General features: G+C 58.0%; 53 protein-coding genes (2 of these 53 running past the window's edge). 35 read left to right on the top strand and 18 right to left on the bottom strand.

The window, feature by feature from the left end; translation table 11 throughout:
- The 21 genes from ACEWMW_RS04295 to ACEWMW_RS04195 form a co-directional block, all read left to right on the top strand.
- Positions 1-672, top strand: partial view of a polysaccharide biosynthesis/export family protein gene (locus ACEWMW_RS04295; RefSeq protein ID WP_409412655.1) — the 3' portion only. It extends 45 nt beyond the left edge of the window; only the last 672 of its 717 coding nucleotides appear in the window; the start codon falls outside the window, past its left edge; the stop codon is at positions 670-672.
- The gene (locus ACEWMW_RS04290; protein WP_409412654.1) at positions 672-2870 is read left to right on the top strand and encodes a GumC family protein; all 2199 of its coding nucleotides are present in this window, start codon (positions 672-674) and stop codon (positions 2868-2870) included. Before ACEWMW_RS04295 ends, ACEWMW_RS04290 begins: the two co-directional genes overlap by 1 nt.
- Before the next feature lie 55 nt (positions 2871-2925).
- A complete protein-coding gene (locus ACEWMW_RS04285) occupies positions 2926-4095 on the top strand; it encodes a hypothetical protein (protein WP_409412653.1) in 1170 nt (389 codons plus the stop codon).
- A complete protein-coding gene (locus ACEWMW_RS04280) occupies positions 4092-5597 on the top strand; it encodes a DegT/DnrJ/EryC1/StrS family aminotransferase (RefSeq protein WP_409412652.1) in 1506 nt (501 codons plus the stop codon). Before ACEWMW_RS04285 ends, ACEWMW_RS04280 begins: the two co-directional genes overlap by 4 nt.
- A gap of 8 nt (positions 5598-5605) precedes the next feature.
- Complete coding sequence (asnB, locus tag ACEWMW_RS04275) at positions 5606-7432, top strand: asparagine synthase (glutamine-hydrolyzing) (protein ID WP_409412651.1); 1827 nt, start codon at positions 5606-5608, stop codon at positions 7430-7432.
- A 5-nt stretch (positions 7433-7437) separates the two neighbouring features.
- Positions 7438-8763, top strand: coding sequence for an N-acetyl sugar amidotransferase (locus ACEWMW_RS04270; RefSeq protein ID WP_409412650.1), 1326 nt, complete (start codon positions 7438-7440; stop codon positions 8761-8763).
- A 2-nt stretch (positions 8764-8765) separates the two neighbouring features.
- Positions 8766-9533: an imidazole glycerol phosphate synthase subunit HisF gene (hisF, locus tag ACEWMW_RS04265; protein ID WP_409412649.1), complete on the top strand. Its 768-nt coding sequence runs from the start codon at positions 8766-8768 to the stop codon at positions 9531-9533.
- A gap of 20 nt (positions 9534-9553) precedes the next feature.
- Positions 9554-10390, top strand: coding sequence for an aldolase/citrate lyase family protein (locus tag ACEWMW_RS04260; RefSeq protein WP_409412648.1), 837 nt, complete (start codon positions 9554-9556; stop codon positions 10388-10390).
- On the top strand, positions 10387-11442 hold the full coding sequence (locus tag ACEWMW_RS04255; protein WP_409412647.1) for an N-acetylneuraminate synthase family protein: 1056 nt from the start codon (positions 10387-10389) through the stop codon (positions 11440-11442). Before ACEWMW_RS04260 ends, ACEWMW_RS04255 begins: the two co-directional genes overlap by 4 nt.
- The gene (locus ACEWMW_RS04250) at positions 11432-12064 is read left to right on the top strand and encodes a NeuD/PglB/VioB family sugar acetyltransferase (RefSeq protein ID WP_409412646.1); all 633 of its coding nucleotides are present in this window, start codon (positions 11432-11434) and stop codon (positions 12062-12064) included. The genes ACEWMW_RS04255 and ACEWMW_RS04250 overlap by 11 nt, the downstream gene beginning before the upstream one ends.
- A 14-nt stretch (positions 12065-12078) precedes the next feature.
- Positions 12079-12732, top strand: coding sequence for an imidazole glycerol phosphate synthase subunit HisH (hisH, locus tag ACEWMW_RS04245; protein ID WP_409412645.1), 654 nt, complete (start codon positions 12079-12081; stop codon positions 12730-12732).
- 68 nt (positions 12733-12800) lie between these two features.
- Positions 12801-13991, top strand: a complete 1191-nt coding sequence (locus ACEWMW_RS04240; RefSeq protein ID WP_409412644.1) for a glycosyltransferase family protein — start codon at positions 12801-12803, stop codon at positions 13989-13991.
- Between the two features lie 252 nt (positions 13992-14243).
- Entirely contained in the window at positions 14244-15347 is a 1104-nt protein-coding gene (locus tag ACEWMW_RS04235) for a glycosyltransferase (RefSeq protein ID WP_409412643.1), read from the top strand.
- A 9-nt stretch (positions 15348-15356) separates the two neighbouring features.
- A complete protein-coding gene (gene asnB / locus ACEWMW_RS04230) occupies positions 15357-17207 on the top strand; it encodes an asparagine synthase (glutamine-hydrolyzing) (protein WP_409412642.1) in 1851 nt (616 codons plus the stop codon).
- A 9-nt stretch (positions 17208-17216) separates the two neighbouring features.
- Positions 17217-18044 (top strand): sulfotransferase, encoded by an 828-nt coding sequence (locus ACEWMW_RS04225; protein ID WP_409412641.1) that lies wholly within the window; start codon positions 17217-17219, stop codon positions 18042-18044.
- A 58-nt stretch (positions 18045-18102) separates the two neighbouring features.
- Positions 18103-19407, top strand: coding sequence for an oligosaccharide flippase family protein (locus ACEWMW_RS04220; RefSeq protein WP_409412640.1), 1305 nt, complete (start codon positions 18103-18105; stop codon positions 19405-19407).
- Entirely contained in the window at positions 19404-20090 is a 687-nt protein-coding gene (locus tag ACEWMW_RS04215; protein WP_409412639.1) for an acylneuraminate cytidylyltransferase family protein, read from the top strand. Before ACEWMW_RS04220 ends, ACEWMW_RS04215 begins: the two co-directional genes overlap by 4 nt.
- On the top strand, positions 20087-21211 hold the full coding sequence (neuC, locus tag ACEWMW_RS04210) for a UDP-N-acetylglucosamine 2-epimerase (protein ID WP_409412638.1): 1125 nt from the start codon (positions 20087-20089) through the stop codon (positions 21209-21211). The genes ACEWMW_RS04215 and neuC overlap by 4 nt, the downstream gene beginning before the upstream one ends.
- 1 nt (position 21212) lies before the next feature.
- Complete coding sequence (locus ACEWMW_RS04205; RefSeq protein ID WP_409412637.1) at positions 21213-22466, top strand: O-antigen ligase family protein; 1254 nt, start codon at positions 21213-21215, stop codon at positions 22464-22466.
- Complete coding sequence (locus ACEWMW_RS04200; RefSeq protein WP_409412636.1) at positions 22463-23833, top strand: pectate lyase family protein; 1371 nt, start codon at positions 22463-22465, stop codon at positions 23831-23833. The genes ACEWMW_RS04205 and ACEWMW_RS04200 overlap by 4 nt, the downstream gene beginning before the upstream one ends.
- Entirely contained in the window at positions 23826-24494 is a 669-nt protein-coding gene (locus ACEWMW_RS04195) for a sugar transferase (RefSeq protein ID WP_409412635.1), read from the top strand. The genes ACEWMW_RS04200 and ACEWMW_RS04195 overlap by 8 nt, the downstream gene beginning before the upstream one ends.
- 15 nt (positions 24495-24509) lie before the next feature.
- Here ACEWMW_RS04195 and fabI read toward each other — a convergent pair whose 3' ends face one another.
- From fabI to ACEWMW_RS04180, 3 genes are read right to left on the bottom strand one after another with little or no spacing between them, the layout of a single operon-like run.
- The gene (gene fabI / locus ACEWMW_RS04190) at positions 24510-25313 is read right to left on the bottom strand and encodes an enoyl-ACP reductase FabI (protein WP_409412634.1); all 804 of its coding nucleotides are present in this window, start codon (positions 25311-25313) and stop codon (positions 24510-24512) included.
- Between the two features lie 2 nt (positions 25314-25315).
- Positions 25316-26299 carry a YihY/virulence factor BrkB family protein gene (locus tag ACEWMW_RS04185; protein WP_409412633.1) on the bottom strand — a complete coding sequence of 328 codons (984 nt, stop codon included), beginning with the start codon at positions 26297-26299 and terminating at the stop codon, positions 25316-25318.
- Complete coding sequence (locus tag ACEWMW_RS04180; RefSeq protein WP_409412632.1) at positions 26300-27247, bottom strand: DnaJ C-terminal domain-containing protein; 948 nt, start codon at positions 27245-27247, stop codon at positions 26300-26302.
- 192 nt (positions 27248-27439) lie between these two features.
- Here ACEWMW_RS04180 and pdxH point away from each other — a divergent pair, with 192 nt between their 5' ends.
- Genes pdxH through ACEWMW_RS04165 form a run of 3 tightly spaced genes read left to right on the top strand, consistent with a single transcriptional unit; the run spans position 27440 to position 29789 of the window.
- Entirely contained in the window at positions 27440-28051 is a 612-nt protein-coding gene (gene pdxH / locus ACEWMW_RS04175) for a pyridoxamine 5'-phosphate oxidase (RefSeq protein WP_409412631.1), read from the top strand.
- Positions 28048-28995 (top strand): cation diffusion facilitator family transporter, encoded by a 948-nt coding sequence (locus ACEWMW_RS04170; RefSeq protein WP_409412630.1) that lies wholly within the window; start codon positions 28048-28050, stop codon positions 28993-28995. Before pdxH ends, ACEWMW_RS04170 begins: the two co-directional genes overlap by 4 nt.
- Before the next feature lie 2 nt (positions 28996-28997).
- Positions 28998-29789 carry a PhzF family phenazine biosynthesis protein gene (locus ACEWMW_RS04165; protein ID WP_409412629.1) on the top strand — a complete coding sequence of 264 codons (792 nt, stop codon included), beginning with the start codon at positions 28998-29000 and terminating at the stop codon, positions 29787-29789.
- Here ACEWMW_RS04165 and ACEWMW_RS04160 read toward each other — a convergent pair.
- The gene (locus ACEWMW_RS04160) at positions 29774-30910 is read right to left on the bottom strand and encodes a serine hydrolase domain-containing protein (protein WP_409412628.1); all 1137 of its coding nucleotides are present in this window, start codon (positions 30908-30910) and stop codon (positions 29774-29776) included. The two genes, ACEWMW_RS04165 and ACEWMW_RS04160, sit on opposite strands and share 16 nt — an antisense overlap.
- 34 nt (positions 30911-30944) lie before the next feature.
- Here ACEWMW_RS04160 and ACEWMW_RS04155 point away from each other — a divergent pair, with 34 nt between their 5' ends.
- Positions 30945-31304: a hypothetical protein gene (locus ACEWMW_RS04155; RefSeq protein ID WP_409412627.1), complete on the top strand. Its 360-nt coding sequence runs from the start codon at positions 30945-30947 to the stop codon at positions 31302-31304.
- On the opposite strand, the gene fcl is transcribed toward ACEWMW_RS04155, so the two are convergent.
- From fcl to mnmA, 3 genes are read right to left on the bottom strand one after another with little or no spacing between them, the layout of a single operon-like run.
- Positions 31301-32248 (bottom strand): GDP-L-fucose synthase, encoded by a 948-nt coding sequence (gene fcl, locus ACEWMW_RS04150; RefSeq protein ID WP_409412626.1) that lies wholly within the window; start codon positions 32246-32248, stop codon positions 31301-31303. The genes ACEWMW_RS04155 and fcl overlap by 4 nt on opposite strands.
- Positions 32249-32261: 13 nt before the next feature.
- Complete coding sequence (gene gmd, locus ACEWMW_RS04145) at positions 32262-33308, bottom strand: GDP-mannose 4,6-dehydratase (RefSeq protein ID WP_409412625.1); 1047 nt, start codon at positions 33306-33308, stop codon at positions 32262-32264.
- Entirely contained in the window at positions 33301-34473 is a 1173-nt protein-coding gene (mnmA, locus tag ACEWMW_RS04140) for a tRNA 2-thiouridine(34) synthase MnmA (RefSeq protein ID WP_409412624.1), read from the bottom strand. The genes gmd and mnmA overlap by 8 nt, the downstream gene beginning before the upstream one ends.
- Before the next feature lie 120 nt (positions 34474-34593).
- Between mnmA and ACEWMW_RS04135 the strand changes: the two genes are divergently transcribed.
- The 7 genes from ACEWMW_RS04135 (at position 34594) to ACEWMW_RS04105 (ending at position 42656) form a co-directional block, all read left to right on the top strand.
- Positions 34594-34899, top strand: a complete 306-nt coding sequence (locus tag ACEWMW_RS04135) for a hypothetical protein (RefSeq protein ID WP_409412623.1) — start codon at positions 34594-34596, stop codon at positions 34897-34899.
- 8 nt (positions 34900-34907) lie between these two features.
- On the top strand, positions 34908-35207 hold the full coding sequence (sciP, locus tag ACEWMW_RS04130) for a CtrA inhibitor SciP (protein ID WP_409412622.1): 300 nt from the start codon (positions 34908-34910) through the stop codon (positions 35205-35207).
- Positions 35208-35358: 151 nt separating this feature from the next.
- Positions 35359-35625 carry a GlsB/YeaQ/YmgE family stress response membrane protein gene (locus ACEWMW_RS04125; RefSeq protein ID WP_409412621.1) on the top strand — a complete coding sequence of 89 codons (267 nt, stop codon included), beginning with the start codon at positions 35359-35361 and terminating at the stop codon, positions 35623-35625.
- 223 nt (positions 35626-35848) lie between these two features.
- A complete protein-coding gene (locus ACEWMW_RS04120) occupies positions 35849-37039 on the top strand; it encodes an efflux RND transporter periplasmic adaptor subunit (RefSeq protein WP_409412620.1) in 1191 nt (396 codons plus the stop codon).
- Positions 37040-37045: 6 nt separating this feature from the next.
- Positions 37046-40843 (top strand): efflux RND transporter permease subunit, encoded by a 3798-nt coding sequence (locus tag ACEWMW_RS04115; RefSeq protein WP_409412619.1) that lies wholly within the window; start codon positions 37046-37048, stop codon positions 40841-40843.
- A gap of 68 nt (positions 40844-40911) precedes the next feature.
- Entirely contained in the window at positions 40912-42120 is a 1209-nt protein-coding gene (locus ACEWMW_RS04110) for a DUF445 domain-containing protein (protein ID WP_409413603.1), read from the top strand.
- Positions 42108-42656, top strand: coding sequence for a GNAT family N-acetyltransferase (locus ACEWMW_RS04105; protein WP_409412618.1), 549 nt, complete (start codon positions 42108-42110; stop codon positions 42654-42656). Before ACEWMW_RS04110 ends, ACEWMW_RS04105 begins: the two co-directional genes overlap by 13 nt.
- 74 nt (positions 42657-42730) lie before the next feature.
- Here the strand turns inward: ACEWMW_RS04105 and ACEWMW_RS04100 are convergent, their stop codons facing one another.
- The 3 genes from ACEWMW_RS04100 to ACEWMW_RS04090 all read right to left on the bottom strand — a co-directional run bounded on the left by ACEWMW_RS04100 (position 42731) and on the right by ACEWMW_RS04090 (position 45362).
- Positions 42731-43597 carry an energy transducer TonB gene (locus tag ACEWMW_RS04100; RefSeq protein ID WP_409412617.1) on the bottom strand — a complete coding sequence of 289 codons (867 nt, stop codon included), beginning with the start codon at positions 43595-43597 and terminating at the stop codon, positions 42731-42733.
- Positions 43598-43658: 61 nt separating this feature from the next.
- Entirely contained in the window at positions 43659-44588 is a 930-nt protein-coding gene (locus ACEWMW_RS04095) for an electron transfer flavoprotein subunit alpha/FixB family protein (protein ID WP_409412616.1), read from the bottom strand.
- 27 nt (positions 44589-44615) lie between these two features.
- On the bottom strand, positions 44616-45362 hold the full coding sequence (locus tag ACEWMW_RS04090) for an electron transfer flavoprotein subunit beta/FixA family protein (protein ID WP_409412615.1): 747 nt from the start codon (positions 45360-45362) through the stop codon (positions 44616-44618).
- A 176-nt stretch (positions 45363-45538) separates the two neighbouring features.
- On the opposite strand from ACEWMW_RS04090, the gene ACEWMW_RS04085 reads away from it, so the two are divergent.
- Positions 45539-46084: a DUF6265 family protein gene (locus ACEWMW_RS04085; protein ID WP_409412614.1), complete on the top strand. Its 546-nt coding sequence runs from the start codon at positions 45539-45541 to the stop codon at positions 46082-46084.
- Here the strand turns inward: ACEWMW_RS04085 and ACEWMW_RS04080 are convergent.
- Together ACEWMW_RS04080 and sucC are read right to left on the bottom strand one after the other, a co-directional pair.
- Entirely contained in the window at positions 46081-46500 is a 420-nt protein-coding gene (locus tag ACEWMW_RS04080; RefSeq protein WP_409412613.1) for a GFA family protein, read from the bottom strand. The two genes, ACEWMW_RS04085 and ACEWMW_RS04080, sit on opposite strands and share 4 nt — an antisense overlap.
- Before the next feature lie 19 nt (positions 46501-46519).
- Positions 46520-47719 (bottom strand): ADP-forming succinate--CoA ligase subunit beta, encoded by a 1200-nt coding sequence (gene sucC, locus ACEWMW_RS04075; RefSeq protein WP_409412612.1) that lies wholly within the window; start codon positions 47717-47719, stop codon positions 46520-46522.
- A 104-nt stretch (positions 47720-47823) separates the two neighbouring features.
- Here sucC and ACEWMW_RS04070 point away from each other — a divergent pair, with 104 nt between their 5' ends.
- Positions 47824-48615 (top strand): 3'(2'),5'-bisphosphate nucleotidase CysQ, encoded by a 792-nt coding sequence (locus ACEWMW_RS04070; protein WP_409412611.1) that lies wholly within the window; start codon positions 47824-47826, stop codon positions 48613-48615.
- Between the two features lie 45 nt (positions 48616-48660).
- Here ACEWMW_RS04070 and ACEWMW_RS04065 read toward each other — a convergent pair whose 3' ends face one another.
- Positions 48661-49356: an OmpA family protein gene (locus ACEWMW_RS04065; RefSeq protein WP_409412610.1), complete on the bottom strand. Its 696-nt coding sequence runs from the start codon at positions 49354-49356 to the stop codon at positions 48661-48663.
- Positions 49357-49531: 175 nt separating this feature from the next.
- Between ACEWMW_RS04065 and ACEWMW_RS04060 the strand changes: the two genes are divergently transcribed.
- Positions 49532-50860, top strand: coding sequence for a hemolysin family protein (locus ACEWMW_RS04060; RefSeq protein ID WP_409412609.1), 1329 nt, complete (start codon positions 49532-49534; stop codon positions 50858-50860).
- Here ACEWMW_RS04060 and ACEWMW_RS04055 read toward each other — a convergent pair.
- The 5 genes in view from ACEWMW_RS04055 to ACEWMW_RS04035 are tightly spaced (at most 41 nt apart) and all read right to left on the bottom strand, a layout consistent with a single transcriptional unit that may run on beyond the window.
- Complete coding sequence (locus ACEWMW_RS04055) at positions 50857-51267, bottom strand: DUF3035 domain-containing protein (RefSeq protein WP_409412608.1); 411 nt, start codon at positions 51265-51267, stop codon at positions 50857-50859. The two genes, ACEWMW_RS04060 and ACEWMW_RS04055, sit on opposite strands and share 4 nt — an antisense overlap.
- Positions 51260-51802 (bottom strand): signal peptidase II, encoded by a 543-nt coding sequence (lspA, locus tag ACEWMW_RS04050; RefSeq protein ID WP_409412607.1) that lies wholly within the window; start codon positions 51800-51802, stop codon positions 51260-51262. Before lspA ends, ACEWMW_RS04055 begins: the two co-directional genes overlap by 8 nt.
- Entirely contained in the window at positions 51799-54717 is a 2919-nt protein-coding gene (ileS, locus tag ACEWMW_RS04045; RefSeq protein WP_409412606.1) for an isoleucine--tRNA ligase, read from the bottom strand. The genes lspA and ileS overlap by 4 nt, the downstream gene beginning before the upstream one ends.
- A 41-nt stretch (positions 54718-54758) precedes the next feature.
- Positions 54759-55814, bottom strand: a complete 1056-nt coding sequence (locus ACEWMW_RS04040; protein ID WP_409412605.1) for a glycerophosphodiester phosphodiesterase family protein — start codon at positions 55812-55814, stop codon at positions 54759-54761.
- A protein-coding gene (locus ACEWMW_RS04035) for a bifunctional riboflavin kinase/FAD synthetase (protein WP_409412604.1) crosses the window boundary here: on the bottom strand, positions 55811-56733 show its 3' portion. The gene runs 4 nt beyond the window's last position; the window shows 923 of its 927 coding nt (coding positions 5-927); its start codon lies off the right edge, out of view; it ends in the stop codon at positions 55811-55813. Before ACEWMW_RS04035 ends, ACEWMW_RS04040 begins: the two co-directional genes overlap by 4 nt.

The following is a 56733-nucleotide window of genomic DNA, read 5'->3' as shown; positions in this document are numbered from 1 at the left end:
GCGCTGTCTGGTTGCGCAACCGGTCCAGTCGGCAATGACCCATCCATTGAGGTGATAGACAGTCAGACTCTTCCGCCTCCGACCAGGAATGATTTGTTCGCCGCCAGCCGGCCCTACCTAATTGGCCCCTTTGACAAGCTCAAGATTGATGTGTTTGGCGTTGAGGATCTCCAGAAAGAGGTTCAGATCGATGCTAGTGGACGGCTTTCTTTCCCACTCATTGGTGAAGTGGAAGCATCAGGTAGCACCCCGAGCGAACTTGCCAACCTTATCAAGGAGCGGTTGTCGGGGCGGTTTGTTCGTGATCCGCAGGTGACGGTAAACCTCACGGAAACCGTGAGCCAAGTCATCACTGTTGACGGCTCTGTTGACGAACCGGGATTATATCCCGTTGTTGGGAAAATGACACTCATGAGGGCTGTCGCGACAGCAGGAGGACTGACCGAATTTGCGGGAATGGAAAACGTCGTCGTATTTCGAACCGTCAATGGTCAAGACTATGCTGCGTTATTCAATTTGAAGGCAATAAGAAGGGGTAACTACTCTGATCCCGAGATTTACGCCAACGACGTCATTGTCGTTAGCGAATCTAGGGCGAGGCGAATCTTCCGCGACCTTTTGCAAGCGGCTCCTTTGTTGACCACGCCCATCATCGTGTTGGCAAGGAATTGATGGTGAATAGTTTGAACGACGATTTCCTTGAAGAACGTCGAGGCTCGGGCGGTATGCAATACCCTGACGGATCGCAGAGTTCGCCGTTCGCGGCGATGGTCGAACGATATTGGATCGGATTCCGGAAAAATATAATATTCGTCGGGGCGATCATCGCGACTTGTTTGGTCGGCGCCTTGATCCTGACATTGCTGGCAACGCCGCAGTACACCGCAAGCTCGCTGATCGAGATCAATCGTGATGAAGCCAACGTCACGAACGTCCAAGGCCTAGAGTCCGATGATAGCAACAAGGATCTTGAGTTCTACCAAACGCAGTACTCCCTTTTAGAAGCAAGGTCGATTGCGGAAAGGGTTGCAAGGCTGCTTGGTGCGGTATCGGATGATCGGCTCTTCTCGGCCTTCGACGTTGATCCTGAGCTTGCGCTGACTAACCAGTCGGTTGATGGCGGCAAGCCTCCCGCTGTGGCGCGCATGGACTTGGCGGTTGGCATCTTGCAAGAGAACATCTCGATTGAGCCTGTGCGAGGCTCTCGCTTGGTAAATGTCAATTTCACGAGCCCATCGGCAGACCTCTCTGCAGAGGTCGCCAACCTCTGGGTTCAGCAGTTCCAGGAAGCAACGGTTGAGCGCCGGTTCGAATCGACAGACGACGCGCGTGAATTTCTCGAAGGCAGGCTGGCCGAGCTAAGGCAGCGCCTCGAAGATTCGCAGCGCCAGTTGGTCTCCTATGCGGCACAGAAGGAAATTATTCCTCTTTCGGACAGCAGGGATGTTGAGGGTAATACGAACACGGCTGAAACCTTGCGTCTCAGTAACTTGAAGGCGCTCAATACTGCGCTTTCTGAAGCAACGCAGGCGAGAATCGTTGCTGAAAGTCGGATGCAGCAAGCGGCCAGCCGAAACGATGCCTCTTTAAGCAGCCCAGCTCTCGACGGGATCCGTGAGCGTCGTGCCGAGGTTGCAGCGGAGATTGCGCAGATGCGCGCGATTTTCGAGCCGGAATATCCGCAAGTTCAGGCGCTACAATCGCAATTGCGCGCATTGGATCAGAGCATACTTGAAGAAGAGTCCCGCTTGCGCAATGCCTATCGCGGCTCATTCACCGCGGCGCTGGGTCGCGAAAGAGAACTGCAAGGTCGTGTGAGCGCGATGAAGGAGGACACTCTCAAGGAGCGCCGCGATTCAATACAGTTCGCAATCTTTCAGCGCGAAGTCGATACGAACAGGGAACTCTATGAGGCGCTACTTCAGCGTTACAAGGAAATTGGCGTTGCCGGCGTTGCGGCCAACAACATTATTGTAGTTGACCCTGCCAAGGTTCCAGAGAATCCATCCAGTCCTTCCTTGCCGTTGAACCTCGTGTTGGGGCTGCTTTCTGGCCTGGTACTGGCCGGAGGATTTGTATTCGTACGGGAGGAACTCGATCAGAGCCTTAAGGACCCCGCACAAGTTTCTGAGGCTCTCGACCTGCCTCTTCTTGGTGCAATTCCTCAAGAAGAAGATGAGGACGTACTGGAACAGCTATCCGATCCGAAGACCCAGGTTTCTGAAGCTTACCTGTCGGCTGCCAATAATCTGGCTTTCGCTACCCCTCACGGCCTTCCGCGATCCTTTGCGCTGGCAAGTACTCGCCCCAATGAAGGAAAAAGCACTTCAGCCTATGCCTTGGCCATTTCCTTCAGCCGGATGGGGAAGCGCACTATTCTTGTCGATAGCGACCTGAGGAACGCCTCGCAGCACAGGTTCTTCGGTATCGAAAACATCAAAGGCTTGTCGAATTTGCTTGTCGGAGAAGAGCAGGGCCGCATCTCAGATTTTGCTTTACGAACCGAGTTTCCCAATCTTGATCTGATGCCCGCTGGAGCTCTACCTCCGAATCCAGGTACGCTGCTGAGCAGCGGAGCTTTGGGAGAATTGGTCAAGAAACTTAACGAAATATACGATGTGGTAGTCGTCGACGGCCCACCATTGCTTGGCCTCGCGGACGGCCCATTGCTCGCTCGCTCGGTCGAAGGTGTGGTCTACAATATTGAGGCGAATGGATTGAGAATTCGTGCGATTAGCGCAGGTCTGCGTCGCCTGCGTTTCGTGGATGCGAACATCTTTGGCGCGATCGTAACGAAGTTGACGAGCCACAACGCGGCCTATGGCTATGGTGATACCTATGGCTACGGATACAAATATGGCGGACAATAGTGCCGAGCCATTGAACCCATTCACAATTTCGCGATTGGCGTTGTTTGGCCTGAGCGTGGCATTGGCGTTCATTTCTCTCTTGGCGGCCTTGGGGTTGGCAGTCGGCCGCGTCGCTCCGGAAAGCGTTGCCGGGCTCTGGCCTGAAAACGGATTGACGATTGCAAGAGCCGCCAACATGCAATTGGCTGCGGGGATGTCCGTCGAGGCAGAAGGCTTGCCGACGGACGTCAGCGAGGAAACAATCAGGATTTCGCAGTCAGCGCTGCGGAGGGAGCCTCTGGCTGTCTCGGCGCTCCGAAACCTTGGTTACGGCGCCTCTGCCTCGGGCGATCCGATGCAGGCTGCACAAATCATGAAGATAGGCAGCAAGCTCTCGCGCAGGGAGGCGGGGATCAATATCTGGCTAATCGACCACTACGAGAAGCAAGGGAATTTGGGCCGGACGTTCAAACATTTTGATTACCTTTTGCGCACGAACTCCCGGGCTTCAGGGACGATGCTTCCCTTGATGGCGCAGGCGCTTCCTGCAACTGGCGCCGTCGAGGCTTTTGCTGAACTCTTGGCGAGCGGGCCGCCGTGGTCGGCCAACTTTTGGACTGCGGTGATCGAGAATGGCACTGTTGCGGTTCCGGCCGCGTCGCTGAGAAAGACCCTCTACTCCAAGGGCGTCGAACTGACGCCACACCATGACGAGTTTCTGTTGACGCAGTTGACGCGCCAGGGGGCACTCGATGAGGCTTGGACTTTGTACCAAGCCGCTTCCCAACCGCTCTCGTCTGTGAGGACAGGTGTTTTGTCAGACCCGTCGTTTGACCGAGAACCCCTGCTGGCCCCATTTGACTGGGAAATCATTCAGGCGGAGGAATTTGGTTCGAGACTGGATACCGAGAGGGGGCATCTGCACGTTAACTCATTGCCTGGCGGCGAAGGCGTGTTCCTTCAGCAGTTGCTTCGCCTTGAGGCCGGAGCATATCGGATATCCGTCGAGACTAAGAAGGACGGCGGTGCACTTGGTGAGCGTGCATTGGACGTGAGAATAGCTTGCGCCGAACTCGCCGGTGCCGCAACATTCGATGACAAGATTGGCTTGTTGCCGAACGGAGCAAGCGAGTTCGAGATATCTGGGCCGTGTCGGTTTTTCTGGTTTTCACTAGAACTTGACGCCAGCAAAGGGGCTAGCGGTTTAAACTTCCAGATAGACGAAGTCAGACTTGTAAAAGCATGAATAGAACCAACGATGCCGGACCATCTGGGTTACGTTCATTGCACCTTCTCTCTGCTGACGCGACAGTGAGGGATGCGGTGGCCGCGCTGGAGGCAGCATCACCCAAATTGATCGTAATTGTCGCCGGTGATGGGCGCCTGATCAGAACTGTCACGGACGGGGATATTCGTAGAGGGCTTCTTGCAGGAATTGAATTTCAGGATGGGGTGACGGAACTGCCTGGCCGTGATCCCGTGACAGTCAAGGAAAGCGACCCGTTAGAAGAGAGCCAGACCACACTGCTGGAGTCCAAGGTCGATACGTTGGTGGCCGTAAACGAGTCGGGCGAGCCAGTCGCGTTACACACAGCGTCAGATCTCGGGCAGGGCGTTCTACTTTCTCCCCCACATATGGGGCCGAACGAACGCCGATATGTCGATCGCGCGTTTGATGAAAACTGGATTGCTCCTGCAGGACCAAACCTAGCTGAATTCGAAAAGAAGCTTAGCGCCGTTACCTGTTGCGATGAAGTCCTGGCGGTTTCGTCGGGAACTGCGGCGCTACACCTTGCTCTACGCGTCTTAGGAGTCAGTGCGGGCGACAGGGTTTATGTTTCTGATCTAACCTTTGTCGCCTCGGTACAACCTATACTTTACCAGGGAGCCACACCCGTCTTGATCGACAGCGAGCCAGTCGGGTGGAACATCTCTCCCATTGCGATTCGCCGCAAACTGACGGAGGATGCAAAGGCGGGACAGTTGCCGAAGGCGATAATCGTTGTCCATATCTATGGCCAAAATGCGGACATCGAGCCCATCTTGGCGGCAGCTGATGAATATGGCGTGCCTGTGGTAGAAGATGCGGCAGAAAGCCTCGGGGCAAGCTATCACAATAGGGCGAGTGGCTCGCACGGTCGACTTTCGGCATATTCTTTCAATGGCAACAAGATAATTACGACCTCTGGCGGTGGCGCGCTAGCAACCGATAGCCCGGCTCTGATTGACCGGGCCCGCAAGCTCTCAACCCAAGGTCGTGATGATGCACTTCACTACCAGCATTCGGATGTTGCCTATAACTACCGCATGTCGAACGTGTTGGCTGGCATCGGAATCGGCCAGCTTGACAGCTTGCAGGATCGAGTGGCGGCAAGGCGCAAAGTCTTCGAGCGCTATCGCTCCGGCTTGGAGGCACAGCGCGGCATATCGTTTCAAGCAGACTTGCCCGGAGCCTCAGGTAATCGCTGGCTCACGGTGATCAGGCTCGATCCGCGCCATATCCACCTGCATCCTTATCAGCTAATGGCGAGATTGAAGGATGCTGGAATCGAAACGAGGCCAGGTTGGAAGCCAATGCATTTGCAGCCCTTGTGCGCAGGTTTCGAGTTCGTTCCACATGATGAGCAAAGGGTAATTTCGAGCACACTATTCTTGCAAACACTATGCCTGCCATCCGGCAGCTCCCTTGCGCAGGCCACTCAAAATAGGATCATCACGCAGATTCGAAAAGTTCTGGACGAGGGCTGATCTAGGTCATGTGTGGAATTTTCGGAGGATTTGCTTTCGGCAACCGCGGTCTTGGAGGAGATCTGGCCGCCGCCATGGGCGAGTCGCTAGATCATCGCGGACCGGATGCCCGCGGTCACATGGCGCGGGAGAATGTGGTAATTGGTAATCGACGTCTGGCGATCCTTGATCTCACGGGCGCGAGCAACCAACCTCTCTACTCGCATGATGAGCGCATCGTCGTCGTGCAGAACGGCGAGATTTACAATTTTATCGAGTTGCGTGCCGAACTCGAATCGGTTGGAGCGCGCTTCGCGACTTCCGGAGATACGGAAGTCATACTTCGCGCATACGAAACTTGGGGCGAAACATTTGTCACACGCCTGAATGGCATGTTCGCAATCGCGATATGGGATGAGAGAGAGGGCATACTCAGACTTTATCGGGATCGGATGGGGGTCAAGCCGCTATACTGGACCGGAAGCCGTGACCAAGGCAGGATTCTTTTTGGCTCGGAAATCAAGTCGCTAATTGCAGGCGGATTGGAGGCGAGGCCCAACTACGATGCTCTGGCTCAATTTTTTGCGCTGAACTACATACCTCAGCCCGACACGGCATTCGAAGGCGTCAGCCATCTTCCTCCCGGTCACTTGGCGCGCATCGGTCAATCGGGTATGGTTATCGAACCTTATTGGCGGCTCAGTGAGACGCAGGTGGTCGCTGACATGACGGAAGCGGAGGCCAAGTCCCAACTTCTTATGCTTCTCGACGATGCGACCCGGATCCGCATGAGATCGGATGCGGCATACGGAGCATTTTTGTCTGGGGGACTCGATTCCAGCGCCGTCGTAGGGTTCATGAGTCTCTACGCCAAGCAGAGCGTGCGGACATTTTCCATCGGCTTTGACGATCCGCGATTCGACGAAAGTCACTTTGCATCATTGGCGGCGCGACGATTCGGGACAATGCATTCATCTAAGATGATGGAGCCGGAGGCGACTGCACTGTGGCCAAAGATGATTTGGTTCTGCGACCAGCCACATGGGGATGTGTCATTCATGCCAATGCTGCAGGTCTCACAACTTGCTTCGCAAGATGTCAAAATGGTGCTTACGGGCGATGGCGGCGATGAATTGTTTGCCGGCTATGAAAAGTATCTAGATCTTTTCCCCAATGGTTCGATCGAGGGCCTCTCTGATGACTGGCCCTCGCAGTATGTGAAGCAGAGCGGCCTTCTGCAGGGTGACCAGCCAACGGAAATGCTTCGCGGTCCGTTGGCAGAGGCATTTCATGGCGATGATCCGTATCGCTCCCTAAGCTCGCGAATTGTTGAAGCCGAAGGGCAGGATCCCATCAACCGCGTCCTGCTGGCTGAAACCGAAACGCTGTTACCGGGGAATAATCTCGTCAAGCCTGATCGAATGGCGATGGCTCACTCGCTAGAAGTTCGATCGCCCTTCCTTGACTATAGGATGGCCGAATTTGCATTCCAGGTTCCAGGACATTTGAAGCTCAAGAATGGAGAGACAAAGTGGATCTACAAGCGCGCAGTTGAGCCGCTGCTTGGCCCTGAGCTGACATATCGCAAGAAGCAAATGTTCACCGTTCCCGTAGGAGAATGGTTCCGACAGTCACTAACCGGCTATTGCCGTGAAATCTTGTTTGATGGGCGCCTTGCAAGTCGAGGGATCGTCTCTATTGAACTAGTCGAGCGGATGCTGGCTGAGCATATCTCCGGAATTGCCAATCACACCAGACAGATCAGAGCCCTCATCTCTGTTGAACTTTGGTTCCGCCTATTTATCGACAACGATCTAAATCTGAGGGCAACGGCCCTCAAACAAAGGGAGCTGTGACCAGGATGGTCCCCAAGCCAAACGCCCTCAGCGAGAAGCTCGACATTGGCCAATATTTGCCTGGACTTAACGATCCAGAACGCAAGTACGGGCTGCCCTCCAATATCGAATTCTGCCGAAATTGCTGCATCTCCAACCAGCGACCGAATTCGACGGTGGAGTTCAGGCACACTCCAGATTCAAATAAGGAAACTATAAGGTTCCAAGATGGGATTTGCGATGCTTGCCGCACGGCGGAACGCAAGAGTCGAGAAATAGATTGGGAGAAGCGTGAGTTCGAATTGCGAGAACTTTGTGACAAGTTTCGCAGTCGAAATGGGTCCTATGATTGTCTGGTGCCTGGCTCAGGTGGGAAAGACAGCTTCTACCAATCTTGGATGCTTAAATACGAGTATGGGATGAATCCGCTGACCGTTACTTGGGCGCCAAATATTTACACCGAGTGGGGCCTGCACAACTTTCAAGCCTGGATACACTCGGGCATGGACAATTACCTCATGACGGCATCGGGACGTAGCAAGAGGTTACTTACGCGACTCGCGGTGGAGAACATATTCCATCCCTTTCAGCCATTTATCATCGGGCAGAAATGTTTTGCGCCGAAGATGGCCCTGATGTTCAATATTCCGCTCATATTTTATGGTGAGAACGAGGCTGAGTACGGCAATCCAATTGACGATAATGCCTCGGCACAACGATCTTATGATTATTTCGCCAGCCATGGTGATGACGAGATGTTCCTTGGTGGTGAGAGTGTGGCCAGCCTGAAGGAAAACTTCGGGATGACGCAGGCCGATCTAAGCCCTTATCTTCCGTCCGATCTTGAACCGCTGAAGGAAATGGGGGCGGAGGTTCATTATCTTGGATACTATCTTAAATGGCATCCGCAAGCCGCCTACTATTTCGCCGTAGACAATGGCGGCTTTCGAGCTTCGCCAGAGCGGACTGCTGGGACCTATTCAAAGTATAACTCAATCGACGACAAGATAGATGATTTCCATTATTACACAACCTACATAAAATTTGGCATTGGCCGCGCGACTTACGATGCAAGTCAGGAAGTTCGATCCGGAGACATCGAGCGTGAGGAGGCCGTTGCGCTAATAAATCGGTATGATGGCGAATTCCCTGAAAGGTGGGCGGAAGAAATCTTCCAGTACCTGTCAATAGACGAGAAAAGCTTTCCGCAGGCATCCAGGATGTTTGAGCATCCTGAAATGAACAGGAATTACTTCGAAGCGCTGGCCGATACGTTTCGCTCGCCTCATTTGTGGGAGTGCGACAACGGCAGTTGGCAGCTTCGCCGCAAGGTCGAGCTGCTGGACGCCTGACCATGAGAAATCTTCGCCTGATCGCGCGCCTCGATGTAAAAATGGATTGGCTGATTAAGGGCGTGCAAATGGAGGGTTGGCGCAAGGTTGGCGATCCTGCTGAGTTTGCTGCACGTTACGCTGAATTGGGTGCAGATGAGCTCCTCTTCATGGACGTCGTTGCAAGCTTGTATCAGCGAAATAGTTTGCACGACATAGTTCAGCGCGTGGCCGGTCAAGTGTTCGTTCCGATGACTGTAGGGGGAGGTATCAAATCCGCAGACGACGCCAAGCAATTGCTTGACCGTGGTGCGGACAAGGTTGCCATCAACACTGCCGCTACGGAGAACCCAACAATATTGACCGAAATATCAGACCGCTACGGTGCACAGGCCACCGTTCTATCAATAGAGGCTATGGAGCAGTCGCCCAGAAACTGGACCGCTATGACTGACAATGGACGCAATCATACAGGACGAGACGTTGTGGCGTGGGCAAAGGAGGGGGAAGAGCGTGGAGCAGGTGAGATAATTCTCACTTCGATTGGTGTGGAGGGGCTTGGCAAGGGTTTCGATATCGAGCTGGTTCAACAAGTAGTCGACGCAGTGAGGATTCCTGTGGTTGCTGCAGGCGGGCTGGGGGGACCTGAACATATTCTGGAATTGGTCGATCAAACTGACGCATCTGCGGCAGCAACCGCACAAGCACTCCACTGGGGGAAGACTGAATTTGACGCGCTCCGCGCGGCAAGCGCAGAATCGGGATGTTATGTCCGGCCCCTCGCCGCATGACTAGCCATCTTAGGCTTTTGATGATTGTAGACGATCCGCAGATTGCGCGGTTCGTTTCCGTACGCGGCGTTGATACGCTGTTTGTGGACCTCGAACAGCACGGCAAGTTGGAACGCCAAGGTCATGTTGCAAGCTGGAAAAGCTCCCACACCATGGAGGACGTCACGGCCGTTCGCGAGGCTGCGCCAGATTGCGACCTTCTGGTCAGGATCAATCCGATCCACGATAGTAGCAAACTCGAGATCAACGAAGTGATCTCGCGCGGCGCGAACAAGATCATGCTTCCCATGTTCAGGGAGTTTGATGAAGTAGCCCAATTCCTAGATTTGATCGCCGATCGAGCGACAGCGGTGCCACTCTTCGAGACATCGGCCTCGCTGCTTCTGGCTGACAGGATTGCAAGGGAAACGAGCGTACGATTGGCGCATTTCGGAATGAATGATCTTCATCTTGAGTTGGGTAGTACCTTTATGTTCGAACCCCTCTGTGACGGCATACTTGAGCAGCCATGTTCAGCCCTCAGGAGCAAGGGAGTATCTTTCGGAATCGGCGGGTTGGCCCGTGCGCGAGAGGGTATTGTGAGCCCCGATTACCTGTTGGGCGAGCATGTCCGGCTAGGCTCGAATGGCGCCATATTGTCTCGTACGTTTCATCGGGGTGCGCAAACTCTCGATGAACTCAAAAGGGCCGTAGATTTCGAGGCTGAGGTGGAGCGGCTCCGCGAAATATTCAGACAATTCACCCAAGCCGACAGACCAGCACTTGAAGCTAATCGATTGCAAACCTGCGATCGCATTCGAGATGTTGCTAACCTCATAGCGCGAGAGAAAGGGATGGCGTCCGAAGGCCGACGATGAGCGATACACCTCACTTTAGCCTTGGCGACAGGAGGGTCTCTTCCGCCGATCCTTGCTACGTAATCGCTGAGATCGGCGTAAACCATGATGGCGATTTTTCGAAAGCTTGCGCGCTCGTCGATGTCGCCGTGTCAGCCGGTGCGGATGCAGTAAAGTTCCAGACGTTCCGCACATCTTCGCTGGTGACTCGTGATGCACCAAAGGCTGCCTATCAGCTGGAGCAAACGGGCAAGGGTACACAAGACGAGATGCTCGCAAGGCTCGAATTTGACCATGGCACCTTCATCCGGCTGCGCGAATATTGTGGTCAAAAGGGAATCGATTTCATTTCCACGGCGTTCGATGAGGCGAGTCTAGAGGAGGTAATCTCGCTCGCGCCCAAGTGCCTGAAATGGCCGTCTGGTGAGATCACCAATCTGCCATTGCTTGCTGCGGCAGCGAAGGCAGGTCTTCCAATCATCTTATCGACCGGGATGGCTGATCTCGATGAGATCGAAAGCGCAATCTTGACTGTTGCTGAGGCAGGCGATCCTCCGCTTGCAATCCTGCAATGTGTAAGCGACTATCCCGCCCTGACGGAGGTACAGAACCTGCGAACAATACCGAAGATGGCGGAAAAGTTTGGCAAAGTGACAGGATTCTCTGATCACACAGAGGGCCCATGGGCCGCAATTGCCGCGCGTGCTCTAGGTATGGCGATTCTCGAGAAGCACATAACTCTGGATCGCAGCTCAACTGGACCGGACCACGCAGCCTCGATGGAGCCGGCCGCATTTAGTGAGTTAGTCGCCGCGTTGCGCGCGGTGGAGGTGGGGCTTGGAGATGGGCACAAACGGCCAGTGGCTTCGGAGCTCGAAACGCGCAGGGCGGCTCGCAAGAGTATTGTTTTTTCACGAGCGCTTGATGAGGGCCATATCCTGGCCCCCGCCGATCTGTCGTTCAAACGGCCTGGCACTGGCATTAGTCCCGCTGATTGGAGCAGTTTCGTTGGCAGGAAGTTAGTGATCAGCGTAGAACCTGACCAGCAGTTGGCGAGAAGTGATGTTGAATAGCTCTGTATTGCCGCTGTGTTGCTTTGGTGCGGGCGGACATGGAAAAGTTGTTGCGAGCCAATGGCATCGAAGGCTGGGAGGGGATGTCTTTTTTGCGGATCAGCATATCCCCCTTGGCACCAAAGTGCTCAACTTCAGTGTCGCCCATCAATCGATCGACACATTGGACGACTGCCAACTGATTATCACTATCGGCGACAACGCGAGGCGTGCAACTCTGTACCGGCAGGCAAGTTCAAGGGGTGTCGCCCATGCCACATTTATTGCCGATGTGGAGAATTGCTATGCTGCGACGATTGGGGGAGGCACCATGATTCTTGCTGGAGGAATAATCGGTTGCGATACAGCCATCGGTCAAGGAGTGGTGGTGAACAATGGCGCCATAGTCGAGCATGATTGCTCAATTGGGGATTTCAGCCACTTGTCGCCTAACTCTACAGTACTGGGGAATTGTCGGATCGGCGCTGCATGCTGGATAGGTGCAGGCGCCACGGTGTTGCCGGGGATTGAAATTGCAGATGGAACGATCGTAGGAGCGGGCGCGGTGGTCACCAAAGACATCCCCGAGTCTGGAACCTATGTGGGTGCACCGGCGCGACCTCTTGCGAGCTTGCAAGCCTAATTAGGAGCCTAAACGTGGATTCGAACACCTGCGTTGTCGTTGACTATGGTCTCGGCAATGTCTTTTCCGTGATGCGAGCCATCGAGAAGATTGGCGCCAAAGCTACGCTCACGGCAGATCCCGGTAAGATCGCAAAAGCCGATCGCGTTATACTGCCAGGAGTGGGGGCCTTCGGGAGGGCTGCCGACAGGCTTCGTGAACGAGGTCTTGAGGAACCGATTTTAGAATTCACAAGAACCGGCCGTCCATTCTTAGGCATCTGTGTAGGGATGCAACTATTGATGGAGATCGGAACCGAATTTGGAGAGCATCGTGGTTTTGGATTGATTGGGGGCGGAGTGCATCGCATGGAGCTCGCCGAAGAAGATGGAAGCCGTTTGAGAATACCGTTGATTGGTTGGCATCCGATACATCCGCCCGAAGGTGCTCCTCGCTCCAGCTGGAAGGGTACGCTGCTTGAAAGCTTCGAGGCTGAGAATGCCTTCTATTTTGTCCACTCCTTTGCCGCCAATCTTACCGAAGGAAGCGATGCCCTAGCAGTTGCGCGGCATGGCGAGAATGAGGTCATCGCGGCTGTTTGTCGTGATAACGTCACGGGAGTTCAGTTTCATCCAGAGCGGAGTTCAAACCAGGGCCTTAGATTTCTGAAGCGGTTCATTGAGCAGTGAAGTCTAAGTATGCCATCTAAATTGCAATCGATGGCCACGCGGCTAACTGTACTTCGAGTATCTCTGACATGACTGGCCAGCCTTTCCTTTGCTCATATGGCGGCGGTCACGCCAATATCATTGTGCCAGTTGCAAAGGAGTTGGCTAGACGAGGTAGGCATCCCTCGCTGCTTGGCTTTACTACCGCAGTCGAAGTGTTTCGGCGGGCGGGCCTGGATCCGCTTGATGCCAGCTCCCTGATTGAAGAGCAGTCCGACCAAGAGTACCTAGAGGCACTTGAGCCCTTTGTGCCAGCCTCTGGCCACCCAGACATCACCGACGCCCAAACCCAAGCTTATTTCTTGGCTGGGTTTCGCGACTTGGCAGAGCGGCTGGGCATCGAATGCGCAATTCAGGCGGTTGAAGCAAAGGGCAGGCTGGCGTTCGAACCTGTCCTTACTTTTCGTCGCTACTTTGAAAAGGCCAAGCCGTCTGCTGTCGTAACCACTACAAGTCCGCGTTTCGAGCTGGCTGCCATCAAGGCCGCCCGCTCGCTCGGCATTCCAAGCATAGCAATTGGCGACATGTTTCTGATCCAGGAGCGCGAATGGATTTGCGGAAACGGCTATGCCGATCACCTCGTTGTGATCAGCGATGGCGTGGGTGATATGCTGCGAGAATACGGACTTGGCCAAGCTACGAAGATTCATGTGCTTGGCAATCCCGCCTTCGATAGCCTTGCCGAATCAACCTTGGATACGCTGAAAGAAAATGAACTGCGCACCAACCTTGGGTGGCAAGATAACACCGTTGTTCTTTGGGCGCTCGGCGGATCTGACGGCTCGACAATTGGCCGTAGACTGATTGGCGCGCAGGAAGCGGGGGAAATGCTCGACTCGATCTGCCGACGCCATCCTCGCTTGCGCTTTATTTTGCGACCGCATCCGAATTTCCCGATCCCTGATCTGAATTTTGAGCATGGAGTTGTAGACGGCGAGATGAAGTTGGAGGACGCGATGAACCTAGTTGATGTAGTCTGTGCCGAAGTCTCGACTGTGGGTTTCCAGGCATCGCTTCGGGGCATTCCCACCATTTGCTATAAATATGCTGACTACGTTCTGTATCCCGAGTTTGGATGGGCCAGCGCAGCCGACAATCCCGCAGAACTAGAGAAACTGCTGCTCAATGGGGGGATTGCCACCTCACCCGAAAGCGCGCGCGGTATGATCGGTAAAGCAACCGGCGCCGTAGTGGACCTAATAGAGGACATCGTCGCATAGGTCTGGAGCGGTGCTGATAGTGGATGAAGCAGTCGGCTCTAGGACCAGACCGCTGGCCGCCCGATCCGACCTTTCTGGATTTCGCATGCATCCGCCACCACATCCAATTTGTGGCATCGAGCGGATTGGCATCTGCCCCATTCAGCCCTATGGGCAACACGGCGCGCATGTCTTCAAGAGCCGACAGCCAAAAGTTCAAACTCCGGGACGCAAAAGTTGAAAATTCTGACAGTTCGTTCGACCTTGCCAGATATGGGGCCGGGTACTCAGCCCCTCGTTATTGCGCGCAATATGAGGGAGCGTGGATACGAAACCGTTTTCGCGACTGCCGGCGGAGTTTATGTCGATACAGTTCGCGATGCCGGTTTCCCCGTGGCCATCATCGAAGAGCTTGCACCGGACAAGCACAATCCCGTTGCCGTTATGCGTGCGATCTCCAAGCTCCGTGACCTCATCCGACGCGAGACGCCACAGGTCGTTCACGGACACAACGCTGCAGCAACCACTCTCGCATGGATTGCTGGCCGCACCCTTGGCCTCGATATCCCATGCGTCACCAGCGTGCGTGGTGTAGAAGAGCGGGAAAGTCACCAGTGGCGGAACGGTATTTGGAAACGGGTTCCAGGCAAGCTGATCGGTGTCTGTGAGAAGACACGGGAACGGCTGCTCGGCTTCGGGTGTCCGCCAGAGAAGATCGTCGTAACTTATAATGGCATTGATCTCGACAGGTTTGAGCTGAAGCGCGCGGCGGGGGCCGAAGCTCGTCGCGAGCTTAACCTGGAGGGACGCTTGGTCGTCGGAACCACGGGTGCAATGACCGGCCCAGCCGATGATCTCGGCGGTCCAGGCAAGGGCCAGCACCTCCTTGTGAGGGCCGCAGCAAATTTGCGAGATGAGTTTCCCGAACTGTCGGTCTTGCTGGTTGGGGACGGACCGGCGCGGGGACATGTTGAAACCACGGTCGCGCGATTGGGAATGGAGGACCGGGTTGTTTTCGCCGGTCGGAGATTTGACGTGCCGAGAATGCTTGCGGCAATGGATATCTATTGCCTCGCGTCGATATACGGAGAGTTCTTTCCAAACTCGATCATCGAGGCGATGAGTATGAACCTTCCGTGGATTGGTTCGGATATTGCGGGATTATCCGAGTTGACTGCCGATGGAGATGCAGGCTGGGTCAGTCAGCCGGGCAATGTTGATGCCTTAACCGCAAATCTTCGCAAGCTTGCGGCCAACGCCGATTTGCGCAGCTCCATGGGTGCACGCGGGCGTCTCGAAGTTGAAGAGCGCTTCACCATCGATAAGGTCAATGATCGTATCGAATCGGCATATCGCTTGGCCGGCTTCTCGGGCTAGGGCTGTCGCATGTGTGGAATTTGCGGCTGCATTGTAAAGGGTGATAATCTGCCTTCTGAGAGGGCGCGCTCTGCCACCTTGGCAATGCGAGAGGCATTGGGCCACCGCGGCCCCAATGGCGTCGGGCTATTCGAGAGCGGCAGTCTCTACTTAGGACACACCAGATTGTCGGTGATCGATCCGGAGCATGCAGCGCAGCCAATGACTGCGGCAGACGGGCGACTTGCTCTTAGTTACAACGGTGAAATCTATAATTTCCGCGAACTAATGGTTGCCGAACGCCATCAGGGCTGGGACTTCGTGACGCGTAGCGATACAGAAGTGCTGCTGGCGTCCTTTGCGCGCCAAGGTGTCGATTGCGACGCCAACTTGAACGGTATGTATGCTTTTGCCGCGTACGATGGACGGCAGGACCGCAACCTTCTATTCCTTGCCAGCGACCCCGTGGGGATAAAGCCGCTTTTTTTGTTCGATGGCCCTGATTGTGTGCTGTTCGCCTCTGAGTTACGAGCAATCCTCGACGCCTTCACCTGCTTGGGCATCGACGCAGTTATGGATTCTGACGGCGTTGAGAGCTATCTCGCCAATGGATATGTTGCGCCGCCGCACACGCTGGTGCGGGGTGTCCGGCGATTTGGGCCTGGGGAACGGGCCGCCGTCAATACTGCAACTGGCCACATCAATATCCTTGAGCGCCGACGACGTCCTGTAGTCGAGGTTCGACAGCGGAGCGAGGCCGAGCTTGTAGGGGAATTGCGCCACACTTTGTCGCAAGCTGTTGAGCGACAGCTTGTCGCCGATGTACCGCTAGGAATTTTCCTCTCGGGAGGTGTGGATTCCAGTCTGATTCTTGCGGCCGCAGCAGATCATGGAACCTTGCCCGATTGCTACACGATTGCCTTCAAGGGCGAGGGAACAATTGAGCGGTTAGCCGATGAAAGTGCCGTTGCACGCGAGGTGGCCGGACATTTTGGCGCCCCTATTCACGAAATCGAGTTCACGTCATTTTATTTGGCGGATCAACTTGAGCCGACCTTGAAGGCGATGGATCAGCCGCTCGCTGATCCTGCATGTCTACCGCTATATGCTCTCGCTAGTGTGGCGAAGGATGGGATCACTGTGGCGATGTCTGGCGATGGCGGTGACGAGCTTTTCGCTGGCTATTTGCGGCATCGGATGGCGTTGCCGAAGAATCGCTGGCATTCCATCCCTAGACCGATCAGGCAAGCAGCAAGTGGAATGATGGATCGGTTCCCGGAATCGATGGGTGGGCCGATTTCTGACAAGCTGCGCCGGGCAAAGATCGCGTTCGACCACCTTGACGATCCTGCCTATGTTCGCGGCCCCTTGGCAGACGGGCGAGCAGTGGATGTCGCCAATCTTGATGTCGCGCCCGACGCGTTTTCTCTCATGAATGCCGATATCGACGGGCAGCTTGCAGGCCAGATGCTCATGAAGACAGACAATATGACAATGGCGCATAGCCTTGAATGCCGAGTGCCAATGCTTGATCTGGAGATGATCGAACTGGCATCTTCAGTGCCGCTCACGGAAAAGCAGAATTGGCGTAAGGGGAAGCTGCCGCTGCGTGCATTGTTGTCCCAGTACCTACCGCCGGCTATCTCTGAGCGACCGAAGCATGGTTTTCGCGTGCCACTTACTTCATGGTTTCGATCAGACCTGCGCGATCTGGTAGAAAACCGGCTCGACCAACTCGATGAACGCATCGAGGAAGCGTATGGCTTTGGGCGCGTTCGCGGGATGATGGAGGCGCACTTTGAGGGGCGTTCCGATAAATCGAACGAACTTTGGGCATTGCTTGCGCTACAAACTTGGGTGGCCACTCACCTTGGCGGCTAAGGTTTTGCAATGATGTGTTCTCAAAGCTCTTCTCACGCTGCTAGCCGCGATGACTTCGTAGTCGTGACAGGTATGCATCGTTCTCACACCTCCCTGCTTGGTCGCATGCTTGCCGCTTCCGGGATAAAATTTCACCATGCGATGGTCGGGGAGCACCGTTCTAACCCATATGGACATTATGAGGATATCGAGTTCATGCAGTTGCAAGAGGATGCACTGCGATCAGTCGGAGCTCGTTGGTATCGCAACATAGATTCTGTCCGTACGTTCGACCATTCGGATCGAGACCGCGCTTCTGACCTGGTCTTGGAACGCACAGAGGAACTTGGTCCGGGTTGGGCGTTTAAGGTGCCCCACAGCAGTTTATTTCTGGAAGAATGGGCATCGTTCAAGAATAGCCGTTTTTTGCTAATTTTCCGCGAGCCTGCGCCCGTTCTCAGTTCCATGTACCGTCGAATGGGCTGGCAGTTCTACGCTCGACCCGACGCCATTGTGGCAATGGCAAGAGCCTATGCAATCTATAATGAGCGCCTTGCGGAACATAAGCGCAGATATCCTGACAGAACCTTTCTGATCGATAGTCGCGACATGTTGGCAGACCCTCATAAGGTGCTCTCGGCGGCTAATGTTAAACTGGATATGAAGCTCAGTCTTGACTGGCAGCCAGGCGACTTGGTCGACCAAGATATCGTAAGCGCGAATTCACAGCCTTTGGAAGCATGGGCAACAAGGCGATTGGCGCGATTGCCCCGGGTTAAAGAAGCATACCGATCAGTGCAGCTTCTGGCGGATACGGGAGATCGTTTGGTGGAGGTCGATGTTGGCCGAGCAAGCTGATCACCTCGGCTTCCTATACTCCGGCGCCGCCCAATCCTTTGCCATCCGGGTCGGGGGCATGGTCCTAGTTTTCGCAAGCCATATCCTCTTGGCGCGCTCATTGAGCGCAGAAGAGTACGGCTTCCTAGCATACTCTTTTGAACTAATTGGTCTGGTTGCGGTTCTGGCCGGACTTGGAATGGCAAACGTTGCAGTTCAGGTAGTCCCTGATTACCGGATAAATCGCGACGGAGTTGCTCTCCGCCGCTTCCTAAGAATGGGAATCGCAATCTCCGTGGGCGGGGTCGCCATTGCGGCGGTAGTACTGGGCGTATACTGGCGCGCCGATTTTGTACCTGACGACTATCCTGCCTCGTTGCTCATCGCCACTATATTCTCGCTCGCCGCCATGGTGCTTTTGCGCTTTGTGCAGGAGATCATGCGCGGCTTGCGGCGCATAGCGAGCGCGCAGGTCGTTGAGCAGCTTGCTTGGCCGACTGTACTGACGATCCTGGCCCTCCTGCAATTCATGGCGCTGGCTCGATTCTCAGTACCAGAGATTTTGATCTTTCAAGCACTCTTGCTCACGGCAGGCTTCGGCTTACTGGCGTCCCACGCCATTCGAAGCTTGCCAGTTAGCGATCTGGAAGTGCGTCCAGCAAAAGAAGCTTGGCGTGACGTGTTGGCGGTTGGCCTCCCTCTTGCCGGATCGGCCTCGCTGACGGTATTCTTGAACCGGGGTGACGTGATTGCCTTGGGTGCATTGGCAACTCCGCAACAATTGGGATACTACGCAGCGGCAGCGCGGGTGGCTGGCTTGGCCCTTTTCGGATTGGCGGCCGCGAATGCAGCGTCTGCTCCCCTGATGCGTGAATTCTGGACTAGCCAGAGCCGCGCTGAGCTTCAATCGATCGTGGGGCGTACAGCTGCGATTGCGACCTGGTTTAGTTTGCCCCTTGTGCTCATTTGCGTCCTTGTTCCCCGTGAAGTTTTGTCCGTTTTCGGCGATGATTTCTTGGAAGCTGCTCCTGCATTGCGGGTTTTGGCGGCAGGACAGTTCATCAATGCCCTTACCGGGCCCGTAGGGCCGATGCTGGTGGCGGCTTCGAGAGGGCGGATTTATCTGGCGTTTACGGCTTTGGCGGCCATCCTAATGATTGCCATGTTGTTGGTGTTGGTGCCGATTTTCGGGCTCTTGGGCGCCGCACTCTCGGCGGCTGGTTCGATCGCCTTGCTCAATGCCATGCTTGCCGCCTATGCGTGGAAAATGCTGGGAGTTCGTACCATCGCCCTTCCCTCGGACCTCGCTGCGACAGGGCGCGAGGTGACCGTCCTGATTTCTTCGCTGATACGCAGGTTGGCCGGCAAGAAGGACGCGGGATGATTGACCTCGCGCTTATTCCGGCACGGGGCGGATCAAAGGGGCTCCCCCGCAAGAACGTCTTGCCTTTGGGCGGCGTGCCCCTGATCGGCTGGACGATCAGGGCGGCACTAGCATCCGGGATTTGTCGTCGAGTGGTAGTTTCAACCGACGACAAAGAGATCGCCGGGGTGGCGCGGTCACTTGGTGCATCGGTTCCTTTCATGCGGCCGCCAGAGCTGTCCGGGGATCTTGCGTCGAGCGATGCCGTTCTGCTCCACGCTCTTGACGTTTTGGAAGTGCAAGGGGCGGTCGCACTGCTTCAACCAACATCCCCATTTCGCAATGCCCGACATCTTGCGAAATGCTCTCGCCACTTATCACGAGGGGATATCTCCGGCATCATCTCGGTTACAGAAGGAAAACCGCTAGCCTGGGCCAATGTTATGGTTGAGGAGAGACTTTTCCCGGCATTGGCAGACAAGGAATTGGTACCAAGACGCCAGGATCATAAGGTGATCTACTATCCCAATGGGGCGATATTTTGTGCGACCACCGAGCAAATTAAAGCGGCCGGGGGTGTGGTCCGTGAAAACGTGATTGGCTATCCAATGAGTTCGATCGACAGTCTTGATATCGATAACCAAGACGATTTCTGTTTGGCCGCGGCGATTGCGGATGCCAAAATTCGACAGATCGACGGATGAGGATCCACTACGTCAGTGGCAGCCGTGCCGATTTCGGGCTGATGAGACGCTCCCTGCAAGCCATAAGGGACGCAGATGGCCTGTCCTTGCAACTGATTCTTACTGGGCAGGCGTTGCTGGAACGCTATGGCAGCGTCGAGAGCGAGACCACTGCTGCGGGATTGGAGATAGCCTGCCGCGTTCCGGTTCAGCTCGAAGGCGGTGATCGCAGCGAGATGGCCAAGGCCTTTGCTGTCGAGGTGGCCGGAATATCGGAGTTCTGGACTCGAAGCCCTCCAGACCTCGCGCTCGTTCTTGGCGATCGCGGTGAGATGCTGGCGGCTACCGTTTCTGCCTTCAATTTGGCCATTCCAGTTGCCCATATTCATGGAGGTGAGCGATCCGGCAGCATCGATGATGGTTTCAGGCATTCTATCAGCAAATTGGCGACATACCATTTGGTCGCAAATGCTGACTCCCTGCAGCGACTGCTCAATATGGGCGAAGAGCGAGAACGCATAGTACAAGTCGGCGCGCCTGGTCTGGTCGGCCTTACAGACGGTTTGGAACCCGATCGCAATTGGCTTTCGAGTCATTTCGGTATTGATGCTGATCGCCCCGTAGCTCTGGTGCTCTTCCACCCGGTCGTCACAGAAGGTGACGTCGGCGCGCAGTTCGAGGCAGTTCTGTCAGCTGCAGCTGCTGCCGGTTACCAATCGATACTACTTCGACCCAACTCCGATAGTGGCGCCGCCCAGATAGACGAGGTGATCGACTGTCATGCAGCGAAAGGAGCCCTGCGGGCATTGGCTCACCTTGACAGGGCCTCTTTTGTTAAGGCCGTTGCATCATGTGACGTGATGCTCGGAAATTCCTCGGCTGGGATCATTGAATCCGCCAGTCTCGGGACACCATGCGTTAACGTTGGCACGCGGCAAGATGGCCGACTGCGCAATGAAAACATAGTGGACTGTGTCGAAGTCGAGACGGAAAACATCGTCGCGGCGCTAATCTCCGCCTCCAGGCTGGAAGGCCCGTTCGGCAACGTATATGGAGATGGTGGTGCGGATGAAAAGATTGTCGCCGCACTTCGCAAGTTTGCAGCCAATCCCGCCCCTTTGCAGAAACGTTTGACGTACTGAAATGCTAGAAATTCTGCCGCTTATAGTCTCGGGCTTCGCACTCCTCGCGGCCGTCTTCGCCCTTCCGGGCTTCACCTTGGTTCGCTGGGCAATCGTCATTATGGCGCTAGGGGCGGGGCAAATCTATTTGGCTTTCGCAGCGTTGGGCCTGATGTTGCTGGCGGAAAACAAGTGGCAGCTTCAGCTATCCCAAAGCCGCGGAGCCATCTTCGCAACCGCTCTGATTATCTTATTCATTCTAGGGCTAACTGTGCTCTCTCCCACCACCTTCCGGACATACAGCGAAGGTGCCCAACTAGTGCTATATGCTGCAGTTTTCGTCCTCCTGTTGAGCTACTTGAGTTCCGGGACGCGGATTATGACGCTGCTTCTGGCGTGTGTGGTTGGCGCAGTGGCGGTTGCTGCGCTCGCCTATTTGACAGTCTTCCTTGGGTGGCAAAGCCCGCCTTTCATCTTTGTTGGGCGTGGTTCGAACGAGGGCTCGGTGTTCCTCGCGTTGCTGGGCGTCGTCCCGGCATCAATATTGTTCGTTAGGACGCGAAACCCTGTATATCTCGCAGCTGCAATCGTTCTGACACTTGTACAGTTTACCGCAACTAGCCGTGGTAGCGTAGCCGTCTCAGGCTTGGCGATTGTTGCTTCCATCTATTTCATTACGAACGTGGTAGCCGTGCGGATCGCCATGATCGTGGCGGGCGGGTATATTTTCGCCAGCAATCTCAATCTATTGCTAGGAATTTACGAGGCCCAACTCAATTTTTCCGCCCGTGAGCGGCTGGTACTCATTGAGCACGGCTGGTCGTTGTTTCAGGAGCGTTTCTGGACCGGATGGGGATGGGGCTCTACCTCGGTTCTCGCCGCATCCGCGCCAACAATCAATGCCAACTATCCGCACTTTCACAATGCCTATGTCCAGTTCTTGGTTGAGCTCGGTGTAACTGGTCTCGTGATGCTAGTTGGGTTTGTCATCTACTGTATGAAAGGAGTAGTAAGCGTCTCCTTCTCCAGACGGAATTCCTCTGCTCAGGCCCTGATTGTTATCTCTACGCTGGCGATTCTAGTCGCTTCCATCTTTGACGCAATGCTGTTCGGGGCGGACCGCGCTGTCCAGATCCTGTTCTTGCTTGCACTCATTGTTCGGACGGTCGATTTGTTGTCAGCAAATCGAAACCTTCTGAAAGATCAAAGGCTGAACTTATCTCGCAACAAGGCGGACCAGAGTGTGGCATCTTTCAGTTCAAGTTCAAGCACATGACGTCGCCAGATGGCAATCCTTCGCGCCGCCGGGTCCTCGGCAGTCTCGCCGCGGCCACAGCAGGCGCTGTTGGCGCTTCCGGATCGAGCAAGACTCAGACGAATGGCGGCACCGGCGCTGCAGCCTCAAGTGAAGCGAGTTATCGAGCGCCTGTACCTGCGTCTCGAGCAAGAAGTGTCGCGGACAAATTGTCCGAGAGGATGTCTGTGCTGGATTTCAATGTCGATCCTAGCGGAAAGCGAGATAGCACCGCTGGATTCGTAGCGGCACTACGTGAGCCGAATTACAGTGAAATCTATGTTCCTGAGGGACGATACCGAATTTCGCAGCTTGGTGTACTGGGGGCTGCAGGGAAGAGATTGATTGGGGCATCACGTTTCCGCAGCACCCTTCTCGTCGAACCCGGTTCCGGTCCGGTCCTTTTCAGCGAAGTCGCCGATCGCGGAACCACGTCCTTCCACCTTATCAGCGATCTGACGATCGACCTGCAGGGTTCGGATCGGGTCGCGATCGATCTATCAAGCGTCAATATGACCACGTTGCAGCGAGTGCACGTTCGCGGATGTAAAGTCGGAGTCGCGCCGTGCGGTACGGGGGTTCGGTTTGCCGCCCCGCTAAGTCAGGGTTCCTACGACAATTCGGTTTACGATTGTAGTTTCGAAAATTTGGCCGTTGGTGCCGAATGGGCTGCGGGCGCTAATCATAACTCGATATACAATTGCCGTACTCTCAATTGTGATATTGGTTTTCATGTAGCACCTTCCGGACGGGTGGACTCCCCGAGGATCTTCGGAGGTCGCGCTGAGGGGTGCCGGATTGGTCTGCTCGAAGGGGCGTCCCAGGGTTCCTATTTTGGCATTCGCTTCGAGGGAAGCGGGGAAGCGGATATCCGCTTCACCCCGAATTCGCTGCATGCTTTAGTGAGCGGCGGATTGACCGCCGCTTCGAATAAGGTGATCGTGGGGCTGGAACTGGCGAACAGCCCGACTATCGATGCGGGGGACCTAGGATATTGGGCAGTCGAGGAAAGTACCAGTCGACCCCGTGTTGTCACCGGCCGAAATGTCTTCGGGGCAGCGGGCAAGGCGCCGGCATTGCCGACTGAGCGCGAGTTCGCAGCGTATTTCGCTGATTATGTGGTATTCGCGGATCATATCCTACCTGCTAGAGAGGTTGAAGTCGATCTGGGCCACCCTAACAATGGCTTTCGCAACGTCTATCTTAAGGATGGAGTCGTGGTCTCTGGCAGGCGAGTGCTCGGCCCGCGTCAGCGTGGAATTGCGCGGGATGATACGAAGAGCCCGAACTCAGATACAGTGAACGCGATTCTTGCGGCGCTTCGTAAGCATGGGCTGATCGATGGCTGAACGAGACCTGGAATGTCCTCACTCGACGGATCAGGATTCGCTCGGACCAAGCATCAGTCCATTCATCAGATTAGTAGACTTTCTGGTCGCATTAGTACTGGTGGCGACTCTGGCAATTCCAATGGCGCTGATCGGATTGATAATTCGACGACACGATGGCGGCCCGGCCTTGTTTCGCCAAGTGAGGGTGGGCCGGGACCTGCGCGCGTTTACTGTCTACAAGTTCAGGACCATGACTCATGATGACTCCGCTACGAGAAAGGGAGTGATTGGTGCTGGTGATGATCGTGAAGAAGCCCGCGCCAGATTTCAAACGACCGCTGCGAATGATTCGAGAATTACGCCTATTGGCCGCCTGTTGCGTCCCTCGCACCTCGATGAGCTACCCCAGTTGTTCAATGTACTGTTAGGTGACATGTCGCTTGTTGGTGTTCGGCCAGACACATTTGCACAGGAGGCGGACTATTCGCCCCAATACTGGCAGCAAAGGCATAGGTTGCGCCCCGGCATAACGGGCGCTGCGCAGATCGATCCAGATGCGACCACTATGGAAGGCCGAACCCGTGCAGAGCGTCGCTGGCTTTCGCAACCAACTTCGGCAGTTTACTTGGGCATTCTGTTTCGAACGTTAGGGAAGGTTATGAAGCGCAGCTCGAACTGAATTGCCCTTATCTCGTCAATCCAGCCCAATATCAGGCGCGTCTTCCTGTTTCATGCCGACCACATGATATCCGGCGTCGACGTGATGCGTTTCGCCGGTAACGCCCGATGACAGGTCGGACAGGAAGTACAGCCCTGACCCTCCGACATCGTCGATCGTGACATTACGCCGCAGCGGCGAATTGAGCTCGTTCCAGCGCAGGATATAACGGAAATCGCCGATCCCGCTGGCCGCCAGCGTCTTGATCGGGCCGGCGCTTATCGCATTGACGCGGACATTCTGCGGCCCGAGGTCGTTGGCAAGATACTTGACCGAAGTTTCCAGCGCTGCCTTGGCGACGCCCATCACATTGTAGTGCGGGATGACCTTTTCGGCCCCGTAGTAGGTCAGCGTCAGGATCGAGCCGCCGTCTGGCATCATTTCCGCGGCGCGTCTTGCCACCGCGACCAGCGAATAGGCCGAGATGTTCATGGTCATCAGGAAATTCTCGAGACTGGTGTCGACATATTTGCCGCGCAGCTCGTTCTTGTCCGAGAAACCGATCGCATGGACGACGAAATCGATTGTCTCCCAGCGCGCCCTGAGCGTGTCGAAGGCGCGGTCGAGCGTTTCCATCTCCGATACATCGCATTCGAACGTAAAATCGCTGCCGAGTTGAGCGGCGAGCGGCTCGACGCGCTTCTTAAGAGCCTCGCCCTGATAGGTAAAAGCCAGCTCTGCACCGTGTTCGGCCAGCTTCTGCGCGATACCCCAGGCGAGTGACTTGTCATTCGCCAGTCCCATGATGAGGCCGCGCTTGCCGGCCATCAGTCCGCTCATCGTTAGCTGCCCTCCGCTATTTCGCCCGCTTCGCTTTCGAGCCCTTCTTCCTCGGGATCTTCGGCCAGCGCGGCATTGAGCTCCGCGCCGATTACCATACCAAGGCCGATTAGCCAGAAAAAGAGCAACGTAACCATCATCCCCGCGAGGCTGCCGTAGGTCAGGTCATAGGAGAAGAATTGGCCCAGCACGGGGGGCAAGGCGAGCGTGACTGTAGCCCACCACAGCGTCACAGCTAGCGCTCCCGGCCATTTGGGGTACTGCCGCTTGCGGTATCGCTTCGGGGTCAATGTATAGAACAGCATGTACATCGAGCCGAACAGGCCGAGAGCGGTGATCAAGCGTGACAGGCGGAGCTCACCTAGCATGGTGTCGAGGCCCGGGAGATATGCTCCGACAACTTGTTCAGCTGTGCCGATCAAGACCTGCGCGAACAGCGAGAGCATCAACAGGGTGACCGAAGAGAGGATCAACCCGATTGAAAACAGGCGGTATTTCCAGAATGCGTGCGTAGCCTTGGTGCCGTAGGCGCGGCGCAGGATATCGCGGATCGTTTCGATCAGGCTGCCGACGGTCCATAGAGCAACAGCTGCGCCTGCCCACAGCAGCCACCCGCTGCGCTCCTCGATAACATTGCGCGCGACCGGAGCGATAACATCGCTGACTTGCGGCGGCATGGCGGCGAGGAAACTATAGATTGAGGCGGCAGTTTCGCCCTTTTCACCGATCGCCGAGAAAAGCGCGGCTGTGAGGATGAAGAATGGGAAGATCGCCAGCATCGAGAGATAGGCGAGGTTCCCTGCATGGATGAAGCCGTCGTTATAAGTGCCTACGACGACGCGCTTGGCAACTTCGAATGCCCTCGTACCGGGGCCAACCCTGCGCCTGATGCGCCCTCGAAGCGTTCGCGCCTGCTTCCGGCGTGCTTCCGGCGAGAGCGAAAGGATCTCGCGCGCCTCAGGCTCCGGAAGATCTTCTTCTGGCATCTACACTCCGAGCTTGCTGCGCGGATCGCTGTCGTCTTTCCAGCCTTCCAGCCGCTTGGCAAGCTCATCAAGCGCGTCGGGCAGTTGGATCTCAAGTGTCACGAGCTGGTCGCCCCGCTCGCCATTCTTCTTCGAGAAACCCTTGCCTTTGAGCCGTAGCACGGTTCCGCCGTGGGTCCCGGGCTTGATCGTCATCACGACCGCACCGTCGACGGTCGGCACCTTGACCTTGGCGCCGTTGACTGCCTCATCGAGCGTAATCGGCAGGTCGAGCCGAACGGCGGAACCGTCGCGGTGAAAATGGGCGTGATTGTCGATGGCGATGGTAACGATGCCGTCGCCTGCGCCGCCAGGCCCCGCCTGACCCTTGCCTTTAAGGCGCATCTGCGTGCCGTCCTCGACCCCGGCCGGAAGCTTGAGGTCGATTGTCTTGCCATCTGCCAGAGTGATCCGCTGGTCCCTGCGGGCAGCAGCATCGGTGAAGGGAACGCGCAGCTTGTACGCAATATCGGCGCCCCTGCGAGGGGGCGGTGGGGGCGCACTGCGGCGAGAACCGAATCCGCCGAAACCGCCGGATTGGCGTCCGCCCCCGCCGAACAGGCCCTCAAAGATATCGCCCAGATCGGCGTTGCCATTGCCGAAGCCTTCGAAATCCTCGGGGCGAAAATTGCGCTGTCCGCCGCCGCCGAAACCGCCGCCGCCCATTCCGGCAAAGGGGTTGGTGGGATTGCCATCGGCATCGATCTCGCCGCGGTCGAACTGGGCGCGCTTGTCCTTGTCTGACAGCAGGTCATAGGCATTGGTGACCTCGGAGAATTTCTCCGCTGCTTTGGGATTGTCCGTATTGCGATCGGGATGCAGCTCCTTGGCGAGCTTGCGGTACGCGCTCTTGATATCCTTTTCGGACGCGCTGCGGCTTACGCCAAGGGTGGAATAGGGGTCTGCCATGGTGTGTTAGCTAGGTTGCACAGTGTCTATGCGCAACCTTGTCCGCTTTCCTAACAAACTCCCGCGCTATAAGGCGGTTCCCATGACAGAATATGTGCCGCACTGCCTCGACGCGTTTGCAACTCAAATCCGACCGGCCGTTTTACTGGCCCTGGACAGTGCTCCATGTGCTCCATCCTGTAGGATTCGGCTATGAGCGAGGCGATTACGATGGATGCGATCCCCCATACCGATCCGATCACATTGTTCGATGAATGGTATGCCGAAGCGCGCAAGGCGGAACCCAATGATGCCAATGCGATGGCGCTCGCAACTGCCACTGTGGGCGGCGCTCCTTCGGTGCGGATGGTCCTGCTCAAGGGGCACGGCGTGGATGGATTCACTTTCTATACCAACACCGAAAGCCGCAAGGGCGGCGAAATCCTGGCCAATCCGCAAGCTGCGCTGCTGTTCCACTGGAAGAGCCTGCGCCGCCAAGTGCGGATCGAGGGGCCGCTGAGCCAGGTTTCGCAGGAACGCGCCGACGCCTACTTCCACTCACGCCCGCGCGTATCGCAGCTTGGATCGGCTGCCTCCGATCAATCGCGGACCTTGCCGGACCGCGAAACCTATCTCTCGCGGGTGGAGGAACTGGCGCAGCACTACGCCGATGACGCGGAGATACCGCGACCGCCGCACTGGACGGGCTTCACGCTCGATCCGCAGCACATCGAATTCTGGTATGATCGGCCTAACCGGCTGCACGAACGGCGATTGTTCACGCGTTCGGGTGAAAGCTGGACCAGCGGATTGCTGTATCCATGACCGCCACCCAGCTCGAGCAGCGGGCAATTCTCACGCGCAGCGCCGCCTATGCCTCGATTGCCGTCGCGCTGTTCCTTGCCGTGATCAAGGGTTGGGCAACCTGGAAAACGGGTTCGGCAGCGATGCTTGGAAGCCTCGCCGACACGGCCCTGGACCTCGTCGCCAGTATCGCAACGCTCGCCGGCGTATGGATTGCCGCACAACCTGCCGACGAGGATCATCGCTTCGGACACGGTAAGGCCGAAGCACTGGCGGCGTTCTTCCAGGTCGTGCTGATCGCGCTTTCGGCCGCAGCCATAGCCTTCCGCTCGATTGAGCACCTTGCCACCGGCGCTCAGACAGCGGCAGCTGAAGAAGGAATTGCCGTCTCGCTGGTCGCAATCCTGGCGACCCTCGGCTTGTTGGCATGGCAACGTTACGTGATTGCGCGAACCCAAAGCGTCGCGATCCGCACCGATAACTTGCACTACAAATCGGATTTGCTGCTCAATGTCGCAGTGATCGCAGCTTTGGTGCTCGATCAGTATCTCGGTTTGACCGCAGCTGATCCCCTATTCGGCCTCGCGATTGCAGCATGGCTCGCGTGGGGTGCATGGAACGCTGCGAGTGAGGCAATCGATCACTTAATGGACCGCGAATGGCCCGAAGAGCAGCGCGAAGCGTTTCTCGCTGTTCTCGCCCGCCATCCCGATATTCGCGGCGTCCACGATCTGCGTACCCGGACCAGCGGTGCGCATGATTTTGTTCAGTTTCATATGGCGGTCGATCCGCAACTGACCGTGGCCAAAGCACATGATCTGATGGATGAGGTCGAGGAGCGGCTGGCGGCAGAATTTCCCGGCGTCGAAGTGCTGATCCATCCTGACCCTGAAGGCCTGGTGGATGAGCACGGCGTAGCCGCCGAGGAGCTTCTGCCAGACGTCACCCCGAGCAAGGAGAGCTAAGTTTGGACGCATTGCCGTATTGGCGGGTGGACGCCTTCATTGCCGGCGGGATGCTCGGCAATCCTGCCGCTGTCATCGAATGCAAGCGCTGGCCCGATGACAAGGCCATGGCGAAAATCGCTCGCGATTCGGGCGGATCGGCGACTGCCTTTCTTGTGCCCGATGAAAGTGGGGCAGCCGACTGGCAGATCAGGTGGTTCGGGCTAGGAGGTGAAATCAACCTCTGTGGCCATGCGACGATGGCGAGTGCGCATATGTTGCTCGCGCGATCGGGGAGCGAAAGCGTCACATTCCGAACCCGGCAAGCCGGATTGCTCGAGGCAAAGGCTGGCGAAGACCTCGTGGAGCTGGCGCTCCCCGCCATACCCACCGAGCCGGGTGAATGGCCCGAAGTGATTGCATCTGTCGGCGCGCAGCCTTCCGCGCTGCATCGCGGCGACGGGGGCTATTGCGTACTCTTGTTCGAAAGCGAGGATGAAGTGCGGCGTCTCTCGCCCGAACTCGGCGCGATTGCAGAGCTCGGCAACGTGCAAATCTCCTGCACCGCCCCGGGCAAAAACGCGGATGCCGTGAGCCGCGTATTCACTCGCACCGGCGGGGAAGACAGTGTCACAGGGTCTGCCCATGCTGCGATGGCGTCTTTGTGGTGCGAACGACTGGGGCGCAGCGAATTCAGCGCGATCCAGGCATCACAGCGCGGCGGGGCAATGCAAGTTCGTCTCGAGGGGGAGCGGGTATGGCTCTCCGGCCGATGCGCTACCCTGATCGAAGGCATCTATTACCTTACCGGATAAAGCTCCACGATATCGCCGAGCTGCTCCATCATCAGGTCGCGCTCCTGGCCGTTGGTATGACCGAGCCGTGCAATTGTCAGGCGCTGTTCGGGCGAGACCAGCACGAACTGGCCCATATGCCCGCTCAAGGCGAATAGCGTATCGGGCGCGCGATCGGGGAAGAGCAGGTTCCTGTCGGTCCCGTTGTCGCGGTTGAGATAGACATGTGCGCCGTAATCCGGCTTGCGCGGATTGGGTGAGGTCATGAAAGCGATCCAGTTGCGCGGGACCAGTTGCACGCCCTGATGCGAGCCCTTGCGGCGGAGGAATTCGCCGAACTTGGCCCAGTCTCGTGCCGTCGCGTGGATCAGGCTCCCGCCGATCAGCGTTCCGCTCGCGTCATATTCGGGTACTGCCGAATCCATCCCCAACTGCTCGAACAGGCGGCTCTGGAGATAGGCATCGACTGCGGCGCTGCGATCTTCGGGCGCATCGCTATCGGTCAGCGCGCGCGCAGCGATATCGGCCAGGATCACAGAGGTATTAGTCGAATATTCGAAAGTGCTGCCAGGTTCGTATTCGAGCGGCTGCGAAGTGGCAAAATCAGCCATGTTGTCGCGCCCGTCGAGAAACAGCATGCGTACCGTGAGGTCTTGGGGAAACGGCTCTTCGAGTTCGGTATGTCGCAAGCCCGAACGCATCTGGAGTAGCTGCCTCAAAGTGATCTCGGCCCGCGGGTCGCCCGGTCTCTGCCAGCGAGGGACCGGCGCGGATTCGTCGAGCTGCAATCGCCCTTCGCCCACCAGCATGCCGATCATGACTGCCGTTACCGTTTTCGCCATCGACCAGCTGACGAAGCGCGTGTCCGCCCCGTATCCGGGCGCGTATCGTTCGGCAGCAATCTTGCCGTTCTGCATCACCACCAATGCGCGCGTCTCGCCAAGACCTTCCATGGTGAAGAGATCATCGACTTCGCGCGCAACCTGCTTGGCAGGTGCGCCTGCATCCTCAGTGACTGAAGCAAGCGCCGCTTCGGAAAGCGGCCGTGGGCCTGGTGGTTCGCTTTCGCATCCGGCAAGGGCTGGCAGCAGTGCCAGCATGGCGATAAGGGGTGTGTCGAATAGTCTGGGCCGCGAATTCATCGCGGCGTCCTCGCGCAAGGTTCAATCGAATTCAATGCCCAAAGCACGCCGCTCCTGTAAATCGTCCCCGCCGCGCCGCAGCTGGGCGCTCGTTGCATTGGTGCTTGCTGCCGCCTTGGCGGCCCTGTTCTACGTCTATGGCTCGCCATTGGTTGGCAACGCGCAGGTCGCCACCGCCTACTCGGCGCGCATCGCATGCTCGTGCCGCTTCGTCGCGGAGCGCGACCTCGCCAATTGCGAGAAAGACAAGATGGCCGGGATGGAATGGGTTACGTTAAGCGAAGACGTGGAGGCGCGCTCGGTAACGGCTACCATCCCCTTGATTGCCAGCGATACAGCGAGTTTGCGCGACGGGTACGGCTGCGTCCTCCAGCCCTGGAAGGACGGAGATTAGGCCCGGACTTCGCCGCTCAAGAAGTCGTTATAGGCATCGGCTATGCCCTCGCGCAAGCTGATGGTTGGTCGCCAGCCGAGCGCTGTGAGCTTCGAACAATCGAGCAATTTACGCGGCGCGCCATCGGGTTTCGACGGATCGGTTTCGATCCCGCCATCAAAGCCCACGACCTCGCATACCAATGCCGCGAGATCGGCGATTGCGATATCTTCGCCCACGCCGACGTTGACATGCTCGGCTCCGCTGTAGGCCTTGAGCAAGAACACCAGGGCATCCGCCAGATCGTCGACATGGAGGAACTCGCGTTTCGGCGTGCCGCTGCCCCATATCGTGATAGCCTCTGCGCCTGCCTTCTTTGCCTCATGCGCCTTGCGTATCAGCGCGGGCAGCACATGGCTGTCCTCGGGATGGTAATTGTCGCCGGGTCCATAGAGGTTGGTCGGCATGGCGGAGATATAATCCCGGCCATGCTGCCTGCGATAGGCTTGCGTGAGCTTGATCCCGGCGATCTTGGCAATCGCATACCATTCGTTGGTTGGCTCGAGTGGACCCGTGAGCAGTGCATCTTCGGCCATCGGCTGGCCGGCGACCTTGGGATAAATACAAGAGGATCCGAGGAACAGCAGACGATCAATGTCCGTCCGGTGCGCTGCTTCGGCCACATTCGCCGCGATCATCAAGTTATCGTAGAGAAAGTCCGCCCGATAACTGTCGTTGGCGAGGATGCCCCCCACCTTTGCAGCGGCAAGGATGATTGCATCGGGACGGTTCTCGGCGATCCAGGCGCGCGTTGCGGACTGGTTGCGAAGGTCTATCCTGCGGTCGGCAGTCAGCACTTCGCATTCTTCGCGCTCGAGCCGTCGGGCCAGCGCGCTCCCGACCATCCCGCGATGGCCTGCTACGAAGACGCGTTTACTGTTCAGATCGAAATGCGGAGCGGCCATCGCAGCGCGCTCCTTAGTCCGCGCCCAGTTCGGCAAGATCGGCTTCGATCATTTCGCGCGCCAGTTCGCGGGCGCTGGTTTCATGCTTCCACCCGAGCTTCTCGCGGGCCTTGCTCGGATCGCCGATCAGCAGGTCGACCTCGGTCGGGCGGAAATAGGCAGGATCAACTTCGACCAGCACCTTGCCGCTTTTCTTGCATAGACCTTTCTCGTCCACGCCCGCGCCCTGAAACTCCAGATCAATCCCGGCATCTTCAAAGGCCCAAAGCGCGAAATCGCGCACACTGGTCGTTTCGCCGGTCGCGAGTACGTAGTCGTCAGGCTGATGCTGCTGCATCATCATCCACATGCCGCGCACATACTCCCTGGCATGGCCCCAGTCTCGCTTGGCATCGAGGTTGCCGAGATAGAGCTTGTCCTGCTTGCCCCGGGAAATGGCAGCAGCTGCGCGGGTTATCTTGCGAGTAACAAATGTCTCGCCGCGTAGTGGGCTCTCATGGTTGAACAGGATCCCGTTCGAAGCGTGCATGCCGTACGCCTCGCGGTAGTTTACAGTGATCCAATAAGCGTAGAGCTTGGCCACGCCATAGGGGCTGCGCGGATAGAACGGTGTCGCTTCATTCTGCGGGCATTCGGCCACCTTGCCATACATCTCCGAGGTTGCGGCTTGGTAGAAGCGTGTCGTCTGTTCGAGGCCAAGGATGCGGATTGCTTCAAGCAATCGCAATGTTCCGATTGCATCGGAGTTGGCGGTATATTCGGGCGTCTCGAAGCTGACCTGCACATGGCTTTGGGCACCGAGATTATAGATCTCGTCGGGCTGCACCTGCTGCACGATCCGAATCAGATTCGTTGCATCCGTCAGGTCGCCATAGTGCAGGATGAAGCGCGGGTCGTCCTCGTGCGGGTCCTGGTAGATGTCCTCCACCCGCCCGGTGTTGAATGAAGAGGATCGGCGCTTGATGCCATGAACCCGATATCCCTTGTCCAGCAGGAAGCGCGCCAGAAAGGCGCCGTCTTGGCCGGTAACGCCGGTGACTAGAGCTGTCTTGTCAGTCATGTGCTCTCGCCGGGGCTGCGCTTTGCGTCGTTTCGATCCAGCCCCCGCCCACTACACGCTCGCCAGCGTATATGACAGCTGCTTGCCCGGGCGAGACACCGAATTCCGGCTGCTCGAAGCGAATCATGGCACTTCCGCCTTCGCCGAGCGCGCCATCGAGTGTGATTGGCACCGGTTTGGCCAGTGAGCGAACCTTGGCGGTGAGCTGAGTGTCGGGCAGAGGGCCGATACGATTGGTCTCAATTATCTGCGCAGAAGATACTGCTAGCATCTGTTTCGGACCCACGCGCACTTCGGCTTTCTCTGCATCGATCCCGACGACATAGAGGGGTTCCGGCTGGCCGCCGATATCAAGACCGCGCCGCTGGCCGACAGTGTAATGGATTACGCCCTTGTGCTGCCCTAGGGCCTCGCCTGTCTGCGCGTGGACTATCGCGCCAGTCTCTCCGCCCTCGGGCCTGAGCTTGCGCACGATCTTGGCGTAGTCGCCATCGGGGACAAAGCAAATATCCTGGCTGTCCGGCTTGGCCGCGTTCCGCAATTTGGCTTCTTCCGCGAGCCGCCGCACGTCGCTCTTGGGCATCGCGCCAAGCGGGAAGCGCAAGAAATCGAGTTGCTCTTCGGTTGTCGCATAAAGGAAGTAGGACTGATCGCGCGCCGGATCGGTCGCGCGATGGAGCTGTGGTCCTGTGGGAGTCGCGATGCGCTGGACGTAATGGCCGGTTGCCAGGCAATCTGCCCCTAATTCCTTTGCCATATGCAGGAGGTCGGTGAATTTCGGCCCCATGTTGCAACGGATACAAGGCACAGGGGTGCGTCCAGCAAGGTAGTCATCGGCAAACTGGTCGATCACCTCTTCGCGGAATGCGCTTTCGTGATCGAACACGTAGTGCGCAAAGCCAAGCCGATCGGCCACGGCCCGCGCATCGCTTATATCGTCACCGGCGCAGCAGGCACCCGTTCGCCCAGTGGCCGCTCCGTAGTCGTACAGTTGCAGCGTGATACCGATCACCTGCGCCCCGCTGGCAGCAGCCAAGGCCGCCACAACCGACGAATCCACCCCGCCCGACATGGCCACTACAATCGTGCACTCTGCCGCCGGACGCGGAAGATCGAACAGCTCCGCTGCGGGCATTTCCAAGGTGAATGAGGGCGGGCTGGCCATAACAGGGGCGCCCTTACACGCGCCGAGGTGCTCTTGCCAACCACATCGTAGGGCGAAGAATCGTGAGAAAACCTAGGTAGTTTCACCTATTCTTTACCACGTTTGGCCTAGGGCAGCGTGATGTTCGAAGGAAAAGCCCTCCATGACCAGTTCGCCGAGACCGGCGACGGCCTCGCATTGCGCGAACTGGCGTGGGCTGATCTCGTTGCGCGCTTGGCCGCAGCGCGAGATCTGCGCAGGGAACTTGACCGCGCTGTTGCCATGCCAGGTGGCGGTTTCGACCAGTTCACGAAACTGGCTTGGGAAGCGCAAGACGAAGGGAAACGGCTCGTTAACCGTAATGCTTTAGGCGCTGGCAAAGTCGATGAGGCAAAAGCATGTGCGACCGCGATCAATGCGGCCGAACAAGCGGCACAAGGCGACTGAGAGAATAGATGATCGAGAACCAAGATATCCGCCCTGCTCAAGTAATCGGCCCTCTGGGGGAGCCGATGACAATAGCTGACTTGCCGCCGCCCGAGACCAAGCGTTGGGTCGTGCGCCGCAAGGCAGAGGTCGTTGCTGCCGTGAATGGCGGGCTGCTGACCATTGATGAGGTGCTTGATCGCTACGGCCTAACTCTCGAAGAGTTCGCTTCCTGGCAGCGGGCTGTGGACCGCTCTGGCATGCAAGGCCTGCGCGTTACCCGCATCCAACACTACCGCGATCTCTATGAGCGTCAGCTCAAGTACTGAATCCACCGCATAACTTCCAGATTCTGGCTATTTGCGCGCCTCTCGCGTAAGTCTTCTGCATCCCGCACGTGAAGGATGGCGGGAACGCTGTGTGCCATTCGCTCGTTGAAGAGTTGAAACACACTGCAGAACAGACTGAGAGGAACAGGTTATGGGTTGGATTATTGCAATTATAGTGGGCGGCATTGCAGGCTGGCTCGCCAGCCTCGTCATGAATCGCGATGCTTCAATGGGCATCTTCTGGAATATTGTGGTTGGTTGTGTTGGATCTGTGATTGGCAATCTGATCGCGGGCCCGCTTCTCGGCATATCGGGTAGCGTGCAAGAATTCTCCATTATGGGTCTCGTTATTGCCCTGGTCGGCGCTGTGGTGCTGCTGGGGATCGTTAACTTGGTCCAGCGCGGACGCGTACGCTAACTCATCGAGGAGACACCTCGACAACAAAAGGGCGGGTTTGCGCAGGCATTCCCGCCCTTTTCGTATCCTATTTCAGAGATTTGGCGTCGAACGGCCTGATTTTTTCGACGAACGCCGGATTGCCCTACCCAAAAGGGCGGTCTAAGGCCCGCTGGTAATCTTGCGCGAGGTGACCTAAGCGGGTAACACACCGCAGACAGCTAGCGAGTGAGGCGGAAAGGCCATGAAGTACGAGCCCGGCGTGAGAGCGGATGCCAACAAAGCATTCCCAGCCGATCTGGACGGTATCGATGAGGTGGAACGCAGCGTGCGCCGGCGGCGGTTCATCATTGCCGCCGTCCTCCTTGTTCTTGGCGCCGCCATCGCATTTTTCGCTTATACGAAATACGTTCAGGACGCGCTTGGCGCAGGCGATGACGATTCGCAGCTTCCGGTTGTGACCGTGGTCGCGCCCGGGCGGGTGACCGTAGAAGGCACAATCGGTGCAACCGGTACTTTGGCAGCGCGCCGCGAGATGCCGGTTGGCGTGGTTGGCGAAGGCGGCCGCGTGGTCAGCGTGCCGGTGGAAGCAGGCGAATGGGTGCGCGCCGGCCAAGTGCTGGCCTCGATTGATCGTTCGGTCCAGTCGCAGCAAGTCCAGAGCGCAGCAGCACAGGTCGATGTCTCGCGGGCTGATGCACAATTGGCGCAGGCTAATCTCGATCGCGCATTGCAACTGGTCGAGCGGGGTTTCGTATCGAAGGCAGATATTGATCGGCTCACAGCAACGCGCGATGTCGCTGCAGCGCGGGTACGGGTGAGCCAGGCGCAGCTGGCCGAGCTTCGCGCTCGCAACGCAAGGCTCAATATCCTTGCGCCGGCTGCCGGGCTGCTCCTTGAACGCAATGTTGAGCCTGGAGCAGTTGTTAGCCCGGGATCGGGCGCATTGTTCCGGATCGCGCGCGGCGGCGAGATGGAGTTGCTGGCGAATGTCGGCGAATCCGAACTCAGCCAGCTTTCGGTTGGCGTTGCGGCAGAAGTGGTGCCAGTCGGTAGTGATAAGACTTTCACCGGCCAGGTCTGGCAGCTTGCCCCCACGATTGACCCGATGGATCGTCAGGGCACGGCGCGGATCGCGCTAAGCTATGCTGAGCAATTGCGTCCCGGCGGATTCGCCAATGCGACAATCCGCAGCGGTACAGTCGTTGCGCCCGTGCTTCCGGAGAGCGCAATTCTGTCGGATGACGATGGCAGTTTCGTCTATATCGTTGGTGAGGATAACAAGGTTGAACGGCGCCCCATCGAAGTCGGTGCCGTAAGGGCTGAAGGTATCGTGGTGCAAGACGGACTGGTCGGCACCGAACGCGTGATCCTGCGCGCCGGCGGCTTCCTCAATCCGGGCGAAACCATCAAGCCAGTTTTCGAGGAAGGCTGAGCCGCGATGAATTTCCGTAACATCTCCGCCTGGTCGATCCGGCACCCAATGGTACCGATCGTCATCTTCACCGGCTTAATGCTGCTGGGGTTGATGAGCTTTTCGGGGATGAAGGTTCAGGACAATCCGGACGTTGAGTTCCCGGTCGTGATTGTCACTGTCGCCCAACCTGGCGCCGCCCCCACGGAAATTGAGAAGCAGATTACCCAGCGCGTAGAAGCCGCTGTCCAGAGCGTCGAGGGGATGCGGACGGTTTCTTCAACCGCACGCGAGGGATCGTCATTGACAGTTGTCGAGTTCACCATCGGCACAGATGTCATCGAAGCGGTCAACGAAGTGAAATCGGTCGTCGACCAGGTGCGCGGCGAACTTCCTGACGGCATTCTCGAGCCGCGTGTCTACCGCGAATCGATGTCCAACAATCCGGTCGGCTATTTTGCGGTCGCAGCCGATGATATGACGCTCGAACAGCTATCATGGTTTGTCGACGATACTGTAGCCAATCGACTGCTGAGCGTGCCGGGCATGGCCGATGTCAGCCGGGCCGGCGGAGTCGATCGAGAGATCGTCGTCACGCTTGATCCCGCGAAGATGCAGTCGCTTGGCGTGACGGCAAGCCAGATAAATGCGCAGCTTCGCCAAATCAATGTCGATGCCGGTGGCGGCGTTGCCGAGATCGCCGGTTCGCGGCAATCGGTTCGCGTCTTGGGCAATGCCGAGAGCGCCTTTGCCCTCTCGCAATCGCGTATCCCGCTCGGCGGTGGCCGGTCAGTCAAGCTGTCCGATGTCGCAGATGTGCGCGACAGCTTTGGAGAAGTGCGCTCGATCGGCAAGTTCGAAGGCAAGCAGGTTGTCACTTTCGGAGTCACCCGTGCAAAGGGCGAATCTGATGTGTCGGTCTACGAAGGTGCGCTCGAAGAGCTGGACAAGATAAAAGAGGAATATCCCGGGGTAAGCTTCACCCCGCTGTTCACCAGCGTCGACTACACCAAGGGGCAATATACCAGCTCGATGGCTGCAATGATCGAGGGTGCGATCCTTGCAGTGATCGTGGTCTTCTTCTTCCTGCGCGACTGGCGCGCGACAATTATCGCCGCCTTGGCGATCCCGCTCTCGGCGATTCCGACCTTCTGGTTCATGGATTTGATGGGCTTCACGCTGAACACGCTCTCATTGTTGGCGCTGGGGCTGGTCGCCGGTGTTCTTGTCGACGACGCGATCGTGGAGATCGAAAATATCGTGCGCCATATGCGCATGGGCAAGAGCGCCTACCAGGCGTCGATTGATGCGGCGGATGAGATCGGCTTGCCGGTGGTCGCGACAACCTTCTCGATCGTTGCGGTCTTCTTGCCGGTCGGGCTGATGCCCGGCATCTCCGGCCAGTTCTTCAAGAATTTCGGCCTCACCGTTGTCGCGGCGGTGCTGATGAGCCTCGCCGTGGCGCGTATGATCACCCCGATGGTAGCCGCCTATTTCCTCGAAGCTAAAGGCGCAGCGTCGCATGGCGAGGGCAAGTGGATGGATCGCTATGAGCGTTTGCTGCGGTGGACATTGTGGCGCGACAAAGCGTTACTGACAAAGCCGGCGCCGAAGTTGCTAAGTTCGCACGTCGCGCAGGCATTCCTGACAACGCTCGCATTTGGCGTTATCGCCGCTTCCTTTGTTGGAGCAGCATTTTTCTCATTTGACTTCCTCGGCCGCTACGTTGGGAGTCTGGCTCAAGCGTCCGCGCCCCCTACTTCTGGATTGAGCTTTGTTTCGACTAGTCTCACAATCGGACTCTTCATAGTCCGGATAGTCTCTTCGCTTGTTGCTGGATTTTTGGCTGCGTGGGTTGTTTCCCGTCTTGTGAACTTCCCGCTAGGGATGGTGGGGCTTGGCCTGCGAGAGCGGACGTCGACCAGAACTGGATATTACCTACTCGCACTTTCGCTCTTCCTCGCCATTGGCGCTGTGTTTTTCGCCGTGGTTGGCCTTGTCATTTTTGCGCTAGTTGGTCCGGCGAATTTCCTTGTCGACACCACTTTCTATGAAGGGCTGATGCCTGAATGGATGCCGGGCGCGCTGGCGCACCTGCTGGCATTCATCCCTGCAGCGACATTCCTTTTCGTTGGTACAGGCCTTGCGCTCGTTGCTGGCTGGATGGTTGCTGGCTTTGCTTCGAAAATCGTGAGTGGATTTGCGGGGGGCATCGGCGGCGCATTCGCCGAACGATTCCACTGGCGTTCGGAGCGAATGGGACACCGTTTCCAGGATCGCCGGATGTGGATGATGGGGATCGGCGCGACAGCACTCTTGCTCACGGGGTTGATAACCGCGCAAATTCCCTCGCAGTTCTTCCCGACGTTCAACAGCGATTTCAGCCGCATCAGCGTCCAGATGGTTCCCGGCACCACGCTGGAGCAAACCGAAGACGTAGCCGATCGCGTAGCGCGGATTGTCAATGATCGCCCTGAAGTGAATACGGCGCTTGCCCGGATCAACGAAGGCAGTGCCAATGTGTTCATCACGCTCAACAAAGACCGCGAAGTAACCCAGCAGGAATTTGAACGCGCGGTGACTCCGTTGCTGCAAGAAATCCCGGATGCGCGTGCATCCTTCCAGAGCATGCAGGGGCCGGGCGGCGGCGGCAGGCCGATACGTGTCATGCTTTCGGGCTCGGATCCGGAGCTGCTGCGGGAAGCTTCGACCGCGCTTGTCGAACAGATGAAGGGCGTCGAGGGTGTGGTTGCGCCGCGGATCGATGCTGACCTGCGCCGCCCTGAAGTCATAATCACGCCGCGGACCGATCTTGCTGCCAGTCTGGGAGTTACGACCGCCGCCCTGAGCCAGACGATTCGCATCGCGACGATTGGCGATATCGATCAGAACGCGGCCAAATTCTCGCTATCCGATCGCCAGGTACCGATCCGCGTACGGCTATCGACCGAATCGCGCCGTGACCTGTCGGTGATCCGCAATTTGCCAGTCCCCACCGCATCGGGCGGCTCGGTGCCGCTCTCGCGCGTTGCCGAGATTTCGCTCGGTTCCGGCCCGACGACGATCCAGCGTTACAACCAGAATCGCCGTACTTTCGTTAGCGCTGATCTTGCTCCCGGTGTCGCTAGCGGCGATGCGATGCAGGCGATCCAGAAACTTCCGATCATGCAGGACCTCCCCTTGGGCGTGACCAATGCACCCTTCGGTGAGCAGGAATGGCAGATCGAAATGATCTATAACTTCCAGATCGCGCTGATCGCAGGCGTGTTGCTGGTCTTCGCAGTGCTGGTCCTGCTTTATCACAGAGTGGTTTCTCCTCTGGTCAATATGGGATCGCTGTTCCTCGCGCCATTCGGCGGGATGCTGGCGGTCTGGCTTGCGGGGCAACCGCTCTCCATGCCGGTGCTGATCGGGACACTGATGCTATTCGGGATCGTCGCCAAAAACTCGATCCTCCTGATCGATTTCGCGATTGAGGAAATGGCCCGCGGTACGCCCAAGTATGACGCGATTGTCGAGGCCGGGCGCAAGCGCGCGCAGCCGATTGTCATGACCACCGTCGCGATGACGGCAGGCATGGTCCCGACCGCGCTTTCGCTTAGCGGTGATGGCGCCTTCCGCGCTCCGATGGGCACGGTGGTGATCGGGGGCCTGATCGTTTCGACCCTCCTGACCCTGCTGATCGTCCCGGCCGGCTTCAGCCTCGCCGACGGGCTCGAGAAGAAGCTCGGTCCGTGGCTGCGTGAGCGCCTGCTTACTTACCGCCCAGGCGATGAAAATCGCACCGGCCTGGCGGGCGAAGCGGCGGCAACTCCGGCCGAGTGACGGCACAGAGCGACCCTGATCTTCCGGCAGCAGTGATGCAGCCGATACCACCGGACCGCGCGCGCAACATGCGGCTCGCGGCGACCGGGATGCTGATCCTGATGGCGGGTCTGTTCCTGCTTTCTGGACGATATCTCGATCTGCATCCCTCGTGGGGCTACCTGCATGCTTTCGCCGAAGCGGCTATGGTTGGCGGGCTCGCGGACTGGTTTGCAGTAACTGCACTCTTCCGCCGTCCGCTGGGCCTGCCGATCCCGCACACCGCGATTATTCCTGAGAACAAGGACCGGATTGCCGACACGATGGCGCAGTTCCTGCGCGAAAACTTCCTCACGCCCGCGGTCGTCGCGCGGCGGATGAGCGGGATGAACATCGCCGACGCGCTGGGCAAGTTCCTCTCCGATCCGAGCACGGGATCAGGCTCGCGCATCCGTGCCGGGGCGGGTGACCTTTTCGTGGAGATACTCGAATCGCTCGATCCGGATCGGTTGGGAGGGCAGGTCAGCTCCGGCCTCAAAACGCAGCTTGAGAAGATTGATGTTGCGCCGCTGCTCGGACGGATGGCCAGCGTCGCCATTGCCGATGGGCGTCACACGCCGCTGATGGAAAGCCTGATCCGCTGGTCGGGTCTGGTTCTCGAAGATAACGAGGACCTCGTCCGCGAGATGATCCACCAGCGCGCCAATGGCATTGTGCGCTGGACGGGATTGGACGAAAGGCTCGCGACTTCGGTGCTGGACGGTCTCTACAAGATCCTCGCTGAAGTGCTGGTCGATCCCGACCATCCCTTGCGTGACAAGGTGCAGGAAGGCCTCGAAGACCTTGCCGACAAACTCCAGCACGATCCCGAGACGCAGCAGCGCGTCGAGCGGCTCAAGCTCGAGCTGCTGGCCAATCCGGCGCTGGGCGAATGGTGGCAGGGGGTTTGGGAGCGTATCCGCGGCGGCCTGATCGACATGGTGCAAGGCAAGGACATGGCGTTCTCCGGCTTGGGCGGCAGCCTCAATGATCTCGGCATCGCGCTCAGGCAGGACCAGCGCCTGCAATACCAGGTCAATCGGTTTGCCCGCCGCACGGCAGTTGGCGTGGCCACGCGCTATGGTGACCAGATTGTCCAGCTTGTGTCGGAAACCGTGCGCCGCTGGGATGCTCGGACCCTGACTGATCGGATCGAAGGCGCTGTTGGCCGCGATCTCCAGTTCATCCGAATAAATGGAACGCTTGTGGGCGGCCTCGTCGGGGTGACGATCCACTTCCTGAGCCAATGGCTGTGGTGAAGCTTCCTGATCCGGAGCGACCGGTGATTGTCACCGAGCGGCTCGAACTATGGATGCCGACAGCCGAAGATATCAAACCACTGATCGATATCGTCATGCATGAAGAAACCGCGCGATATCTCGGCTCAAATGCGAACCATGCCGATCACTACACACGCTTTCAGCGCAATGCGGGCAGCTGGATACTTCATGGGTATGGCGGCTTTATCGTAAGGGAGAGAGGCGCCGCCGCCGCTATCGGCAATTGCGGTATCTTTCACAGCTATCGCGGGATGGGCAAGGACTTTGACGACAAACCCGAAGCGGGCTGGATTATCGCGCATGGCTGCGAGGGCAAGGGCTATGCCCGTGAGGCTATGGATGCCGCGCTCTCCTGGTTCGAGCGCGCGCACGGCCAACAGATAATCGTCTGCATGATCGAGCAGGGCAATGAGGCATCGTTCGCATTGGCGTCTCGCCTGGGATTTGCGGAAATACGCCGGACCTCCTTGCCGAAAACAGCGGAAATCGTGCTTATGGCGCGGGGAGCGGAATGAGCAATTTGATCGAGTGATCTGTGTCCTAAAGCGCCGAATCTCCGGCATATAGCCAGAGTTGCAGTCCTTTCGCTTTATCTCGCCACAAAATAGCTGATTGACTGAAGATAGTAACTGTCGATGGCCACACCTGTGGCATCGATGGCGGGTTCAAATTCTCCGTATTTAACAAGAGTTTTGCATGCTCTTTCCGAAAGCGCGTCATACGTTATGCTGGCCAGCGCGATGCAATCCGACGCGATACCGTTGCGATTGATCTTGACCCTGATCCGGACAGGGCCATGTTTGCCGCGATTCAAAGCCTTGATCGGGTATGATCGGCCCATTCTTGCATTCAATTGCTCAAAGTTCGTTATTTGGGCAGAACGTTGCAGATCAATGTGCCTGTCTTTGTCCAATCCCCATTCGACAAGGAGATCAGCCAAACAATGGTTCATAATCAATCGCATCTCTTCAAGTGACCCGGTTTCGATACGAAGATCTTTCCGAAACGCGTTTTCCACATGGAGCGCACGAACCGATCTGGCCCAAGAGAGCAGGTCCTCCTCGGTGAATGTCTCGGTGTCGATCCCGGCTGCAAAATGGGTGGTGGCGTAAATACCATCCTGACCTAGCTCGCTTCTTATCTTATAACTGCTGACATCTTCGATGACGGTTTGGTGAGGGTCGAACCGTAACTTCAGGTCCCATCCGGTGGCTTTGAGGTCGGAAGCCACGAGGATAATGTCAATCAGTCGGCCTGGCGCATACTGTCGGAACTCCAGTTGAAGCGTTTCGTCTCCACGCTTGAATTTGCGGACAAATGCGCAGTGGTCGATTTCGTACCGTCCTATCCATTGCGAATCCGGCTCAAATACGAGCGGCTCTGCGTCTTTCGCGTAGGCTGAGGTCGCCAGACTCGCAAAGGCGAGCAGCGAAGCTGCAAGATATTGAATGGCCATACGAAAACCTCCGCCGTGCAGGGTAGCGCGGCGGAGGTATTCTCGCAATGTTACGAGAGGCTTAGAGTTTCTCAGTCAGCTCCGGCACGGCCTTGAAGAGGTCTGCCACAAGGCCGATATCCGCGACTTGGAAAATCGGTGCATCCTCGTCCTTATTGATGGCGATGATGGTTTTGGAGTCCTTCATGCCGGCAAGGTGCTGGATCGCGCCGGAGATGCCGATCGCGATATAGACTTCTGGAGCCACGATCTTGCCGGTCTGGCCGACCTGGTAATCGTTGGGGACATAGCCCGCATCGACCGCAGCGCGTGAGGCGCCGATGCCTGCGCCGAGCTTGTCCGCCAGCGGCGTGATATACTCTTCGAAGGTCGCCGCGTCCTTGAGCGCGCGGCCACCCGATACGATCACCTTGGCGCTGGTCAGCTCAGGGCGTTCGCTTTCGGCGATCTCCGCGCTGACGAAACTGGAGAGACCCGCATCGCCGGGGCCCGATACCGCTTCAATCGTGCCTGAACCACCTTCGGTCGCCGCTTTTTCGAACGCGGTGCCGCGCACAGTGATCACCAGCTTGGGATCGCTGCTTTCGACGGTGGCGATGGCGTTGCCAGCATAGATAGGACGCGTGAAAGTCTTGTCACCTTCCACCGAAATGATGTCCGAAATCTGCATCACGTCGATCATGGCCGCAACGCGAGGCGCGATATTCTTGCCGGTTGTGGTGGCAGGGAACAGTACCGCATCGTGGCTGTCCATCAGGCCAGCGATCAGCGGGGCGACATTTTCGGCCAGCGCATGCTCATAGGCGGCATCGTCGGCAACATGGACCTTGCCGACGTCAGCAATCTTGGCGGCCTGCTCTGCGACACCGCCGCAGCCCGATCCGGCTACCAGCAGGTGCACTTCACCCAGTTTCGATGCCGCGGTGACAACTGCCAGCGTAGCATCCTTCATCTCGTTATTGTCGTGTTCGACCCAGACGAGCGTTTTCATATCCTGTGTCCTTTCCTGTCCGGGTTCTTACGCGATGCCGAGCGCTTTGATCTTTGCGACCAGCGCATCGACGTCCTCGACCTTTTCGCCTGCCTGGCGAACCGGCGGTTCGGAGACATTGGTGGTGGTGAGGCGCGGCGTCGTGTCGACGCCGTAATCGGCCGGAGCCTTGGTATCGAGTGGCTTCTGCTTCGCCTTCATGATGTTTGGCAGCGACGCATAACGCGGCTCGTTGAGGCGCAGGTCGGTCGTGACGATGGCGGGCATGGGAAGCTTTACCGTTTCCAGGCCGCCATCGACTTCGCGCTTCACGGTCACGCTATCGGCATCGAGCTCGATCGTGTTGGCGAAGGTGCCTTGCGGACGGCCCATCAGCGCAGCCAGCATCTGGCCGGTCTGGTTCGAATCGTCGTCGATTGCCTGCTTGCCCAGTAGGACAAGGCCCGGTTGTTCCTCGTCGGCAATAGCCTTGAGGATCTTGGCAACCGCCAGCGGCTCGACCTCATCGTCGGTCTGGACCAGGATTGCGCGGTCAGCACCCATGGCGAGCGCGGTGCGCAAGGTTTCCTGTGCCTTGGCCGGGCCAATCGAAACGGCCACGATTTCTTCGGCCTTGCCCGCTTCCTTGATACGGATCGCTTCTTCGACCGCAATCTCGTCAAACGGGTTCATGCTCATCTTGACGTTGGCGAGATCGACGCCGGAGCCATCGGCCTTGACGCGCGGCTTGACGTTGTAATCGATCACCCGCTTCACGGGCACGAGGATTTTCATCTGGGGGTTCCTTCCCTTCGGCAAATTTCGAGGCCCGATTAGCTAGCGCTTACGTAAACGTCAAGCGGACTCGGACTGACAGAGTGCGATGTGTGCCAATGCCACAGACGCGGGCTAGGTCAAGCTCATCAATTAGGGTAATCAGGGTCAGAACGTAGCCTAACAGGAGGAGAGCGATGAAGGCTTTGCTAGGATTGGTGGCAGCAATGGTGCTCGCTTCAAGCCCTGCTGCTGCGCAGGAAACACGGGTGGCACCGCAAGATCATGTGCCGCCGCCCGCAGATATCGCGCAGCTAGGCTGGCTGGTCGGCCAATGGGCCGGTGAGGGGATCCAGGGCGCCCCTGCGTTCGAGAGCTGGTTGCCGCCTACTGGCGGAACGATGGTGGGTACATTTGTCCAGACGGTCAACGGTGAGGACGGCGAAGGTGGCCTAATGTTCACCGAGCACATGTATATCATGCCGGATGGCGATGCATCGCTCGCGCTCAAGCTCAAGCATTTCAATGCCGACCTGACCGGATGGGAGGAGAAGGACGGCATGCTGACCTTCCCGCTCGTCGCAATGGAGGAATGCGCGGCATTCTTCAACGGGCTGACGCTGCGCTGCGATGAGCGGGAGGATGGCACGGATGGGCTCGTCGCCGCAGTTCGCATGAAGAGCAGCAAACCCGAGCCGCAGGAACTGACCTTCCGGTTCGCGCGGGTTGAGTCGAAGGACTAGGCTTTTGGCATTCCCCTAAAATTGTAGCGAGCTTCAGGCGGCTCGATCCAGCTGGCGGCTTCGCTCAGATAGACATTGGAGATAGGCTGAAAGCTCTGGGGATCCGTCAGCGTGGTCGCAAAGAGGTTCAAAAGGTGCTTTGCCCCGGCAGACTGAGCATGAATGCGCGTTCCGCATTTAGCGCAATGCGCTGTGGTTACTTCATGCCCGGCATCCGATTGGCGCTTGAAGCTGACCAACCCGCCTGAGATCTCCACACTTTCCGCCGGTACTGTGAAGGCGGAGACGAAAGGTGCGCCGCTTAGCTTCTGGCATGCTCTGCAATGGCAATTGACCGACCAAACGGGCTCCTTGCTGCAAACATAGCTAATCTGGCCACAAAGGCATTGGCCAGAAATCGGCGGGTTGAGCTTCAAGACCGTGCTTCGCAGGCGCTCAAGCCGCCTGTTTCACCTCGGCGACGATCTTGCGTGCGGCGTCGCCCAAGTCGTCGGCGCTGACAATCGGCAATCCCGAATTCTCGAGAATTTCCTTGCCCTTGGCCACGTTAGTGCCTTCCAGACGAACCACCAGCGGAACCGACAGGTTCACATCTTTCGCGGCCTGGACGATCCCGTCAGCGATGACGTCGCATTTCATGATCCCGCCGAAGATATTGACGAGGATGCCTTCGACTGCCGGATCCTTAAGGATGATCTTGAATGCGGCAGTGACCTTCTCCGTGGTTGCGCCGCCGCCCACATCCAGGAAGTTGGCCGGGAAGGCACCGTTGAGCTTAATGATGTCCATCGTCGCCATGGCAAGCCCGGCGCCATTGACCATGCAGCCGATGTTGCCGTCGAGCTTGATGTAGGCGAGATCGTACTCGCTCGCTTCGACTTCGGCCGGGTCTTCCTCGGTTTCGTCGCGCATCGCTTCAACATCGGGGTGACGATAAAGCGCATTCGAGTCGAAGCTCATCTTGGTGTCGAGCACCAGCAGGTTGCCATCATCGGTTTCGACAAGCGGATTGATCTCGAGCATCGAGGCATCGAGGTCCATGAAAGCGGTGTAGAGTTGCTTGGCGAGCTTCTGGCACTGTTTGTTGAGATCGCCCTTGAGCTTCAGCGCAAATGCCACGGCGCGGCCGTGATGCGGCATGAAGCCCTGCGCGGGATCAATCGTGATGGTTGTGATCTTCTCTGGAGTGTCGTGAGCGACTGCCTCGATATCCATCCCGCCCTCGGTCGAGGCGACCATGGCCACCTGGCCGCTGGCGCGGTCCACCAGCATCGACAGGTAGTATTCCTTGGCGATATCGACGCCGTCGGTCACGTAGAGGCGATTGACCTGCTTGCCTTCATCGCCCGTCTGGACAGTCACGAGCGTATTGCCGAGCATTTCGCGCGCATTGGCTTCGACCTCGTCGATCGAATTGGCGAGACGCACGCCGCCTTTCGCATCCGGCCCCAGTTCCTTGTACTTGCCCTTGCCGCGACCGCCGGCGTGGATTTGCGCCTTGACGACATAGAGCGGTCCGGGAAGCTGCTTCGCGCCTTCGACCGCTTCTTCTACGGTCAACGCGGCATGTCCTGCCGGTATTCCGATACCATATTTCGCGAGCAGTTCCTTGGCCTGGTATTCGTGAATATTCATGGGGGAGAAGACCTTGCGATTCTTACGTGAAAGTGTGCTCGCGCGCCTAAGCATGTATCGCGGCGCTTGAAAAGTGCTCGCGGCGGCCTCAACGATGAACTGGCATGATTGATAGCGAACGCCTCGATGAAATCGTCCGGGAAGCGGGGCAGATCGCTTTCGGTCAGTGGCCGGGTGCCGGTCATGAAGTCGAGATGTGGGAAAAGGAGCCCGGGCATCCGGTTTGCGCGGCTGATCTTGCAGTCGATGCTTTCCTCAAGCGCGAGCTTGGCGCCCTGCTTCCTTCGGCAGGGTGGCTTTCGGAGGAAACGGCCGACGAGGAATCGCGCCTCGCAAGGGATCTCATCTGGCTGGTCGACCCAATCGACGGGACCCGGGATTTCATTCGCGGGCGCAAGGGGTGGGCGGTCTCGGTGTGCCTGGTGAGTGCAGGCCGGCCATTGATCGGTGCGCTGGCCGCGCCGGCCCGCGATGAAAGCTGGCATGCTGTTGCGGGTCAGGGGTCTTGGCGCAATGGCGAGCGTCTGGCCTCCTCACGCCGTGCTCAATTCTCAGGCTCACGTGTTCCGGCAGATGCCTTGCCCAAGGCGGACAGTGATCTGTGCCTGGTGGAGAAGCCCAATTCGATTGCCTTGCGCGCAGCGATGGTCGCAGCGGACGAAGCGGACCTGCTGGCAACCTTGCGGTGGGGGTATGAGTGGGACATTGGGGCCGCGGCATTGATCGCGCGGGAGGCAGGAGCCGCGGTGACCGATGCTTTCGGCCAGCCGCTTGCCTATAACAAGCGCGATCCGCGCGCGTTCGGTGTGCTTATTTCTGCACCGGGGATTCATGGCGATGCAGTTGGGCGGCTGGCGGAGCGCGCTGCCGATCTCGCCCCACGAACAAAGGGCTGACCTCGCGGCCAGCCCCCTGTCTAGTTTCAGCTTTGGCCGGAAGGCTTAGTTGCCCTGTGCATTCTGGGCTGCTGCCACATCCTGCTCATCGAACGGTATAACCTTGATCTCAACCCGGCGATTGAGCGGTTCGTTCACACCGTCGCCAGTCTGAACGCGCAGCCGCGTTTCACCAAAGCCCTGCCAGCGCAGGCGCGACGCTGCCACACCGCGCTGGATAAGGTAATCATGGACTGCCTGGGCGCGGCGTTCCGAAAGCAGCTGATTCGAAGAAGCCGAACCCACAGTGTCCGTATGTCCGTAAACATCGATGATCGAATTGGGGTACTTCACGAGGCTGGCGGCGACCGAATCGAGCGCGCTCTGGAAGCTTGGGCTGATTGAGTAGCTGCCTGTTGCGAACGTCACGTCAGGAAGGTTGACCAGAAACGCATCTTCTCCGGGGATCTGGCTGACATCTACGCCGGTCCCGGCGGTATCTTCCTCGATCTCCTTGATCTGCTGGTCCATTTTGTAGCCGACATAGCCGCCTGCTGCAGCGCCGCCAGCAGCGCCAATGATGCGGCCGGTCTTGCCGCCAATAGCACCGCCGAGGAGGCCGCCGAGTACAGCACCGCCAACACCGCCGATGGCAGTGCGGGAGACTTTCTTCTCACCGGTGTTGGGATCGGTAACACAGCCGGAAACGGTTATGAGCGAAAGGGCTGCCACGCTCGACATAAGAATGCGTGATTTTGCCATGGAATTCTGTCCTTTCCTGCGTGCCAGTTTGGCTGGCACAGAATGTTATTGGGCGCGCCCACCAGCGTCCTGACACTGTAAACGGTCGACGCGGGGGCCTGTTCCCTGCTTTATTCGGGCTTTGACGGGCCCAGATGCTGGCGCAGCGAGCGTTTTATGCTAGCGCTAGGGCGTTGTGACACCCTTTCCCTGGTCAGATCTGTTCATCATCGGCGGGCTCATATTGCTCAACGGTGTATTCGCCATGTCAGAACTGGCAATTGTTTCGGCGCGGACATCGCGCTTGCGCGCAGCTGCCCATCAAGGAAGCAGCGCTGCCAAGGTCGCGATTGCACTGGCCGCCGATCCCGGCAAATTCCTTTCGACCGTACAAATTGGGATAACTCTCGTCGGCATCATCGCCGGAGCTTACTCGGGTGCGAGCCTCGGCGGCCCGGTGGGCGAGCGCCTTGCGCTGCTGGGTGTCCCGGCTGATTGGGCAGGAGACGCCGGGTTCGTGTTGGTTATTGCCATGACAACCTATTTCAGCCTTGTCGTTGGCGAGCTGGTTCCCAAGCAGATCGCGCTCAGGGCAGCAGTGCCCATTGCCGTGGCTATGGCGCACCCGATGGCCTTCCTTGCGCGAGTAGCGGCCCCATTGGTGTGGCTGCTCGATACTTCATCAGGCGCGCTCATGCGCATCATGGGTGTTCGGCCCGCCGGGCAGTCTTCAGTAACTGCGGAAGAGTTGCACATGATATTCGCCGAGGCCACCCGTTCGGGCGTGATCGAGGCCGAGCAGCACCAGATTTTGGCGGGCGTCGTGCGGCTGGCCGAACGCCCGGTGCGCGAAATGATGACGCCGCGTACCGAGATCGACTGGATCGATGTCGATGCCGATCGCGAAGCGCTCCAGGCGATTATCGATGAAAGCCCGCATTCGCTGTTGCCCGTTGCCGAAGGATCGCCCGACAATGTGCTGGGCGTGGTCAAGCTGCGTGAAGTGCTGGCGCGCATGGTCGAAGGAAAGTCCGTCAACTTGCGCTACTTGATGAAGACTGCCCCCGTCATTCCCGACCAGCTTGATGCGATGGACGCACTGCGGGCGCTGCAGCAGGCGGAAATCGCGATGGCGATGGTGCATGACGAATATGGCCATCTCGATGGAATCGTAACTCCGGTCGATCTGCTCACTGCCATCGTGGGCGATTTCGTCAGTGATCAGGACGATGGCGAAGGGCCGCAGATCATCGAGCGCGAAGATGGCTCGCTGCTCGTGTCAGGGGCCGTCGCTGCCGACGTGCTGGCTGACCGGCTGGCGATCGAATATGCCGAAGATCGCGAATTTGCGACCGCCGCAGGGTTCGTTCTGGCCGTGCTCAAGAAGCTGCCGGTCACCGGCGAGCACTTCGATGAGCAGGGCTGGAGATTCGAAGTCGTGGATATGGATGGCCGCAAGATCGACAAGCTCCTGGTGAGCTCGATTGCGCCACCGGAGCCGAACGAAGCTCCGGAAGAGGCCTAGCCGGGGATTACGGCCTGCGCCGAAGCGCCATCGCCTTCGGGCGCGGCGATGATATCGCGCGTCACGCCGCCCTTCGCGACCGTATTCGTTTCAGGATCGCCAACTTTCGTGCGGATGCCAGGCTCCGCCGTGCCAGCGCGTTCGAGCGCGCTCACTTCCACCGCACTTCGTGGGGCCGAGCCGCCAAACAGGGCATCGAGCGCCTGCTGCGCAGCCGTGCCGTCACCGGGGCGCGGCGCACCCGGAGCGGGCGGGACCATATTGAAATCGGGCGGGACCACCAACGGCGCCTGGCGCTGCACGGCGAATTCGTCAGGCCGGTCACGATTGAGGAAGCCGCCGCCGCCGCATCCGGCCAGCATGGCAGAAGCGCCGAGGGCGAGAGTGATGTGGGCCAGTTTACGCATTTGGTCTCTCCGCGGCATCTGGTGCCGGTTCTTGGGAATCGTCAGCGTCCTTCTTGCCGAGCAGGAAGGATCGCACAAGGATTATGACTACGCCGATGGTGATAGCAGCATCGGCGACGTTGAAAATCATGAAGGGGCGGAATTCCCCGAAATGCAGGTCGGCATAGTCGATGACATAGCCATTGAGATAGCGATCGCGGATATTGCCGATCGCCCCGCCGAGGATCATGGCGAGCGCTGCAATGTCGCCAAATGCCGTCTCTCGCACCATCCACACCGTAACCACCAGCGCAATCAGGCTGGTCAATCCGATCAGTGCCATCTGCATCTCGGGCGAAGTCGCCTGGAACATGCCGAGCGAAATGCCGAAATTCTGCACGAAGCGCAGGTCGAAGAAGGGCAGCACTTCCATGTAGTCGCCGATGCGGTCAATGCTCAGGGGGCCGGTGACCCAGGCCTTGACCCACTGGTCGATCGCGAAGATCGTCAGCGCCAGGGCAAAGCCGATCAGGCGGTTGCGCGTCAGCGTGCTCATGCGGCTGCATCCATCTGACTGACCACTTCGTCGCAGCGGCCGCACAGCGCCCCGTCTTCCGAGACTTCGGGCAGCAGGCGCCAGCAACGGCCGCATTTGTGGTCGGATGTCTTGGTCACGGTCACTTCGTCGCTATCGCTGCGCGTCACTGACGCGGTGATGAACAATTCGGCGAGTTCTGCATCAGTAAAGCCATCAGGCACCGCATTGGCCGGGACCGTCACTTCGGCTTCGAGGCCCGAACGGATAATTTTCTCGCGCCGCAGCGGCTCGATCGCTTCCATCACACGCTCGCGCAGCTGGCGCAGCTGCTTCCATTTCGTGCCATCGGCGGTAACGCCCGGCACCTTGGGCCATTCGAGCAGGTGGACCGACCCGCCATCGGGATAACGCGTCTGCCACACTTCTTCGGCGGTAAAGACCAGCACCGGCGCGGCATAGCGCACCAATGCATGGAACAGCAGGTCGAGCACGGTACGATAGGCGTTACGCTTGGTACTGTTCTCGCCGTCGCAATAGAGTGAATCCTTGCGGATATCGAAGAAGAAGGCCGACAGATCTTCATTGCAGAACTCGACCAGCAGGCGCGTGTAGGTGTTGAAGTCGTAGTCATCGACCGCGCGGCGCAGCTTCCCGTCGAGATCGGCCAGCAGCGCGAGGACATAGCGCTCGAGCTCGGGAATCTCGCCGCCGTCGCCCATGTCGCCGACAAAGCCGTCGAGCGCGCCAAGCATATAGCGGAAGGTGTTGCGCAGGCGGCGGTACTGATCGGCCACGCCTTTGAGGATCTCGTCGCCGATGCGGTGATCTTCGGTGAAATCGACCGAGAGCGCCCATAGCCGGATGATATCCGCGCCATATTGCTCCATCACCTTGAGCGGATCGATTGTGTTGCCAAGGCTCTTCGACATCTTGCGCCCGTCGGCCGCCATGGTGAAGCCGTGCGTCAGGATCTGGTCGAAGGGGGCGCGCCCGCGCGTGGCGCAGCTTTCGAGTAGTGAGGACTGGAACCAGCCGCGATGCTGGTCGCTTCCCTCCAAATAGAGATCGGCGGGCCATTGCAATTCGGGCCAGCGATCGCCTTCGAGCACCCAGGCATGCGTGGTCCCCGAATCGAACCATACGTCGAGAATATCGGTGACCATCTCGAAATCGCCGGGATCGTATTGCGCGCCCAGGAAGCCGGCCTTGTTGCCTTCGTTCCAGGCATCCATGCCTCCTTGGTGGACAGCGGCGACGACGCGCGCATTGACTTCGGAGTCCTGCAGGTAGGAGCCATCGGGACGGACGAACAATGTAATCGGCACGCCCCAGGCGCGCTGGCGCGATAGCACCCAGTCCGGCCGTCCCTCGACCATCGAGCCGAGCCGGTTGCGCCCCTTTTCGGGCACGAAGCGCACCCGCGCGATTTCGGCCATGGCGCGCTCGCGCAGCGTGGGCGCAGCGCAGACGGTTTCCTCGGAAGGATCGATTGCGCCGCCTTCGCTTTCCCAGCTCTTGTCTTCAGCCGATTTTGGCTCGAGGTGGGTCAGGTCCTTGTCCATCGGCACGAACCATTGCGGCGTGCAGCGGAAGATGACCTTGGCCTTGGAGCGCCACGAATGCGGATAGCTATGCGCATAGTCGGCGCTCGCGGAAAGCAGCGCGCCTGCTTCGCGCAGGTCTGAACAGATCGGTCCTTCGGGCGAATTGAACGGCTTGTTGATGACGCTGCGGCGGCGCTCGTCTTGCCCGCCGAGCCACAGCCAGTCATCACGATAGAGGCCGTTGTTCATCACCGCGAATTGCGGCTCAATCCCGTGCTCCTTGCACAGCAGGAAATCGTCCTCGCCATGATCAGGCGACATGTGGACGAGACCGGTGCCGCTGTCGGTGGTAACGAAATCGCCCGGCAGGAAGGGGCGGGGCTTGGCGTAGAACCCGCCGAGATGGTGCATCGGGTGCTTGGCGACGGTGCCGGCAAGTTCGGAGCCTTTGATCGTTTGCAGAGGAATAATCCGAAAGCCGACTCTCGTTGCATACTGTTCGACAAGGCCGGCAGCTATCAACACTCCACCCTTCGGAACTGGACGATCATGGTCACCCATGCGATCCCCAAACCGGCAGACCGCATATTCGAGGTCAGGGCCGTAAGCTAAGGCTTGGTTTACTGGAATGGTCCAGGGGGTTGTCGTCCAGACAACGGCTCTCGCACCTTGAACGGCCTCGCATGGAGACTCCACGATCTCGAACGCCACATCGATTTGTGGGCTGTCGGTCAGGTCTTCATATTCAACCTCGGCTTCGGCGAGCGCGGTTTCCTCAACCGGTGACCACATGACCGGTTTCGAGCCGCGATAGAGATTCCCGCTTTCTGCCAGCTTCATCAGCTCGGCGACGATCACCGCCTCGCTTTCCTTCTGCATGGTGAGATAGGGGCGATCCCAATCGGCCATGATCCCGAGCCGCTTGAGCTGTTCGCGCTGCGTATCGACCCAATGCTGGGCATAGGCCCGGCATTCATCGCGGAAGGCCTTTACTTCGGCTTCATTGCGGCCGTTGCCCGAAAGAACAGGCTTGTCGCGCTTTTTCTTGCGGTATTGCTCCTCCACTTTCCATTCGATCGGCAGGCCGTGGCAATCCCAGCCGGGGACGTAAGGCGCGTCCTTGCCCAGCAGGTTCTGCGTGCGGCAGACCATGTCCTTCAGCGTATGGTTGAGCGCATGGCCGATATGCATGTCGCCGTTTGCGTATGGCGGGCCATCATGGAAGATGAACTTCTCGCGGCCCTCACGCGCTTCGCGCAGCTGCTTGTAAAGACCTTCCTCTTCCCAGCGTGCGGCAATGCCCGGCTCCTTTGCAGGAAGGCCGGCCTTCATGGGAAAATCGGTCTTCGGAAGGAAGACCGTGTCTTTGTAGTCGCGCTGTTCAGACATAGCGAAGCGCCGTTAGGACATTCGAGACGTGCAATAAACCCTCATTGCGTCTTGCGACGAGTTTCAAGAGCGGCTGCAGCGGCCATAACCTCGTCGGCCGTGCGATTATCGAGGCTGGGAAACAGCGCAGGGATAACGGTGAAGCCATCCTCTACCCACACGTAGCCATTGAAACTCGAAGGGATTTCGCCGAGCTGCTCCGGGAACGTGAGGCCCTGGTTTGCTTCGCCGCGTTCATACGGCGCGGTCACGATGATCTGTCCGCCATGTTCTTCCATCCGGGCGATTACGCGATTGGGCCAACCCCAGAACGCCCACTGGTAATTCAACGGAATTATTAGGGTCCCGCCCCGGCAGCTCTGCGGGAGGATTCCAGTCCAGCCGAGCAACACATAATCCTCTGAGCATGCGCGTGCCTTTTCCGGCCTCCATGCCCAGACTTCGGGGAAGTGCTCTTTGATCCTCGAGACCGGTGCCTCGTGGCCGTAGAATGCATCGCGGTGCTCTACGGGATCGCGACCTAGTGAGTTCAGTTTGTTGGCGAGCAGATCAGCTTCCGAAACATCACCCGATTTGAAGTTGAACATGATCCGAGCGCGTTTCGGCATAGCGCGGATCAGCTCCTCCAACGAGGGCATCATCCCTACAGCCTTGCCTCGGAAGGGGAACGTCTCGCCTCCGTCGGCACTGTAGCCATGTCCGATATCCAAGGCTTTGAGGTCTGCGAGCGCGGCATCGCGGATATTGCCTTTGCCATCGGTGCGACATTCCAGTGTCCAATCGTGGAAAACTGCGATCTCGCCATCCGAGGTGGCTGCAATATCGACTTCTATCATGGCCGCGCCGAGCCGGTGAGCTCTCAACGCGCCTTTGACGGTGTTCTCCAAGTAGCCATGGTATGGTGCCTCGATCAGCGTTGCAGTGCAGGTGTCTCGGCCAATGCCCTTTGGCGAATGGATCTGCGCTAGACCGCGGTGTGCGATAAGCTTGGGAGAACCTAGAGGTTCAGGCGCCAACCAACTCGCGTTGATGATTGAAAGAACGAGCGCCCCTAGCGCGAGAAACAGTGCAGCGACCTTCAGGTACTTTGCTGTCAAAGTAACCGTCTCGCATCGGCGCAATCCTTCTCCATCTGCGCGGTGAGCTCTTCGAGACTGTCGAACTTGGCTTCGGGCCGCAGGAAGTGATGGAAGCTGACTTCGATCTCCTGGCCGTACAAGTCGCCGGAAAAGTCGAAAAAATAGGGTTCGAGCAGCTCCTTGGGCGGTTCGAACTGCGGGCGCACGCCGATATTGGCGGCGCCTTGCAGCATTTCGCCCGTCGCCAGAATACGCCCGGTAACCGCGTAAATGCCGAACCTGGGCCGCAGATAACGCTCGATCGAAAGATTGGCCGTAGGATAACCGATTGTGCGTCCGCGCTTGTCGCCATGTTCGACAATGCCGCGGATCGCGAAGGGGCGGGAGAGCAGCTTCGCAGCCAGTTGCGGATCGCCCTCCTTCAGCGCCTGGCGGATGCGGCTGGAAGAGATCACTTCGTCACCATCGCCTTTGATTGGCTCGACCACGCGCGATTCGAGCCCCAACTCGCCTCCAAGGGTCTTGAGCAGTTCGACATTACCCGTAGCGCCCTTGCCAAAGGTAAAATCGCCGCCTGTCACTACGCCATGCGCGCCGAAGCGCTCGATCAGGATATCGGATATGAAATCTTCTGCGGAGGTGCCCGCTAACTCGCCATCGAAGTGGAAGACCAGCATCGCGCTAGCGCCAGCGGAAAGATAGAGTTCCTGCCGCTGCTCAAGCGTGGTCAGCCGGAAGGGCGGGACATCAGGTTTGAAGAAGCGTACCGGATGCGGCTCGAAAGTGGCGATTATCGAGGGACGGCCTTCGGCATGCGCCCATTCGATTGCTTCACCCGCGACGGCTTGGTGACCTTTGTGAAAGCCGTCGAAATTGCCCAGCGCGATGACCGCACCGCGCAGCGAATCTGGAACCGGATCGCGATGGTCGAGCCATC

It is taken from the genome of Litorerythrobacter xanthomarinus, assembly GCF_046254955.1.
Taxonomy (GTDB): Bacteria; Pseudomonadota; Alphaproteobacteria; order Sphingomonadales; family Sphingomonadaceae; genus Qipengyuania_C.
Note: the sequence above shows the minus strand (reverse complement) of the source record. Positions and strands in the feature narration are given on the sequence as shown.

What these genes read in the sequence shown, in the direction of transcription:
- ACEWMW_RS04095 (WP_409412616.1), bottom strand. Translation starts at nt 44,588, where the DNA reads ATGAAAACGCTCGTCTGGGTCGAACACGACAATAACGAGATGAAGGAT.
- ACEWMW_RS04250 (WP_409412646.1), top strand. Translation starts at nt 11,432, where the DNA reads ATGTTGAATAGCTCTGTATTGCCGCTGTGTTGCTTTGGTGCGGGCGGA.
- ACEWMW_RS04235 (WP_409412643.1), top strand. Translation starts at nt 14,244, where the DNA reads ATGGGGCCGGGTACTCAGCCCCTCGTTATTGCGCGCAATATGAGGGAG.
- ACEWMW_RS04155 (WP_409412627.1), top strand. Translation starts at nt 30,945, where the DNA reads ATGCCCAAAGCACGCCGCTCCTGTAAATCGTCCCCGCCGCGCCGCAGC.
- ACEWMW_RS04220 (WP_409412640.1), top strand. Translation starts at nt 18,103, where the DNA reads ATGGTCCTAGTTTTCGCAAGCCATATCCTCTTGGCGCGCTCATTGAGC.
- hisF (WP_409412649.1), top strand. Translation starts at nt 8,766, where the DNA reads ATGAGAAATCTTCGCCTGATCGCGCGCCTCGATGTAAAAATGGATTGG.
- ACEWMW_RS04255 (WP_409412647.1), top strand. Translation starts at nt 10,387, where the DNA reads ATGAGCGATACACCTCACTTTAGCCTTGGCGACAGGAGGGTCTCTTCC.
- ACEWMW_RS04110 (WP_409413603.1), top strand. Translation starts at nt 40,912, where the DNA reads ATGCGGCTCGCGGCGACCGGGATGCTGATCCTGATGGCGGGTCTGTTC.
- ACEWMW_RS04160 (WP_409412628.1), bottom strand. Translation starts at nt 30,910, where the DNA reads ATGAATTCGCGGCCCAGACTATTCGACACACCCCTTATCGCCATGCTG.
- fabI (WP_409412634.1), bottom strand. Translation starts at nt 25,313, where the DNA reads ATGAGCGGACTGATGGCCGGCAAGCGCGGCCTCATCATGGGACTGGCG.
- lspA (WP_409412607.1), bottom strand. Translation starts at nt 51,802, where the DNA reads ATGAGCACGCTGACGCGCAACCGCCTGATCGGCTTTGCCCTGGCGCTG.
- neuC (WP_409412638.1), top strand. Translation starts at nt 20,087, where the DNA reads ATGAGGATCCACTACGTCAGTGGCAGCCGTGCCGATTTCGGGCTGATG.
- ACEWMW_RS04105 (WP_409412618.1), top strand. Translation starts at nt 42,108, where the DNA reads ATGGCTGTGGTGAAGCTTCCTGATCCGGAGCGACCGGTGATTGTCACC.
- mnmA (WP_409412624.1), bottom strand. Translation starts at nt 34,473, where the DNA reads ATGGCCAGCCCGCCCTCATTCACCTTGGAAATGCCCGCAGCGGAGCTG.
- ACEWMW_RS04125 (WP_409412621.1), top strand. Translation starts at nt 35,359, where the DNA reads ATGGGTTGGATTATTGCAATTATAGTGGGCGGCATTGCAGGCTGGCTC.
- sciP (WP_409412622.1), top strand. Translation starts at nt 34,908, where the DNA reads ATGATCGAGAACCAAGATATCCGCCCTGCTCAAGTAATCGGCCCTCTG.
- ACEWMW_RS04185 (WP_409412633.1), bottom strand. Translation starts at nt 26,299, where the DNA reads ATGCCAGAAGAAGATCTTCCGGAGCCTGAGGCGCGCGAGATCCTTTCG.
- ACEWMW_RS04200 (WP_409412636.1), top strand. Translation starts at nt 22,463, where the DNA reads ATGACGTCGCCAGATGGCAATCCTTCGCGCCGCCGGGTCCTCGGCAGT.
- ACEWMW_RS04225 (WP_409412641.1), top strand. Translation starts at nt 17,217, where the DNA reads ATGATGTGTTCTCAAAGCTCTTCTCACGCTGCTAGCCGCGATGACTTC.
- ACEWMW_RS04180 (WP_409412632.1), bottom strand. Translation starts at nt 27,247, where the DNA reads ATGGCAGACCCCTATTCCACCCTTGGCGTAAGCCGCAGCGCGTCCGAA.
- asnB (WP_409412651.1), top strand. Translation starts at nt 5,606, where the DNA reads ATGTGTGGAATTTTCGGAGGATTTGCTTTCGGCAACCGCGGTCTTGGA.
- ACEWMW_RS04195 (WP_409412635.1), top strand. Translation starts at nt 23,826, where the DNA reads ATGGCTGAACGAGACCTGGAATGTCCTCACTCGACGGATCAGGATTCG.
- ACEWMW_RS04135 (WP_409412623.1), top strand. Translation starts at nt 34,594, where the DNA reads ATGTTCGAAGGAAAAGCCCTCCATGACCAGTTCGCCGAGACCGGCGAC.
- ACEWMW_RS04170 (WP_409412630.1), top strand. Translation starts at nt 28,048, where the DNA reads ATGACCGCCACCCAGCTCGAGCAGCGGGCAATTCTCACGCGCAGCGCC.
- ACEWMW_RS04290 (WP_409412654.1), top strand. Translation starts at nt 672, where the DNA reads ATGGTGAATAGTTTGAACGACGATTTCCTTGAAGAACGTCGAGGCTCG.
- pdxH (WP_409412631.1), top strand. Translation starts at nt 27,440, where the DNA reads ATGAGCGAGGCGATTACGATGGATGCGATCCCCCATACCGATCCGATC.
- gmd (WP_409412625.1), bottom strand. Translation starts at nt 33,308, where the DNA reads ATGACTGACAAGACAGCTCTAGTCACCGGCGTTACCGGCCAAGACGGC.
- ileS (WP_409412606.1), bottom strand. Translation starts at nt 54,717, where the DNA reads ATGTCTGAACAGCGCGACTACAAAGACACGGTCTTCCTTCCGAAGACC.
- ACEWMW_RS04240 (WP_409412644.1), top strand. Translation starts at nt 12,801, where the DNA reads ATGACTGGCCAGCCTTTCCTTTGCTCATATGGCGGCGGTCACGCCAAT.
- ACEWMW_RS04270 (WP_409412650.1), top strand. Translation starts at nt 7,438, where the DNA reads ATGGTCCCCAAGCCAAACGCCCTCAGCGAGAAGCTCGACATTGGCCAA.
- ACEWMW_RS04090 (WP_409412615.1), bottom strand. Translation starts at nt 45,362, where the DNA reads ATGAAAATCCTCGTGCCCGTGAAGCGGGTGATCGATTACAACGTCAAG.
- ACEWMW_RS04120 (WP_409412620.1), top strand. Translation starts at nt 35,849, where the DNA reads ATGAAGTACGAGCCCGGCGTGAGAGCGGATGCCAACAAAGCATTCCCA.
- ACEWMW_RS04260 (WP_409412648.1), top strand. Translation starts at nt 9,554, where the DNA reads ATGATTGTAGACGATCCGCAGATTGCGCGGTTCGTTTCCGTACGCGGC.
- ACEWMW_RS04055 (WP_409412608.1), bottom strand. Translation starts at nt 51,267, where the DNA reads ATGCGTAAACTGGCCCACATCACTCTCGCCCTCGGCGCTTCTGCCATG.
- ACEWMW_RS04100 (WP_409412617.1), bottom strand. Translation starts at nt 43,597, where the DNA reads ATGGCCATTCAATATCTTGCAGCTTCGCTGCTCGCCTTTGCGAGTCTG.
- ACEWMW_RS04065 (WP_409412610.1), bottom strand. Translation starts at nt 49,356, where the DNA reads ATGGCAAAATCACGCATTCTTATGTCGAGCGTGGCAGCCCTTTCGCTC.
- ACEWMW_RS04280 (WP_409412652.1), top strand. Translation starts at nt 4,092, where the DNA reads ATGAATAGAACCAACGATGCCGGACCATCTGGGTTACGTTCATTGCAC.
- ACEWMW_RS04085 (WP_409412614.1), top strand. Translation starts at nt 45,539, where the DNA reads ATGAAGGCTTTGCTAGGATTGGTGGCAGCAATGGTGCTCGCTTCAAGC.
- ACEWMW_RS04215 (WP_409412639.1), top strand. Translation starts at nt 19,404, where the DNA reads ATGATTGACCTCGCGCTTATTCCGGCACGGGGCGGATCAAAGGGGCTC.
- fcl (WP_409412626.1), bottom strand. Translation starts at nt 32,248, where the DNA reads ATGGCCGCTCCGCATTTCGATCTGAACAGTAAACGCGTCTTCGTAGCA.
- ACEWMW_RS04205 (WP_409412637.1), top strand. Translation starts at nt 21,213, where the DNA reads ATGCTAGAAATTCTGCCGCTTATAGTCTCGGGCTTCGCACTCCTCGCG.
- asnB (WP_409412642.1), top strand. Translation starts at nt 15,357, where the DNA reads ATGTGTGGAATTTGCGGCTGCATTGTAAAGGGTGATAATCTGCCTTCT.
- ACEWMW_RS04115 (WP_409412619.1), top strand. Translation starts at nt 37,046, where the DNA reads ATGAATTTCCGTAACATCTCCGCCTGGTCGATCCGGCACCCAATGGTA.
- ACEWMW_RS04070 (WP_409412611.1), top strand. Translation starts at nt 47,824, where the DNA reads ATGATTGATAGCGAACGCCTCGATGAAATCGTCCGGGAAGCGGGGCAG.
- sucC (WP_409412612.1), bottom strand. Translation starts at nt 47,719, where the DNA reads ATGAATATTCACGAATACCAGGCCAAGGAACTGCTCGCGAAATATGGT.